The sequence below is a fragment of the Saccharopolyspora tripterygii genome (assembly GCF_054778355.1).
In genome coordinates, this window is record NZ_BAAGZP010000016.1 from 115343 (window position 1) to 173013 (window position 57671).

Here is a 57671-nt window from a genome sequence, read left to right on the forward strand (position 1 = left end):
GGTCCCCACCAGATCGATGAGCGCAGCGACGCCCCACAGCCGCATTCGCCACTCAGCGTCAAGACCCGCTCCCACCAGCCAGAACGGCATGGACGCCGCGATCCAGACCAGCACTCGCCTGAAGTGCTCGCGCAGCTCGGGCGACGGCGCGCGCAACGCCGCGAAACCAGCCGCCCCGGCCAGCGCTGCCAGCATCGGAATCACGAACAGCCACGGGCCGTCGGCGAAGGCATGCGCGATCCCCGCGTTCATGAACAGGCCACAACCCATCACCCCCGCGGTCACAGCCCGGGTGGCCCGGCGTTCAACATCGAGCATCGTGACCTCGAAGCTCGTGAACGCCCACACACCGCAGACCGCGACCAGCAGGAGCAACGTCTCGGCCGCCCCGTGCCACGTCAGGTGCTCGATGAGGTGGTGCGTCAGCTGCGAAACGGCCAGCACGAAGACCAGGTCGAAGAACAACTCCAGGGGTGAAACTTCTCGGTGAGCCCACCGGGAACGCCGTTCGGCCATCGCTCCTCCTCGACATGACTGCTCGGCGAACCTCCGGCATCGTCCCGTTGCCGGCAAGAGGCTCCAGGCGCGAAACTCATTCTCCGCGACGTCGCGGGGAGATCGCTGAGATCGCGGCAGCCCACTTAAACCCCCTTGACCACGCGGTGCGCCCTCGAACGCCACGTCGAGACGGCGCCGGCTCGCGTGCCGGAGACGCTGGTCGCGGCGCCCCTTTAGCCACCCACGGACGCTGCAGATCGTGGAACGCCGTCCCGTCCACCGAACGAGTCGATCGCATGAAGTGTCACGCCAAGGAAATTTTGTATATGATGCATGTCACCTGAACGGGAGGTGACGCTCATGGTCGACCACTCGATCACCACGGGCCGCGACCGGTTCCGGAGCAACCGAGGCCGACGGGAACAGCTCCCCGAAGCGGTGGCCAGCTACGTCCGTGACCTGATCATGTCCAGCCAGGTCAAACCGGGCGACTTCCTCCGCATGGAGCCCATCGCCGAGGCCCTGGGCGTGAGCAGCACGCCCGTGCGCGAGGGACTGCTCGCGCTGAGCAACGAAGGATTCGTCAAGCTGATACCCCGCAGGGGCTTCGTTGCCGCCTCGGTTTCCCAGCAAGACGTGCGTGACCTGTTCTGGACGCAAGCGCAGTTCGCCGGCGAGCTCGCCGCCAGGGCCGCCAGCAAGATCACCCCGGCGGATCTCACCAGACTCGAGTCGATCAACGAGCAGTTCAAAGAAGCCGTCGACAACGACGCTCAGAACGACATCACCGAACTCGGTCATGCTTTCCACCGGTTGATCAACCGCGCAGCCGAATCCCGGCGGTTGAGCCTGCTGCTCAACTCTGCGGTGAAACAACTCCCGAACCGCTTCTACACCTCGATCGAAGGCCACGTCACCACCACCCGCGACGACCACCCCAAGCTCATCGAAGCACTGCGCTTCCGCGACCCCGAGTTGGCCCGGACCCTCACCGAGAACCACATCCTCGACGGGGCCGACGGCGTCATCCGGACGATGCGGGCACGCAGCTCCCGGGTCGACTCGGAGAGGGCACCCTGAAGATCCGCTTCGCGCTCCTCAGCAGCGTTCGAAACGTTGCCAGCGATCACCGTCGCCGCCACGAGGTCCGTCGACTTTCGGACGTGCCTCACCCCGGCCGTCGACCCCGCTAAGCTCGAGACCCAACGCTAGGCCGCATACCTGCATGTTGTGCGCATCGTACGGGCCGTCTCGACCCGGTCCGGCGCTCTACAACATGACGCAATCCCCGGCTGTCGCGCTGCGGTAGCCTCGCGCAACGACGCCAGGGGATGTTGCGCCGCAGCGAGGGACGTCCGGTATATTATGTTCCGGAAGTCTCGAGAATGTGGAGTCAAAATGTCGGTTGCGAACGACCTGGGCACGGTCCGCAGCAGCAAGCGGAAGCAGCTTCCCGACGAGGTGGCGAGCTACGTCCGCGAGCAGATCATGTCCGGGCGCTTCAAACCGGGCGACTTCCTCCGCATGGAGCCCATCGCCGAAGCAGTCGGTGTCAGCAACACACCTGTCCGCGAGGGGTTGCTGACCCTGCACAACGAGGGTTTCGTCCAGCTCGTGCCCCGCCGAGGCTTCGTCGTCGCGCCGTTCACCAGGCAGGACGTGCGCGATCTCTTCTGGGCACAGGCCAAGCTGGCGGGTGAGCTCGCGGCCCGCGCCGCCAAGAACATCACCCAAGCGCAGCTGAGCAAACTCGAATCGATCATGGAACAGCTCGAGAAAGCCGTCGAGGTCGGCGACAAGAACCTCATCGCTGACCTCGGGCACGCCTTCCACCGCGAGATCAACCTCGCCGCGGATTCGAACCGCCTGGCTCTTCTGCTCGCAGGGGTCGTCAGGCACATGCCGAACCGCTTCTACGCCTCGCTCGAGTCCCGAGTGAACTCGACCAGGGAGCAGCACCCGCTGATCGTCGACGCCCTGCGGAAGCGAAGCACCCGGAAGGCCCGGGCGCTGATGGAAGAGCACATCACTGAGAGCGCGGACTACGTCATCGAGATGCTCGAGCAGAGCGGGTTCTGGGACGACGAAGCAGCCGAATCCTGATCCAGAGCATCGAATCCAAGGTGTAGCGCCCCGAGATCGCCATCTCGGGGCGCCTTGACGCGCCCAGGTTGCAACCGCATTCCGCTCTTTCCGCGAGACGCGGACGTCCGGTACTCGATAACCTCATGCACGTCCGCCAGCCACGACGAAGGACCTGCTGGCTCGCTGCGACGCCCGGCTGCACTGCGGCGCGTGCTGGGGCACAGGACCGCCATTGTTCACAGCATCGCTCCATCGCCACTTGAACTGGATCTTGCGGGGTGGTGCGTACCCACAAGTACGCACCACCCCCGGCCCCGAGAACGCACCGGCGCTCCGCCGCGCGCTACTCAGCTCTTGGCCACTGGTTCTCCGTTGCCTACCCGAAGCATCGATGCCGCGATCAAGCTGACCACCGAACCGGCAGCGATGTAAAGCGACACCGACACGGTGGAATGCGTCGCCGCCAGCAAGGCGACCATGATGAGCGGGGCGAAACCGGCGCCGAGGATGTTCGCGAGTTGGTTGCCAATCGAGGCGCCGGAGTAGCGAACGCGAGGCGGGAACGCTTCGGCGAACAACGCAGTGCCCGGTCCGAACATCGCTCCGACCGTGAGCTGACCGACGCACGCGGCGCACAGCATCAACGGGAAGCTGCGAGTATCGACCAGCGGGAACAACGCGAAAGCCCACGCTCCGGCGGCGACCGCACCCCCCGCGTAGACCACGCGTCGACCCACCACATCGGACAGCAGTGCGAACCCGATCGTGCCTACCGCGAACGCGATCATCGAGAGCATGACCACGGTGAGCATCGTGTTCTTGGGGATCTTCAAGTCATCGGTGCCGTAGTGGAGCAGCCCCGCGGCAATGACGTAGAACATGATCGTCGCTGGAATGAAGGTGAACGCGACCAGCAAGACCTGCTTCGGGTTTCGCAGCACCTGCACCACCGAGGACCGAGGTGCCGTTCGCTTGCGATCGGCCAACTTCGCGTCGGCCCTGCGGAACTCCGGCGTGTCCTCGACGTAGCGGTGCACGAACCATGCAACCGGGAACATCACGAAGCTGAGAAGGAACGGGATCCTCCAGCCCACGAGGCGAACTGTTCGGCCGTGGTGATGTTGCTGATGAGCAGGAAGGTCAGCGTACCTCCCACCATTCCGACGACCACTCCGAGTTGCGGCAACGCACCGAAGAGGCCTCGGCTGTTCGGCGGAGCGTTCTCCAGCGACATCAGCGTGGCTCCGCCGAAGTGACCGCCGACCGAGACTCCCTGCCCGAGGCGCAGCGCCACCAGAAGGATCGGGGCCAGCACACCAGCGGTCGTGTAGTTCGGCAGCAGCCCGATCAGCATCGAGGACACGGCCATCAACATCATCGCCACGAGCAAGGCGGGCTTGCGGCCGAACTTGTCGCCGTAGTGTCCGAACACCGCCGCGCCGAGTGGCCGTCCCGCGAACCCCACGGCGAAGGTGGCGAATGAAGCGAGAATTCCGGCCACCGGGTTCTCCGCTGGGAAGAACTGCGTGTTGAACACGAGCGAGGCAGCAGTCCCGTAGATCAAGAAATCATAGTACTCAATAGACTGCGCGGCGATGGTGGCGACCAGGACGCGGCGTCTGCCCTTGGTGGGCACCGCCTTCTCGTCCCTTGATGAGATACTCCCTTGTACACTCATTTTTTCCCTGTTCTCAGGCGGGTAGGTCCTCACCGGAGCAGTACCCGGCCCGTCGTTGGGCAATGGTGTTGCTCGGTGCCGTGCACCGCAACGAGTGGACACGTTCATGTGTTCTCGAAAGTGATTTGGTCGAAGCGACCTGACGCCCGCGCGGACAGCGACGTAAGAATGAGCCGCGACCTCAGGCACCGCCTCGCGCGCTGGATCGAACGACGAAGCTTATTCACAAATATATAGTGCATGGCTCCTCGGGGAAACCCTAGGAATTCGATATATTATGTGTGATCCTTGCGAATCTGCCTCAGTCCGGGCGACTTGCCCTGGCATGTAGCAGCAAGTTCGTTCCGCTTGGGGCGATTGCATCGCTTCGCTCGCGAACAACAGGACGCGAGATTTCAACGCCCGCGGCCTTCGTCATCAAGCAATGGCGCAGGCCGATTGGATGCCCGAGATTCCATTTCGCAACTACCGCAAACTCAATGCGCATCGGCGATGAGTTCGTCGTTGATGAGGGACCTCGGCATCCCCGCCAAGCACCCGAGAACTGCCGCTACTTCGGCACGCGGCATGTCGCGATCCACCGCCGCAGTGAACGCGATTTGTGCGACCGCCGACCGCCATCCGGCAGGTGCGTGGCTGGTCAGGCCTGCTCAGCACGGGTCATCGCCGGGCCCGTCCAACAGCTGCTCCATCAACGCTACGCAGGCAGGGCCGGGGCGCCTGCCCGCCGCAGTCGCTATGTGGATCTTCCGCTCTGCCCACGGCTCGGCGAGTTCCACGACCGCGATCCGATCCGAGAGTTCCCGACTCACGAGGCACTCCGGTTGCGCGGTCACGCCCAACCCGGCTTGCACGAGGCTCAGCGCGACCCCTCCGCTGCGGACGCTGAACCCCGGTTCGAAATCCCGCCCGAGCCGGCTGGCGGCAGCCCGGAAGGCGTTGACCATGGGCCCCACGGCGATCACGTTCTCCGCCAGCAGTTCCTCGAACGTCACGCTCCCCCGGTCGGCGAGGCGGTGGCCCTGCGGGAGCGCCACCACGATGCGGTCCCGCCGGTAGGGTTTGACGTCGACGCCGGACAGGTCGAGCTCGTGCGCCGCGGCGAAGACGCCGAGGTCCGCCTCCCCGCGGGCGACCTGCCGCACGATTTCCTTGTTCTCGATCTCCCGCACGATCAACCGCACCTGCGGGTACTGCCGGTTGAACTCCCCGAGCTCGTGCGCCAGGAAAGGCGCGATGATGGAACGGGCGGAAGCGATCGCGAGATCACCTCGCATCCCCTCGGTGAACGAGGCGATCTCGGAACGGATGTCTTCGAGACTTGCGAAGATCGCGCGGACGTGACGGGCCAGCACCGCTCCAGCCGGAGTCGGCACCACGCCCTTCGGGCCGCGATCGAGGAGCTCGATCCCAGCGATGTCCTCCAGGTCGTGGATGCGCTTGGTCGCCGTCGGCGCTGAGACGTTCTCCCTGATGGCCGCCAAGCCGATCTGCTTCTCATCGACCGCGGACAAGAACAGCCGCAGCGTGAGGAGGTCCACGTGCCGAATCAGGTGCAGCCTGTTGAACGTGCTCACATGCCACCTCTTCCGCCCATACATCTCAAATTCAACCGGCTCGACCTGCCGAGGACAAGCTGCGGGAAGCACGGTCCCTAGCCACCGGGGTTGGGACCGGGTGGCAACATCGCGCCGAGGAGGTCGTTGTCCGCACCGATCCCACGGACGGCGTGCAACGGCATCGGACGCTGGCCGTCGAAGGACAGCGGCAACCCGACCACGCCGATCTCGTCGTCGGCAGGCGAGCCGATGATGCCGAGCTCCCGCGTCTGCTCGTGCGCGAGCAGTTCGGCAGTGGTCTGGACCGGCGCGCAGGGGATTCCGGCAGCCTGCAGCCGTTCCTGCCACTCCGCCCGCGTAGCGCCCGAGAGGCATTCCCCGATCAGCCGGTCGATCTCCTCACGGTTCTCCAGCCGCGCGGTATTGGTGGCGAACCGAGGATCGGTCGCCCATTCCGGATGATCCAGCGTGGCGCACAACCGGGCGAACAGCGGTTCATTCGCACAGCTGACGATCAACGCGCCGTCGGCGGTCGCGAACGCTCGGTGCGGCACGATGAACGCAACGCCGGACCCATGCCTGCTTCCGGGATGCCCGTCGGCATGATGACTGGCGACGCCCACGGACATCCAGGCGATGGCGGTCTCGAGCAAGGAGGCGTCCACATTGGCGCCGGCGTGCTTGACGTTCCGGCGGTGCAGCGCAGCCAGCACGCCGATCACCGCCCACATCCCGGCACCGAAATCCACGATGGAGACGCCGGCCCGGACCGGGCCTCCGTCCTTTTCCCCCGTGATGTCCATGATCCCGGAGAAGGCCTGCATCAGAGGATCGTAGCCGGGCATCTCGCGCAGCGGCCCTGCCTTGCCGAACGCACCGATCTCGCAGTGCACGAGCTCCGGTTTCGTCACTCGTAGGTTGTCGGCGTCCAGCCCGTACCGGGCAGCGCTACCGGGCCGCAGGTTGTGCAGGAAGACGTCCGCTCGTTCTGCGATCAGGCGGTGCAGCGTGGCGAGCTGCTGGGAGTCCTTGATGTCGAGGCTGAGGTAGCGGCGCCCGCGGTTGAGCGCGTGGAACGCCGCCCCGTCGCCCTTCCACTGGCTCGGGCCCCACCCGCGCGCTGAGTCCCCGGTAGGCCTCTCCACCTTCCACACCTCGGCGCCCAGCTCTGCCAGGATCTTGCCGGCAAAGGGAGCTGACGCGCTGTCACTCAGCTCAACCACGACGATCCCGTTCAGGGGCAGTTCACGTGTCATCGCCCTCTCCCTCTCGTGCGCGCCGTTGTTCGGCCCGGGCGGCACCCGAACCGATGAGCTCGCGAATCTCGCTCTCTCCGAAGTCGAACTCCCGCAGCAAATCCACCGAGTGCTCCCCGAGTCGCGGCGCAGGGAAGCGCATGTTCGGTGTGCTCTCGCTCCAGTGCTGCGGGATGCCGATCGTGCGCAGCCGGCCTTCCGAAGGGTGGTCTTCTTCGGCGAAGAACCCGATCTCAGTCATGTGCGGGTCCTCGAGCAACGTTCCCGGTGTGTTCATCCGCATCACCGGGATGTCCGCCTCGGTCAGCACCGCGATCCACTCGTCGGTGGAACGGGTGGCGAAGGTTTCCGCGAGGAACGCGTAGAGCTCGTCGATGTTCTCCGTCCTGCTGCGAATGTCCGCGAAGCGCGGATCCGCGGACAGGTCCGGCCGGCCCACAACGTCGAAGAAGCGCTGCCAGTGCCGGTCGGTGTAGATGTTGACTCCGAGGTACCCGTCGAGTGTGCGGTACGGCCGACGGTCGGCGTTCATCATCCGGGCGTATCCCCACTCGCCGAGCGGCGGGACGAAGGTGTGCCCGTACAGGTGGTCGCCCATGGCGAAGTGGGCGAAGGTCTCGAACATCGGGACCTCGACCTCCTGGCCTCGGCCCGTCCTTTCCCGGTGGAACAGCGCCATCGCGATCGCCGACGAGGCGGCCATGCCGACCACGCGGTCCGCGATCGCGGTGGCCACGTAGTCGGGTTCGCCTCGCTTGCGGCTCTGCAGCACCGGCATGCCTACAGCGGCCTGGATGAGGTCGTCGTAAGCCGGTTTGGCCGCGTACGGCCCGTCCTGCCCAAAACCGAAGCAGCCGCAGTAGACCAGCCGAGGGTTGACCTCCCGCGCCCGCTCGTAGGACAGGTCAAGCCGGCTCATCGCCGCAGGCCGCAGGCTGTGCAGCAGCACGTCCGCCGAACCCATCATCCGGATGAGCGCGTCGCGGCCCCTAGGGTGCTTCAGGTCGAGCACCAGACTGCGCTTGTTCCGGTTGAGGTGCAGGAAGATCGCGCCCATTCCGGGGTTTCGGTGCGGGCCGATGCCGCGGGTGGTGTCCCCCTCCGGGGACTCCACCTTGACGATGTCGGCACCCATGTCGGCCAGCAGGAGGGAGGCGTACGGCCCCATGAAATTCGAGGTCAGATCCAGAACCCGCACACCGTTGAGCGGTCCGGCCATGTCATCCCCCCACAGCCGGCGCGAAGACCGGGAGCGTCTGCTGCCCCCGTCGCACGAAGCGGACCTCCACTGGCATCCCGATCGCGACCGCGTCGGGATCCGCCTCGATCTGGGAGAACAGGTAGTAGCCCTCGTCCAGCCGGACGAAGCCGACGGTGTACGGCGCGATCGAAGCCCACGCCGGTGTCGGTCCGCGCATGACGGTGCTGTACGACCACACTTCGCCGTGGCCCCGCGACTCCTCCCAGGCCAGCGAAGGAGAGGAGCAGTGCGGGCAGTACGAGTGGGCCGGCCACACCACGTCACCGCAGCTACCACAGCGCTGGAACGTGAGCCGCTCCTCCTCGAGCGCTGCCCAGTAGGGCTCTGCGTCGAGCAGCCGGTAAGGCTGCGGCCATTCGTGCTCGGTCATGCCGGCCTCCTCGCGTCCTCGCCGGACAACAGCATCACGCCCGCGGCCGCCAACATTCCGCCCGCGCCCTGCACCAGCACCGTCTTCGGCCTGCGCGCGGGGGCCAACCCCAGCGGCGTGCCGCGCAGCTGCCGGACGGCCTCGACCAGGCTGTCCATGTTGCAGGAGATACCGGGCTGGCCGAACGACAACCAGCCGCCGTTGGTATCGGTGGGCAGGTCGCCGTCAAACCCGGTGCGGCCTTCCCGATACACGTCGATGCCCTGGCCCTTCTTCGCGAAGCCCAGGTCCTCCATGATGATCGGACCCATGTGCGCGAAGTTCACCGACATCTGGACCATATCCACATCGGACGGAGTGAGGCCGGACCGCGCGTACGCCTGCCGAGCGGCCTCCGCGGTGGCCGTGTGCGTGAGGTTGGGGTACTCCCCCATCCCCGCGTAGCGGCCGTCGCGCATGTTCATCCGGTCTGTCAGGTACTCGTGCGTGGTGGCCGATCCGTACCCGCGCACCCACACGGGGGCATGGGCCTCGCGCGCCCGTTCCGGCGAGGTGACCACAAGCGCGCCTCCGGTGCCACCAGACCAGGTGGAGCACATCCAGCGGCGCAGCGGCGTGGCGACGTACGGAGATGACAGCACCTTGTCCCGGTCGATCTCGCCGTGCTTGCGCTTCGCGGCGTGCGGGTGGTGCACGCCCCAGCGCTGATTGGCGATGGCGACGTCGGCGAGGTCCTCCTCGGTCAGCCGGTGCTCGTGGAAGTACCGGCGGGCCGCCTGCGCGTACAACGAAGGGATCGTCGGTCCGTAGGGGACCTCGAACTGCGGGTCCGAGTCCGCTTCCGACCCCATCGCCACCGCGTCCACGAACAGCTCGGTCGCGTCGCTCTGCACGCAGACCACATACTCCGCGGCACCGGCGGCGATCATCTGCGCGGCCACTGCGATGGTGGACGTCAGGCCGGCGCCGTGCAGGGTGATCTCGCTGTTGAGCGTGACGGGCATCTGCAGGTGGGAGATGAAGATGTTGCTCCACTGTGAACGCTTGTCCGCCCAGGGCGAGCGCCCGGTGAAAACCGCGTCGACCTGGTGCTTGCCGATGCCCGCGTCGGCCAACGCGGCCATCGTGGCCTCGGTGGCCAACTGGAGGGGATCCTTGCGATCAGCCTTCGAAGCGTAGGCGTCTCCCGCACCCACGATGGCGGCCACTGCTTCGCCCGCCATGGGCGTCACTTCCTCTCCGGCTGCTTCTCCGTGGGCACCGACCCGGCGAGCAGCGCTTCGAGGTCCTCGCGTCGGCGCAGCATGAGCAGGCTCCACTCACTGCGCTGGACGACGTACCCGTCCTGGTTGAGCGCCTTCATCAGGAAGGTCGTCACGCCGTACTTGTCGTCCTTCTCCTTCTTGGCGATGACCTCGGCAGTGACGTAGAGGGTGTCGTCGATCGCCACGGGCTTGACGTAGCGCTGGTTGTCGATGCCGTAGTTCGCCTGGATGGCCGGACCGAACTGGATCAGCCCGGTCATGATCGAATACGTCAGCGATCCCTGCACGAGGCGCTTGCCGAACCGGGTCTGCTCGGCGTAGTGCTTGTTGGAGTGAATCTCGATCCAGTTCCCGGTCAGCGCGCAGTAGTTGACCACGTCGGCCTCGGTCACCGTGCGCCCGCCGGAGCGGAAGATCTGCCCGACCTCGAGCTCGTCGTAGGGCAGGTCGATGCGGTTGTTGATCTCCATTGATCTTTCTCCTCAGATCGAATTCGTCAGGCCGGCAGGCGCATCGACTTGGCGATGATGGTGCGCTGGATCTGCGAGGTTCCGCCACCGATGGTGGACTGGATGCTTTCCCGCAGGTAGCGCTCCATGTCGCCTTCGGGCAGGTTCGCGTAGCCACCCAGGATCTGCATGCCGTCGAGCGCGCACCGCTTGAGCGTCTCCGAGCCGAACAGCTTCGCCATCGACGACTCGCTCGCGGCAGGCCTGCCCTCCGCCTTCAGCTGCGCCGCGCGGTAGCAGAGCAACCGGGCAGCATCGACCTGGGTCTGGCAGTCGGCGAGGGTGTGCTTGAGAACCTGGAAGTCGAACAGTTGCTTTCCGAACTGGATTCGCTGCTGGGCGTAGCGGTTCGCCGTGTCGACGGCTGTCTGCGCGTTGCCGACGTAGGCCGCGGCCACAGCGCACCGCTCGAGCTCCAGGTGCTCGGTGATGATCTTCCAGCCCTGGCCGACCTCCCCGAGCAGCGCATCCACCGGAACGCGCACGTCGTCGAGGAAGATCTCCGTTGTGCCGGTGGCGTGCCGCGACAGCGTCGGCAGCTTTCGGATGTCCAGGCCTGGGGTGTCATTGGGGATCAGCAGGACGGACAGGCCACCGTGTTTGTCCTCCTTGCCCGTGCGCACGAGCATGGCGATCACGGTGTCCTTCGCGGCGGCGCCGCTGCACCAGAGCTTGGAACCGTTGACGATCCAGTCCCCGTTGGAGTCCTGCCGGGCGTGGGTCTTGGTGTTCGCCGCGTCCGAGCCCGCGTCGGGTTCGGAGATGGAGACCGAGAAGCGGATCTGGCCGTCGATGAACGGCTTGACGTAGCGGTCCTTCTGCTCGTCCGTGCCGTACTTGATGATGTTCATCGCGGTGAACGTGGGCACCAGCACCGAGCAGGCGAAATCGAACCCGAACTTGCCAAGCCCCTCGGCCATCAACGAGTAATCGAAGATGTCGCCGCCGGATCCGCCGTTCTCCTCAGGGATCAGGATGCCGAGCCAGCCTTGCGCCGCGATCTTCTCATAAGCTTCGTACGGGTACAGCCGCTCGGAGTCGCACTTGCGCACGTACTCGACGGTGACCTCGTTGTCCATGAAGTCGTTCACCGTGTCCAGCCACGCCACCTGCGACTCGTCCAAGAAATTAGCGCACATTCCTTTACCACTTCCATGCTCGTATTCGATCAGAGACGATTCGCCGAATTCGAAGTTGCCCTCAGATTAGTGGCCAGGGCGCCGAAAATCACTTCACCGTTCCCGAATTGCCGATTCGCGAAAACTGAATCCCGGTTTATCCGAGCGCGCCGGCGGCACGAAGGGCGGCTATTTCGGCCGCGGAGAACCCCCAGTCCCCGAGCGCCTCGTCGGCGTACTCCCCGGGAGCCGCCGGAGGCCGCTGGATCGCTCCCGGCGTCCGGCTGAAGCGCGGCGCAGGCGCGGGCTGGACGACGCCGTCCGCCTCGATGAACGTGCTGCGCGCCCGCAGGTGGGGGTGTTCAGGGGCCTCGGCCATCGACAACACCGGGGACAGGCACACGTCCTGCCCTTCGGCCAGCGCGCACCACTCGTCGCGGGTCTTCGTCCGGAACACTGCGGCGAACCGATCCGCGATCTCCGGCCAATACTGCTGGTCGTGCTGGTCCGGCAGCTCGTCCTCGCTGAACCCGAGCAGCCGCACGCAATTGCGCCAGAACCGGGTCTCGTTCGCCGCGAGACTGATCCAGCCACCGTCCTTCGTTTCGTACAGGTGGTACCAAGGCGCCCCCGAGTCGAGGCGGTTGGTGCCCCGCTGGTCGGTCCAGTACCCGGCCGCGCGGAACCCGTACAGCGCCGTCATGAGCGACGCCGATCCGTCGACCATCGCCGCGTCCACGACCTGGCCTTCTCCCGACTGCCGGCTCTCCAGCAGAGCGGACACCACACCGAGCGCGAGGTAGAGTGCGCCGCCGCCGAAATCGCCGACCAGGTTCAGCGGGATCACCGGCGGGCCGCCTGCCTCACCGATCGAATGCACGACACCGGTCAGCGACACGTAGTTGACATCGTGACCCGGGGCCTCTGCCAGCGGTCCGTCCTGCCCCCACCCGGTCATCCGCCCGTACACCAGTGCCGGGTTGACCGCCAAGCAGGCATCCGGGCCCAATCCGAGCTTCTCCGCGACGCCCGGGCGGAAGCCCTCGATCAAGACATCGGTCTGCTCCACCATGCGGAGCACAGCACCGACCGCCGCAGCGGACTTCAGGTCCATCGGCACGCCCCGGCGTCCCCGGTTCATCAGCTGGTACCCGGGGTCGATGGGAGCGCCACCGTCATAGCCCGACGGCCGTTCGATCCGCAGGATGTCGGCGCCCATGTCCGCCAGCAGCATGCAACCGAACGGCGTCGGGCCGACCCCGCCGAGTTCGATGATCCGCACACCGGTCAGCGGACCGGCCGGAGCTCGCGTCTTCGTCGACTCGTTCACACGACCGGACGCTACGCACGACTTCGCCGGAATCCTAGTTCGCGATTCCGAACTGGCGATTCGAAAATGCCGAATTGATCGACCGCTACCTCTGACTTGAGATGAACAGCCGGATCCCGCCCGGTTGACGGGGACGTGGAACGGATCTCCACGCCCGCCCCTTCCCACGACCCACTTGCCTTCGTGGCGGGAGCATCGTTCGCCATCGAAAACCGAAGACATTCCCCATCCCCTTGCGCACGGCAAATCGTGGTCCAGATCAGAGGTGATCGAACCAGGATGTGCAGGGGGAGCTTCCGGCTCCGCCCTCAGTCGAAGAGGACGACTCCGCGGACGTTCTTTCCGGCGCGGAGATCGCCGTAGCCGGTCACGATGTCGTCAAGCCGGTAGGTGCGGGTGATCAGCTCGTCGAGCTTGAGCTGCCCAGTCTGGTACATCCGGATCTGGCGGGGGATGTCCGAGACCGCGTTGCACGATCCGTACAGGGCACCCTGGATGCGCTTCTCGTAGAAGCTGAGTTCGAGCAGGTTGACCGGCAGATTGCTCTCGTCGTGGCGGCCTGCACCGGTGACCACGACGGTGCCGCCCTTGCGGATCGCCGAGAACGCCTGACCGACGTGCTCACCAGTGGTGACGCCGACGGTCACGATGGCCGAGTCCGCCCCCTGGCCATTGGTGATCGACTGGGCAAGTTCGTCGGCTTCCTCGATCGAGGCGAACGAATGAGTGGCCCCGACCAATTCCGCGGTCTCGCGCTTGAGAGCAACCGGGTCCACCGCGAGTACCGCGGTGGCTCCCGCGTGCGCGGCGCCTTGCACGGCGTTGATACCGATACCGCCCACGCCCATGACGATCACGACATCGCCGGGCTTGGTCTCGGCCGCGGTACACCGCCGAGCCCCATCCGGTGCCGACCCCGCAGCCGACCAGCACCGCCTTGTCCAGCGGCACCGATTTGTCGAGCTTGATCGCGGATTGCGTCGAGACGACCGTGTGCTCGGCGAACGTGCCGAGCCCGCAGAGCTGCCCGCACGGCTGCCCGTCGAGGCTGAAACGGAAGCTGTCGGCGTCGTCGAACCTCGACCCGCGGAAGGTGTGGGCGCCGAGATCGCACAGGTTGGTCCGACCCTCGACACACCACCGGCAACGCCCGCAACTCGGCAGGAACGAGAAGACGACGTGGTCGCCCACTTCCCAGCCAGGGGTGTTCGGGCCGACCGCGTCGACGACGCCGGCCCCCTCGTGCCCAGCCACCATCGGCATGCGCTCGGGAGGGATGTCACCGGTCTGCAGGTGGTCGTCGGAATGGCACAAACCCGCTGCGACGAGCTTGATCCTCAGCTCGCCCTGCCGCGGGTCTTCTAGGTCGACGTCGAGCACTTCAAAACGTCCGGGGCTCTCGCGAATGACCGCGGCTCGTGTCTGCACGTGGAACCTCCTCATCGAGCTGGTCTGCGGCGGGGCTCCTGCGGTGTCGTCACGACGCCGCGCCTGGGCTGAAGGTGGTCCAGGTCCGTCGTGATTGGCCTCTGAGAATCCAGCCGAAAACGGATCCGGTGAAGTGACCCTGCGCGGCGATCGCCCGCGGGTCACCCTCGATCTCGGCGAAGATGCGGTCGCGGGTGCGGGCCGCCAGCACGGGATCGGTGTCGAAGGCGAGCGAGACCTCGTTCTCCGTGAGCTGCGCGGGACAGTGAATGGCGTCGCCCAGCAGGAGAGCCCGTTCTTGTCCCGAGGACAACACCAGCGAGCAGTGCCCGGGGGTGTGGCCAGGAGTAGCGACGACGGTGACGCCCGGGGCGATGGTCGTGCCGTCGGCCACCGAATCCACGCGCTCGGTCAGCGGCGCGAGCACATTCTCGGGATCGGGACCGACCGCGTCCAGCGGGTTGTCCGGCGACCGCCAGTACTCCAGCTCGCCCTCCCCGACCAGGTGCCGGGCCCGGTTGAACGTGAGCGCGCCGTCCTGCGCCGTCCAGCCGACGTGGTCGATGTGCATGTGGGTGTAGAAGACGGTGTCCACGTCCTGCGGGGTCAGCCCTTCTTCCCGCAGGCTCGTCAGTAGCCGTCCGGAGCGGAATTCACCGTCAGCGGCTGGAAAAGCCACGGTGTGGTCACCGAAGCCGAGGTCGACCAGGATCGTCCGGCCGCCGGTGCGGATCAGGAAACTGCCCAGTGTCATCAGCAGTCTGTCGTCGGCGTCGAAGAGATCCCGGTGCGCGTCCCAGAGTTCCTGGGTGCTCGCGGGGAAGAGCGCGCTCGCGGACACCGAGGCCTCCCCGTCCGGGAGGTAGGTAACCTGGATCTCGCCGAGATTGAGCGTTTCGCGAGGTGCGGCGTGTGCGGACATCGTTGTCCTCTCGCAGGTAGGGGTCAGGTGTCGTGGAGTACGACGCCTCGGAGATTGCGACCGGCCTTCATATCGTCGTAACCGGCGGCGACGTCGTCGAGGGCGTATCGAGTCGTCACGAGTTCGTCGAGCTTGAGTGCGCCCTGCTTGTACATCTCGAGCTGCGCGGGGATGTCCGCCGTCGGTGCGCTGGCTCCGAACAACGATCCCTGCAACCGCTTCTGGTACAGCGTCAGCTCGTGCAGGTTGATGTCGCCGTCCCTCACGAACACCTCGCCGAGCCCGACCGCGACGCACGTGCCGGCCTTGCGGACGGCCTGCAGCGCCTGGCCCACGTGCCGACCGGTCACCACGCCGACGGTGACGATCGCCGAGTCAGCGCCCTGGCCGTTGGTCATCGACCGCGCCAGCTCCGTCGCCGCCTCGATGCTCGCAACGGCGTGGGTGGCTCCCAGCTTCAACGCGGAAGCCCGCTTGAACGCCACGGGGTCGACCGCGATCACGGCGGCGGCCCCGGCGTGGACGGCGCCTTGCACGGAGTTGATCCCGATTCCACCGATCCCATCACGATGACGACCTGACCGGGCCTGACCTCCGCCGAGTTCACCGCGGCACCCCAACCGGTTCCAACCCCACACCCGGTCAGGCAAGCGATCTCGAGCGGAATGGCCGGGTCGATCTTGATCGCGGAAGCGGTGGACACGGTCGTGTACGCGCACAAAGTGGACAGGCCCGCCATCTGCCCGACCGGCCGACCGTCGAGAGACAGCCGGAACGACGTCGGATCTTCCGGGCGCGCTGCAGTGCCGATCGAGGCGCCGAGGTCGCAGAGGTTCTGCAGCCCCTTGGCGCACCACCGACACCGGCCGCAGACCGGGAGGAAGGAGAACACGACGTGGTCGCCCTCGGCGAACCCCGTGGTCGCCGGACCGACTGCCTCGACAATCCCCGCTCCCTCGTGCCCGCCGGCCAGCGGCAAGATCGGAGCGGTCTGGTCACCGGTGGCGAAGTGATCGTCGGAGTGGCACAGGCCGCTGGCGACCATCTTCACCCGGATCTCCCCTTGCCGCGGGTCCTCCACCTCCAACTCGACCACCTCGTAGCGCCCTGGGACCTCGCGAAGGACCGCTCCCCGCGTCAGCACTCGAATACCTCCGTTGTGGATGCACTCATCTTTGAGTCACCTTCCAGAGAATGCGCCGGAAATTCCGCAGCCGGGTGCGGGTCAGCTTCGGATCACGCTCTCTCCCGCGACCCGCAAGAATCAGATTTCGGACTGCGCGAAATATGTTAGGCGCGTCACTCAATCCCAATCAATTCTGAATCCCCGAATCAGCGATTCGGGAACGCGAAACCGTCCACCGCACGTGCTGCGCTGCGCGTAAAGGGGCGGGGACCTGCTCTTTCACATCCAGCAGCCGACACGATGGCCGCAGCCCGGGAGCGTTGACCCGAAGTCCGGTTTGTAGTGCTTCTCGCGGGAACGGAGCTTCGGTGACCGCTAAAATCCGCTAACCAACCGCACTTGAAAACCATCCTCGCCGCAGAACCGAGCGCACACATCCACTACTGCTAGTGGGCGCGGGGGTCACTGGTGGGTTCGGTGGTGTCGGTGTGGTGTTGGGTGGCCCAGGAGGCGAGGATGCGCAGGCGGTCGTGGGTGGGGGTGTCCGGCTCGGCGGTCCAGGTGACCAGGTGCTGGTCGGGGTCGTTGGTGCAGGTCAGCGTGTCCCAGTCGAGGGTGAGTTCGCCGACGACGGGGTGGTGCAGGGTTTTGGTGCCGATGCGCTGGTTGGCCACGTGGTGCTCGGCCCACCACTGGCGGAAATCGGCATCGCGCACCGAGAGCTCGCCGACCAGTTCGGTCAGAGACTGGTCGTCGGGCCAGCGGGCGGCTTCGTGGCGCAGCAGGGCCACGCTGGTGCGGGCCACTGACTCCCAGTCGGCGTAGAGCGTGCGCATGTGCGCCTCGGTGAACAGCAGCCGCACGTAGTTGCGGTGCTTGGCCGGCAGCTGGGCGAAGTCGGTGACCAGGGCCGCGGCCAGGGGGTTCCAGGCCAGCACGTCCATGCGCCGTCCCAGGACGAACGCCGGGGTGAACCGCAGGTCGTCGAGCACCCGCTGCAGGGAGGACCGCACCGTCTGGCGCGTTCGGCGACGCGGCCGTGTGGCGTCCTTGCCGGCCAGTTCGGACAGGTACTCGCGCTGCCCGTCATCCAGCTGCAGCACCCGGGCCAGAGCGCTGAGCACCGGCGCCGAGGCGGCGATGCGGCCTTGTTCCAGCCGCGTGTAGTAATCGGTGCTGATCGCCGCCAGCTGGGCGACCTCCTCGCGACGCAACCCCGGCACGCGCCGCTGGCTGCCGGTCTCCGGTAGCCCCACCTGCTGCGGGCTCAGCTCAGCACGTCGTGCCTTGAGGAAATCCCCCAGCTCAGTGCGGTGCGCCCTATTGGTCATGACACTCATCCTCGTCTTGTGCGGCCTCCGCCGCACCCCGCCCAGGCACTTCGGGGCGGGGTGCGGCGGATCGGTTTCAGAGGTGCTTGCGGAAGAACGGGACCAGGTGCTCCAGCGCCTCGCCCGTAGCCTCGGGCTGGTCGTAGAGCTCGTAGTGCGAGGCACCCTCGACGACCACCAGCTCCTTGTCCTTCGAGGCCGCACGCCCGTAGATCTCAAACCCCGCCCGGTAAGCACCGAAACCGCCCGGCCGGTCGCCGACCACCACGCACATCGGCTGGGTCAGCAGCACCTCGGCCCGATCGAAGGCATCCCAGCCCGCCAGCGCCGCCTGACGGGAGAACAGGAAGCTCGTCGCACCGTTGTCCGCGCGGCCCCGATCGGTCTTGTAGTACTCGGTGGCCTCGCACACGTCGATGTCGGTCACACCCGCCTCCTCGGCGGCCTGCGGCGACGGCGGCAGCAGGTCGTTGACCACCGCGTCCTGACCACGAGCCTCGGCAGTGCGCTGCGCGGCGATCGCCTCCAGCGCACTGATCGGGTCGTAGTTGACGAAACCCTCGCGCATCATCCGCCCGACGTTGGCCGCAGTCACCGTGCCCAGCGCCTTGATCCGCCGCTCGGTCATCGTCGCGTTGATCGCATACCCGCCACCACCGCAGATGCCCAGCACACCGATCCGGTTCTCATCGACGTACGGCTGGGTCACCAGGTAGTCGATCACGTAGCTGAAGTCCTGCACCCGAAACGCCGGGTCCTCGGTGAATCGAGGCTGACCGCCGCTGTCCCCCTGAAAACTCGCGTCGAAGGCGACCGCGACGAAACCCTGCTCGGCCAACGCGGTGGCGTAGACGTTGCCGGAAGTCTGCTCCTTGCAGCTGCCGGTCGGGTGCGCGCTGATCACCGTCGCGTAGGTCTGACTGCGGTCGAACTCCGGCGGGAAATAGATGTCCGCCGCCAGATCCCACGCCAACGCCTTGATGTTCACACGCTCGACATTGCCGGAAGGCATGCTCTTCACTCCTCACAACAGTCGCCGCGACCCCATTTGCCAGGCCTATCACCAGCGACTTCGTTCCCGATGGCTCCCAGTATTGGCAGGTACGCGCCGGCGTGGCAGGGACAATTTCTTCCCAGGAAGCACCCGTCCCAGGACAGTCACCGCCTCGTGACCGACAAGTCTGCGTCCCTAGATCGGTGGAAGGCAGCACACCCGACGGCTTGAACCTGCGGCAGCGCGACGAGATCGCGGTTGTCCAGATTCTTGGACACTCCAGCTCCCATGCGCTCCCTACCGTTTTCAACGCGCAAGAAACCGACTTCAGCGTTGAGCCGCGTGGCTCAGGAGATCGAAAGGGTTCGGCGTATGGATGGAAATGTGCTCCACCGCTCGCGACGTACGGCGATATGCGTGTCGACAGCACTCGCGTTGATGACAACCGGAGGACTGGCCCCCGCAACGGAAAGCCTGGCCTCCTCACCCCGGGAACACGTCCCGCCGACGCGGTACCTCCTCGTCGGCGGCATGGGTTCGGCGAACGTCGGCGTGCTCGCCGTCGATCGTGAGGGCACGACGTCGAACGTGCCCGGATCGCCGTTCCTCACCGGTACCGGGCTGTCGTTGGTGATCACACCCGATGCGCGGGCGGTGTACGTCGCCAGCATGGCCGGGGCGATCACCGGTTACCACATCGGCAGCGACGGCGCCCTCACCCCGATCGACGGTGCCCAGATCGTCGTCGGCTCACCTGTGGCTGGACTGGCGATGGCTCCGGACGGGGCACACATGTTCGCCACGATCGGCGGTGAAGTCCGCTCGTTCTCGATCGCGTCATCGGGTGCTCTGACGCCCGCCGGTGCCACGCAGGCCCCCGGGCAGAGCACGCTGAGCCTCCCCGCGATCACACCGGACGGAAGACATCTGTTCGTATCCGACTTCCTGAACGACGTCGTGACGTCTTTCGCGATCGCGTCCGATGCCGGCCTCGTCCAGGTCGGCCAGCCTGTTCCCACGGGCTCCCGACCGGCACTGCCCGGCATCACACCCGACGGCCGCTTCCTGTACGTGAGCAACGAAGGCACCGGCGATCTGTCGGGGTACGCAATCGCTCGGGACGGCACGCTGACTCCGACGCCGGGCGGCCGCTACCCAACCGGTGGGACACCGCACGGCACCGCCATCACCCCCGACGGACGCCGCCTCTACGTACCCGACGCGTCTCCGGACGGCAACATCCACGGATTCCAGATCGGCGACGACGGCGCACTGACTCCCCTCGCCGGCTCGCCTCACCCAGGCCCCGGCGGAGGCGCCATTCCCGGGCGAATCGTGCTCAGCCCTGACGCCCGTCGAGCGTTCGTCATCGAAGCCCTCACACCCAACGTGACCTCGAAGGTGCACAGCTACGCGATCGCACCCGACGGAACTCCTACCCCCACCGGGCAACCTCCCGTAAACTCGGGCGTGCTGTTCTCCGACGGACCATCCAGCGAGATCACTCCCAACCAGGGGCCGGCGGCGGCACTGCGCATCGTCGGTGCGGAGGGCCCGACGCACGCCTTCTCCGCCGCGGGCGCAACCGACTCCGACGGCACGATTACCCGTTACGACTGGGACTTCGGCGACGGAACCTCTGCCACCACGACGACACCCGACATCACGCACACCTTCGACCAGCCCGGGATGCGGACCGTCACCGTGACGGTCACCGATGACGAAGGCTGCTCGCTCAAGCTGATCCACACCGGCCAGGTCACCACCTGCAACGGCGGACCGCTCGCTCGCGCAACGCAGGAGATCAGCGTTCCGTGACGCGTTGCCGTTCCAGGATGACGCGGTTGGCCGCCACACCCGTGGCGGCCAACCGGCCTGCTCGACCGGCTCACGCTCCCTCGACTGAACCTGCAACCATCCGGCCAGCGATGACGGGCACAAGCTCATCACGCAAACCGAGGCAAGATGAACGGCGCCGCAATTACCACCGCGAATGGTTGCGAGCAGTCAAGATCGACGTAGTGGTGACCAGGCAGACCTGTTCGCTGTCGAGGAAGTAGGCGACACCGCCTCCAGCGGAAACCGGACACGAACAGCGGGCCCGCACGCCAGCTTCGACGCACCGGGCCCGCTGTTCGGCGGTTCGTCTCACTCGTACCGGATGATGCCGCGGATGTTCTTCCCGTCGTGCATGTCCTGATAACCCTGGTTCACCTCGTCAAGGGTGTAGCTGCGAGTGACCAGCTCATCCAGTTTCAGCAGACCGTCGCGGTAGAGATTCAGCAACCGCTTGATGTCCCAGTTGCCATTCGTGGCGCCGAAGAGCGAGCCCTGCAAGCGCTTCTGGTGCAGAGTCAGTTCGAACATCGAGATCGGCGCACCGATTTCTGCCTGGTTGCCCACCGAGGTCACCACGCAGGTACCGGCCTTGCGAATCGAGGCGAGCCCCTGGGCCACGTACGCGGGCTGGGCGACCCCGACGGTGATGATCGTCGAGTCAGCGCCCTGACCGTTGGTGAACTGCTTGGCTAGCTCCGTTGCTTCTTCCATCGACGCGACTGCGTGCGTCGCACCGAACACGCCGGCACTCTGCCGCTTGAACTCCACCGGGTCCACAGCAATGATGTTCTCCGCACCGGCGTGCTTGGCGCCCTGGATGGCGTTCACACCGATGCCGCCGATGCCCATCACGATAATCGTGTCGCCCGGCTGGACCTGCGCGGAGTTGACCGCCGAACCCCAGCCCGTGCTCACCCCGCAGCCGACCAGGCAGGCCTTGTCCAACGGGATGTCGTCGTCGATCTTCACCACAGACCCCAAGGACACCGTCGTCGTCTCCACGAAGGTGGAGAGGCCGCACATCTGCCCGACCTGAGTTCCGTCCTCGGTGCGCAGGCGGAACGTGCCGTCGGTGAAGCGAGGCCCAGCCAGGATGCCTGCGGCCAGATCGCACAGGCTCTGCATTCCTGTGGCACACCAGCGGCAATGCCCGCACGCCGGAATCGCAGTCAGGACGACGTGGTCGCCCTCCTCGATTCCCTTGCTGTTCGGGAAGGCCTTCGTGACGACGCCAGCGCCCTCGTGGCCGAGGGCGAAGGGGAACATGCCGACCGGGATGTCTCCCTTGACGTGGTGGTCGTCGGAGTGGCAGAGACCGGAGGCGACGAGCTTGACCTGGACCTCGTCCGGACGGGGATCCTCAACTTCCAGGTCCACGACCTCCAGCTTGCCCGGCGCCTGCCGGATGATGGCTCCACGGGTGCGCATCGGAAGATCTCCTTTGATCAGCGAACGTGCAACCCCGTGAAGATAATATATTATACTACCGCGTGCTAGGGGATGCTCAAAGCGTGCCACCTCGCCTAGCCGAGACGCTGCGCATCGATCTCTCACCGCCAGGCCTACGAAAAAGGTCGCTCCATATCGGACAAATTCAAGGTGCGCCAGGTCGGCAGGTGTCGCCCGCAAAAAACGCGCATGAAGAAATAGCAGGAGGAGACGCTGTGGTTGAAGCAGACGGCGGCCGTACCCGCGTGGAGTTCCGCGGGCTGGACGGCATCGAGCTCGCAGCCGACCGGTGGGATCCGGACCCGGGAAGCGCACTCGGAACGGTGCTGCTGCTCCACGGCGGCGGCCAGACGCGACACTCCTGGGCGCGCACGGCACAGGTCCTCGCCGATAGGGGATGGACCGCGATCGCGGTGGACGCCCGAGGGCACGGTGACAGCGACCGTTCCCCGGACGGCGCCTACACGCTCGACCACTTCGTCGGAGACATCCACCGCATCGCGCGGGCCTGCGATCAGCCGCCTGTGCTGATCGGCGCATCGCTGGGGGGACGTGCCTCGCTTGCCCTCGCGGGCGATCATCCGGACTCGATTTCGGGTCTCGTGCTGGTCGACATCGCGGCCCGAACCGAAGAATCGGGACGCTCGATGGTCCGGGACTTCATGGCCAGCGCTCCCAACGGGTTCGCCTCTCTGGAAGATGTCGCCGAGGCGGTGAACGCATACAACCCCCGTCGCTCGCGACCGCGCAACCTCGAGGGTCTCAAGAAGAACGTCCGCTTGCACACCGACGGGCGCTGGTACTGGCACTGGGATCCGGAATTCCTGCGATACGCGGAGACCGATCTCGACGACGCCACGGGCAGGCTGAACGCGGCCGCGCGCAACGTCACCGCGCCGACCCTGCTCGTGCGGGGCAACAGGTCCAACATCGTGACACCGGAAGCCGTGGCGGAGTTGCTGGAACTCATCCCAAACGCACGGGCTGTCGAAGTCGCCGCCGGACACATGATCGCCGGCGACGACAACGACATCTTCGCCACGCACCTCTTCGATTTCCTCGCCACCGAGGTCCTCGACGGGCATGCGGCATGCGGCCGCGAGACGAAGCGGTAGCTCTGGGTCCTGACAGCGGAGCCGCGACCAGCGGGGACGAGTGGTGACTCCGCTCGTCCCCGCTCAACGGCTTCAGGTCCGTCGCTCGAGGCTCGGCGCTCGATCAGAGCGGCCACTGCACGTGCTTCACCTCGAAGAACTCGCGGAATCCCTCCTCGCCGCTCTCTCGCCCGATACCGCTGTGGCCGGGCCCGCCCCACGGGGCGTCATCCCGTCTACCGCCGCCACCGTTGATCGTGACGGTGCCGGAACGAATGCGGCGCGCGACGGCGATCGCCTCCGCTGTAGGCCCCCACACATTGGCGTTGAGCCCGTACTTGGAATCGTTGGCGATCCGGATCGCAGCATCGACCTCGCGGTACGGGAGAACCACGCCAACGGGGGCGAACAGCTCCTCCTGGGCGATCTCGTCGGTGTTGTCGACGTCGGTGAGCAAGGTGGGTTCGAGGAAGAAGCCCTCGTCGAGGCCGGCCGGGCGTCCGCCACCGGTCGCCACATTCGCGCCCTGCTCGACGGCGCGCGCCAGATACCCCGAAACGTTGCGGTGATGCTCACCGGTGATCAGCGGCCCCACCATGGTGTGCGGATTGTGCGGATCACCGACGACGAGGCCACTCATGAACGAAGCGGCCTTTTCGACGAACTCGTCGAAATCCGCCTCGGGTACTAGCGTCCGCGTGGTCGCCCCGCAGGCCTGTCCGGCGTTGCGACAGAAGCGCAGCACCGATGGCTTGATGGTGGCCTCCACGTTCGTCCCGGGCAGCAGGATGTTCGGAGACTTGCCGCCGAGCTCGAGGACGACCTTCTTCAGCGACGGCGCGGCAAGCGTCAGGATCTTGCTGCCGACGGTGGCTGAGCCGGTGAAGCTCACCATGTCCACTTCGGCCGCGCCGACCACCTGTTCGGTGACGGCCGGCGGCCCGAACACCAGGTTGACCGCACCCGGCGGGAACCCGGCCTCCTCCACGAGCTTCACGAAGGCGGTCGTGCACAACACGGCCTTCGGTGACGGCACCAGGACTGCCGGGCAGCCGGCAGCGAACGCCGGCCCCAACTTCCACGCGGCCAGCACGAGCGGCACGTTGTAGGCGGTGATCGCCGCGACCACACCAGCTGGCTCGCGCAGCAGCATGCTGCTCGACGTGATGGGGTCGTAGTGCAACGGCAAGTGCTGTTCCCACCCGTCCCTAGGGCCACGCCGCGCCGTTTCCGCGTACCACCGCAGGACCTTGATCGGCCCATCCACGTGGAGCTCCGCACCACTGAGCGGCGAACCCACCTCGATGGCCGTGAGGCGCACGAGTTCTTCCCGATCGCGTTCCATCAGGTCCGCGAGCCGGTGCAACAAGTCGCTGCGCTCGCGCGCGCCGAGCCGGCTCCACTCGCCGCCGTCGAACGCGCGTCGCGCCGCTGCAGTGGCAGCGGCGACCTGTGCCGGGCTGGCAGACGGCGAGACCGCGATCTCCCTCTCGGTCGACGGGTCGACGGAGCGGATCTCCGCACCCTCCCCCGTTTGCCACTTGCCATCGATGTAGCACGCGGCCTCTGTCGCCGCCGCAATCGCAGCCATGTTCGCTCCTTTCAAGCGAAACGGATGGAATCCGAGTCAGATCAGCAAGGGACGAACTCGCGAGGAGCCGCCCTGAACGGAGTGGAGGTGCCGAACATCGGCTACACCATCAATGCGCACGGCCTTCGGGTGCTGCAGCGCCTACCGACGCGGCCGAACGCCGCGATCTCGCGATGAGGGCACCAACGAACGACCCAAAGTAAAATATTTCATGCGTAATCTCCGGTCAATGCCCAGCGACGCCGGACACCGCGCCCAGCAGACGTTGCCCATCCGACCCGTTCGGGCCGGGGGTTGACCGCATCAGTGCAGGCACGAGTGGTTCGTCGACACGGATGAGTGGTTGTCCCCAGTCGCAGGAGCTGCATATTATGGATAATCTCCTGCGGGCTCAGTGCCGTGCCCAGCGCGAGCTCGCCGATTCCGCACGTCGGGGATGTCGAGGTGGATGATGGAGCTCGAACAGACCGTTTCGCTGCCCCGTTGCGGGGCGGCCGACGGCCCGTTGCTCGGTCGCGAGCCTGGCATGGCTGCAGCATCGGCCCGGGCATTCCACGAGCTCTGCTCCGACGTGAAGGCTGCACTAGACATCGACATCCCTCAGCCCGATGCCAGCACGCTGCCGGTGCGTGCGGTGCAGTCAGTACTGGCACGGCTCTGGAGCGCCGTACTCGGCGAGACGCTGCACTGCGCTCAAGAAAGCACGACGTCACCGGCGCGGCAGCTGGAACTGCTCGAACTCCTGGGACGGATCCGGGGCATTGAATCCGAGGTCGCCGAGGCCCGGATCCGCCGGGGACGGACTGACCTGCGTCTAGTCGCGGACGCGTTGGCCTCGGTCCGCGAGGCGCGAACCGTCCATGACTTCCTGAGCCGGGTCCCCGAAGCGGGCTGCCGGCTCGGCTTCGATCGGGTCCTGGTATCCCAGATCGAGAACTCGGTCTGGAAGCTGCACACGATGTGCGTCGTCCGCGAGCCGCGGTGGGCCGACGAGATCGTAGCGGCTGGGAAGGCTAGACCACCACAGCTTGACAGCGGGATCATCGAGGCCGACGTCGCCGACCGCGCCAAGCCGTGCCTGATCTTCGACGCGCAGAACAGCCACCGGGTCGACCGGAATCTGATCCAGGTCACCAGGTCCGCGTCCTACGGCATCGCACCGCTCACCGTGCACGGCAAGGTCGTCGGCCTCCTCCATGGCGACTGCTACCACCAGCGCCGCGACGTCGACGAGACCGACTTGACGCTGCTGTCGCTGATGGCCGAAGGGCTCAGCCACTCGCTTGGGCGACTCAGCATGGTTGAGGGACTGAACGCACTCCGTGAGAACGTCGACCAGCTCGCGACTCGACCACCGATGTTCCCCGCGGAGGCGGCACCGGCTGTGCCGCTCGGAGAAATTCCACCGCTGACAGCCCGCGAGGTCGAAGTCATGGAGCTGCTGGCCGCGGGCCACTCCAACAGGCACATCGCCCGGCGTCTGCTGGTCTCGGAGAGCACCGTGAAATCCCACGTCACCCACCTCCTGCGCAAGCTCGACGCCTCCAGTCGCGCCGAAGCGATCTCGCGCTGGCTACGTCGAGGCGCAGCGGCGCGCTGACCTCGGACGATCAGGATCCCTCAATCTCCCATGCCGCACGTTTCCCCGCGGTGCGCTGCTTCGCACTCACCCGAACCACTCGTGGCGATGCTTCCCGCCAGCTGATCCGCTGGCGTGCAATTCCTCGAGAAGTTCGACAGGCCGGGTGACCAACTGGCGGTGTGATACCTCCTCCTTCAACGAAACGTCCTGTGATGCGCATGGCGACGGCAGAGGTTGACGGCGTAGCGCGAACCTGTCCGAAGGTCGGACGAGATCTCGGACCTTTTGAGGACGCCTCTCCCGGATCGCCCTCGCAGAATGACGTGCAACACACCACCACCGATCGGCGCGTTCGGCCCCGGTGGCGGCATCCACACCGGGCTCGTCGCCCCTGCGGCGACCCCTGCAATCCCAAACCCGCTCCTGACGCAGTCGCGTCAGCAGCGCACAACATGATGACCGCGGAGGCGTGAGGTGACTGAGCAACGAGGCTCCGTCGACTGGATGGTCGGCATCGACGTCGGCGGAACGTTCACCGACATCATCGGGCTCAACCGGGCGACCGGCGAGATCCGCGACGGCAAGGTGCTGTCAACCAAAGAGCAGGAAGTAGGTGTACTGCAGGCACTTTCCGCGATCGACGTGACCGTCCCGGAAGTTGCGGAGATCGTGCACGGACACACCGTCGGCATCAACGCGCTGCTCAGCCGCGCCGGTGCGAAGACCGGGTTGCTCGCCACCCAGGGTCACCGAGACCTGCTCGACGTGGGCCGGATGCACCGCGAGTTCGGCAACCGCTTCTACGACCCCACCTGGCTGCGCCCGCACCAGGAGCGCCCGGTCATTCAGCGGCAGAACCGCATCGGCATCCCGGAACGGGTCCTCTACGACGGCTCGGTGCGACTGGATCTGTCCGAAGACGCGGTTCGGGCGGCTGGCAAGGATCTCGCCAGCCGGGGCGTCGAGTCCGTGGGAGTCTGCTTCATGAACTCCTACCGCAACGCCGACCACGAACGGCGGGCGGTCGAGATTCTCGCCGAGGAGCTCCCCGACGCCTACATCCAGACCTCGCAGCTCTACCCGGTCTCCAAGGAGCACGAGCGGACGACGACGGTCGCACTCGACGCCTACGTGGGACCAGCAGTGGTCGGTTACCTGCAGCGGCTCTCGGCGGCCCTGACCGCGCAGGGCTTCGGCGGCACCCTGTGGATCATGATGATGAACGGCGGTGTAGCGACCTACGAGGCCGCTGGAAAAGCGCCGGTCTTCCAGCTCGTTTCGGGCCCGGTCGGTGGTGTCACCGGCACCATCCAGCTGGCGCGCGAGTCGGGTCGCACCGACCTGCTGACCATGGACGTGGGGGGAACCAGCACGGACGTTGCGGCTATCGTCGGGTCTCAAACCCCGCTGACGGACTTGTGGACCCTCGAAACGGGTCTGACACTCACGCTGCCGCTGGTCGACGTGGAAAGCGTCGGTTCGGGCGCCGGAAGCATCATCGCGCCGAACACCCTGGGCCAGATCTCCGTCGGGCCGCGCTCCGCCGGGTCCAACCCCGGCCCCGTCTGCTACGGACGAGGCGGCACGGAGCCGACCCTGACCGATGCCTGCCTGGTTCTCGGCATCCTGCAGCCCGATCTGTTCGCCAACGGCAAGATCCGCCCCGACGTCGACGCCGCGCGCGCCGCACTCGCTGCAGCGGGCAAGCGGTGGCACATGTCCGCCGACGAACTCGCTGCGGCCGCCTACCAGGTTGCCTGCGAAGACATCGCCGCCAAGATCCGCACGATCTCCGTCTACCGCGGACTCGACGTCCGCGAGTTCGGACTTCTGCCCTTCGGCTCGGCGGGGCCGATGCTGGCGGACCGGGTCGGCCAGATCCTCGGCCTCGACAGCGTCGTGGTACCCGGTACTCCCGGACAGTTCTCGGCACTGGGACTGCTCCAGAGCGACCTGCGCGCGACGAGCGCGCACTCGCTGATGATCCCTCTCCTGCCGGACAACGCCGACGAGATCGAGGCGGGTTTCGCCACCCTGGAGCGCAAGCTCACCGACGACCTGAAGTCGCAGGGCGTCGACATCGAGGGGTTGACGTTCGACCGCGCGGTGTTCGCGATGTACCGGGGGCAAACCTGGGACAACCGCCTACCCATTCCGAGCGGCCGAATCACCGCGGAATCCGTCAGCGAGACCATCTCTGATTTTCACGCCTTCTACCAGGATTCCTACGGGTTCTCCGCGCACGAGATCCCCGTGGTGATCTCCACCGTCGAGGTCACGGCCGTTATTCCGCGCCCCCACAAGGTTGCCGCCGGGGAACCGGAACCAGGTGAGTCTCTGCTCGGCTACCGGCAGGTTCGCGTGCCGGGATCAGGAGAAAGCCTCAGCGTCCCGGTGTACGTCCGCGAACGGCTCAACGACGACGAAACCGTAATCGGTCCAGCCCTGGTCGCGGAGAAGTTCGCCACGACCTTGGTGCTGCCCGGCCGACGCGCCCACGTGGACGAACACGGCCTGTTGATCATCGAGAGCGACCGCTGAGGAGCTACCACCATGACCATCCAAGCTGAAAACACCGCCGCTCCAGCAGAGTTCGAGCTCGACATTCTCCGCTACGGCCTGATCGAGGTCGCCCGTGAGATGAACGATGCGCTGATGCGCAGTGCGTTCTCGCCGGTGTGCCGCGACATCCTCGACTGCACGACCGCGATCCACGTCCGAAGCGGCGACGGCTGGGAAACCGTGGCTCAGTGGGAGGGCTGCATGCAGCACGCCTTCACCTCCCCGCACATCGTCAACTTCGCCATGGACGATATCGACGTCGATTCGCTGCAACCCGGCGACGTCATCTTCGTCAACGATCCCTGGCGCGGCACGATCCACCAGTCCGACGTCAACCTGCTCCGCCCCGTCTTCGTGGACGGCCGCGTCGAGTTCATCCTGCACTCGACCTCGCACCTGGTCGACCTCGGCGGCCCGATTCCCGGCGGGTTCGCCAACGGCACGCAGACGGCCTTCGAGGAGCAGCTCAAGCTCCCGCCGACGTTGCTGTACGCAAACGACGTCCCGGTCCGGCCGCTGTTCAACTTCCTGCTGGAGAACAACCGGGTCCCGCAGCTGGTCCTCGGCGACCTCCGAGCGCTCTACGGCTGCCTGGTTGTGGGTGAGCGCCAGCTGCAGGCTCTCATCGCCCGCGGCGGCCTCGAGAAGGTCAAAGCCGCCGGGCAGTATGCGATCGAGGCCACCGAGCAGAGCATGCGCCGCGGCATCGCCGCCGTCCCCGACGGTGACTACACGGTCGAGGACTTCCTCGACGACGACGGCGTCACCGACGAACCGATCCCCGTGCGGGTCACCGTGAAGGTCCGGGGCGACAGCATGGAGATCGACTTCTCCGGCTCGGGTCGCCAACCGCTCGGCAACTGCGGTACGGCCTGGTGCGAGGCTGTGCGGTGCATCGAAGCGGTGAAGATGATGGTCGACCCGAGCACCCCGGTCAACAGCGGCACGCTGCGCCCGATCGAAACCATCCTCCCCCAAGGCAGCGTGGTGTGCGTGCTGCCGCCGTCCAGCTGCTCCAACCACGCCGACATCGGCCCGCGGTGCATCAACGCCGTCGCCAGCGCCCTGAGCGAAGCTGTCGGGGACCGGTCGATCGCCTGCGACACGGGTACAGCGCTGGTCATCAGCCTCGGTGGCGTCGACACACGGCCCGGCCACGAGGGCATGCCGTGGGGCGCGTTCGCACTCACCGGCGGCGGTTGGGGCGGCACGTGGAAGGAAGACGGCGTCTCCTTCTGCGTGACGCCCATCGGCAACTGCCGCACCTCAGTGCAGGAGCACGTGGAAATCGAAAGCCCGCTGATCATCGCCCAGCACGAGATGGTCCTGGACACCGCCGGTGCCGGCCAGTACCGGGGCGGTCTGGGATCCGTCTACACGTTGACCGCCCAGTCGGACACGATGGTCACCGTCACCTGCGACCGCGTGCGCACCGGTGCGCCGGGGGCTGCCGGAGCGGGTGCGGGCGCGCCGGCATTCGGCTGGTACATCCCCGACTTCAACCTGGACAAGCACTCTGACCCGCTCGACCTGCGCGGGCTCGAACCCCTGTTCGGCATGTTCGACGACGACGGCTGGCCTGACCCCAACGACGGCTCGTTCTGCAACGGAGCGCGCTACAACACCGGCAAGATCTCCGGAATCGTCCTCAAGGCCGGGGACGCGTTCCGGTTCATCATCGGCGGAGGCGGCGGGTGGGGCGATCCGCTGCTGCGCGACCTCGACCACCTGGAAGAGGACGTGCGCAACGGGCTCTACAGCGAGGAGTTCGCGTCCCGTGCCTTCGGCGCCGTGCTGACCGATGGACGCATTGATCGTGATGCGACGGCCGAGCGTCGCGCGGAGCTCACCGCGCTCCGCGAGCAGGGACGCTGGTCGGTGCCCATCGCCGCCCCGCTGAACTGGACCCGCTGAGAAGGAGAAACCCGATGTCACTCGACCGACTCCTCTTCCCCCGTCCGGAGACCCCGCGGGTCTCCGTCGAACGAACGCCGGTGGAGGCCACCTGCCCGTCCTGCGACGGAACGAACGTCGCCCGCTACCCGGTGGCGAACTACCAGGGCCCGCGGATGGTCGTGAAGTGCCAGGACTGCTTCACCCACCTCGCGGTGACTCGCCCTGAGCCCGAGGACCACTGGCCGGCATGGCGCGCCCCCACCCGCGATTGGGCCCCGTCCCGACTCGGTTGACCCCTACCGAGGCCGGAGTGCGAGGACCCATCCAAACCCCAGCGCGTGCCCGAAGGCGCTTCGGCCGAACTGTTCAACACCAACAACACCGGACAGACACAACGCCGAGCTTCCAACCAGGCTGGGAACTGTCCACTGCTGAGACCAGTCATCCACGCTTGATTGCTTCAGCAGCCCCAATACTGCACAGAGAAAGAAGAGTGAGATGTCAAGATTGCTGGAGGGCAAAGTTGTTCTCGTCACCGGCGCCGGAGGCGGGATCGGACGTGCGACATGCCTGCTAGCAGCCAAGGAAGGCGCGCTGGTCGCGGCGACCGACGTGTCCGCGGAAGCAGTGGACAAGTCGGCGCAGTTGGTGCGCGATGCGGGCGGGGAAGCCTTCGCAGCGCCAGCGGACCTCACTGACAGGGCTGCCGTCGATGCGATGTTCGCCGCCGTCGTCGACAACTTCGGACGCCTCGACGGCGCGTTCAACAACGCGGGCGTCAGCGGAGGACAGATCGGGCAGGGCGGCAAACTCGTCGCCGACTGGGACGAAGAAGCGTTCGACCAGATCCTTGCGGTCAACCTCAAAGGGGTCTGGCGATGCATGCGCGCCGAGCTCAAGCAGATGGTCGCGCAGGGCGGCGGTGCGATCGTGAACACCGCGTCGCTCGCTGGACTCTCCGGCTTCAAGACCACCGCGGGCTACGCAGCCTCCAAGCACGGCGTCATCGGGCTGACGAAGACGGCGGCGATCGAGTACGCGCCGACCGTGCGCGTCAACGCGGTGTGTCCCGGCTACACCGACACCGACCTGATGAAGGACGCGATGAGCAGGAGCGGGGCGACCATCATGTCGCGCATTCCCTCCGGGTCGCTCGGCCAGCCCGAGGACATCGCCGAGATGGTGTGCTGGCTGCTCTCCGATCGGTCGTCCTACGCCACTGGCAGCCCGTTCGTCGTCGACGGCGGCTACATGGCAGGTTGACCAGGCCAGTCGCACACCGCCAGGTCTGCGACGGACTGAATGGGCTGGCGGGGCATCGGCCAAATCACCGATGCCCCGCCGCCTTCACCAACTACAGGTTGCCCGGATGCGCACCGACTGAAAGATGCACCCGGCTGCCCTGCTCACCCGCGCCTCACACGAACGAAAGTGGCACATTACACACAATATATAGTACGGTTCTTCCATGGCAGGGTCGCTGATCGGAACCGAAGTGCGCCGGGTCGAAGATCCGGAACTCTTGCGTGGGCGCGGCACTTTCGTCGACAACCTCAAGATCGACGGCGTGCTCCACGCCGCGTTCGTGCGCTCCCCGTTCGCGCACGCCTCCATAGAACGGATCGACACCACCGAGGCCGCGGCAGCTCCTGGCGTGGTCGCATTGTTCACAGGACAGGACCTGGACCTGCCCACGCTGAAGCCCTACATCGAGCTCGACCCGCGATGCGCGCGTCTTCCCCTCGCCACGACCAGGGTGCGCTTCATGGGCGAGCCGGTCGCCGTGATCGTGGCCGAATCAGCATCGGCCGCCGCTGATGCGATGGAACTGGTCGACGTCGAATACGACCCCCTGCCGGTCACGGTCGACCCCGAGGCCGCGCTCGACCCCGACGCCGAACTCCAGTTCCCCGAACTCGGCTCGAACATCGCGGGCGGCAACCGGGACGACGAGGACGTCCTGGCCGGGGCCGACGTCGTCGTCCGCGCCCGGCTCGAGAACCAGCGGCTCGCGGTCGTGCCGATGGAGGGCAACGCGATCGCGGTAGTACCGGGTGGCGACCACTCGGCCACCATCCACGTCTCCACCCAGATGCCACACGGCCTCCAAGCCGCCGTGTCCCAGATGTTCGGGTGGGAGCTCGAGCAGGTCCGGATCGTCGCCCCGCACGTCGGCGGGGGCTTCGGCGGCAAGGTAGAACTGCGCGCAGAGCACGCGGTGGTGATCGAAGCGGCCCGACGACTGAAACGGCCGGTGAAGTGGACGGAGACACGCTCCGAGAACATGCAGGCAGCACCGCACGGCCGCGCTCAGGTGCAGTACGCCGAACTCGGACTGAACCGCGACGGCGCGATCGTCGGGATCCGGTGCCGGGTGATCGGCGACGCGGGGGCGTACGCGGGCTTCGGCGGCGCGCTCGCGCTCGGGCCGACGCGCATCATGGCGCAGGGCGTGTACGACATCCCCAAACTCAGCTTCGCCGGGATCGCCGCGCTGACCAACACCACACCCGTCGGTGCGTTCCGCGGAGCAGGCCGTCCGGAAGCCACCGCGATGCTGGAGCGGTTGATGGATTTGGCCGCCGCCGAGCTGGACATCGACCCGGTCGAACTTCGCCGACGGAACTTCTTGCACCCTGAACAGTTCCCGCACACCACCGCGACCGGGGCCAGCTACGACACCGGCGATTACGACCTGCCGCTGCGGAAAGCTCTGGAACTGGCCGGCTACGACGAGCTGCGCGCCGAGCAGGCACGACGGATCGAGGCGGGCGAGACCGCATTGCTCGGAATCGGCACTGCCACGTACGTGGAGATCACCGGCGGCGGGGCCGCCGGTGAGTGGGGCTCGGTGGAGATCCGCCCCGACGGCGGTGCGACGATCAAGGTCGGTACTTCCAGTCACGGCCAGGGACACGCGACGTCGTTCGCCATGATCGTCGCTGACCGTCTCGGCATCCCCATGGAGTCCGTCGAGTTCGTCCAATCCGATACGGCACAGGTGCCGCGAGGCGGCGGAACGGGTGGCTCGCGGTCATTGCAGCTCGGCGGCAACGCGGTAGGGCAGGCCGCGGAGCAGGTGCTGAACAGGGCGAAGGAGCTCGTCGCCGACCGGCTGGAGGCCGCGGTTGACGACATCGAGCTGACCGAAGATGGCCGGCTCGGCGTGGTCGGCGCGCCGACGACGGGCCTGAGCTGGGCCGAGATCGCCAGTCAAGCCGCTGAGGATGGCAATCCCTTGGCAGCCGACACCGACTTCACCTCTGGTGGCGCGACGTTCCCGTTCGGAGCACACGTGTCCGTGGTCGAGGTCGACTCTGAAACGGGAGTTGTACGACCTTTGCGGCACATCGCCGTCGATGACTGCGGCCGCGTGCTCAACCCGCTGATCGTGCGCGGGCAGCAGCACGGCGGCGTGGCCCAGGGCATCGCGCAGGCGTTGTGGGAGCAGGTCTCGTTCGACGAGGATGGCAACCTCATGACCGGCACCCTCGCTGACTACGCGATGCCGTCCGCAGCCGATCTACCGCCACTCGAGGCGCACAACACCGAGACACCGACTCCGCGTAATCCATTCGGCGCCAAGGGCATTGGCGAGTCCGCAACCGTCGGATCGACACCTGCGGTGCAGAACGCAGTGGTGGACGCGCTCAAGCACCTCGGTGTCCGACACATCGACCTGCCCGCTTCCCCGCAGCGGGTGTGGAGTGCGATTCAGGACGCCAGCTCCGGTGACCCCACGTCACCGTGGCAGGAACCACCCGCCGACTTCGACGCGCTCCCCCTCCGCGAACCAGGCCCATCCCCCGACGCCGACGAAGCGGTCGCCTGAGAAACCGAGAGGTGTGCCGCGCTCGTGAGATTCAGTACGACCTGGCTCGAGCGGGCTGCCGGGCTCGTATTTGCGAGCCCGGGCCAGAAGATCCGTCCGGCCATTGAGTACATCAACGACCATCCCGAGGACGGGATCACGACCGCTGGGGTTGCTGTCCTCAGCCCACGAGCGTTCCAGGAGCGTCGCCGACCGCTTACGTCCGCGGAGTGCGGTTCGATCGCGAGCGCCTCGAACTCGCCTCAAGTGGATCCGTCATCGACATCGCCACGCGGTGGGGATTCTTCCACTTGAGCTGACTCGCTGGCACCGCAAGAATCCCATTACGGGAACTACTGGAGGTTCACTTAGATTACGAACCTGCATCTCCGAGGGTTGACTTCGTGGACCGTAACACTATGGATGCATCACTTTTGAGTTGACGTGCGCCTGCGCGTCGCTCTAGCTTGCTGGTGGCAGCCTGTTACGAGACCGGCGTTCACAGATTGAGCGGCGAGTCTTGGTTCGCCCTGATCGAAGTAGGGAACTTGGAGTGATGACAGCATCTGTGGGCAGCGACGGTCGCACCTTCGGTGGCGAATTTGCCCCGGCTTCCTCCGAGCAGTGGCGGCAGCAGGTTGAGAAGGTCCTTCGGAAGTCGAACCTGCTCGGTGCAGAGGAGCCAGCTCCGGCGCATGTGGAGAATCTGCTCGCTACCACGACCTACGACGGGATCACGCTGCATCCGCTGTACTCAGCACACCTGCACACAGAACCGGCTGGACCCACTGGGTTTCCGGGTGCTCCGCCGTTCGTGCGCGGGAGCCGGCCGCAGGGCGGTGTGGCCGAGGGCTGGGACGTGCGGCAGCGCCACGAGCACCCCGACGCCGCGGAGACCAACCGCGAGGTCCTGGCCGACCTCTACAACGGCGTCTCCTCGCTGTGGCTGCGCCTGGGTGCGGCCGGGATCGCGATCGACGACCTGCCTGATGCCCTGAGCGGTGTGCACCTGGACATGATCGGCGTGAGCCTGGACGCGGGCACCGACTTCGCCGCCGCCGCGCAGGCCTACCTGGCGCTGGCCGCCGAGCAGGGCGTGCCCTCCGGAGAGCTGCGCGGCAACCTCGGCGCGGACCCGCTGGCGGTGCAGGCCCGCACCGGCCAGGCCGGTGACCGCGACGCCGCCGTGGAGCTCGCCCGCCGCTGCGCCGCCGAGTTCCCCCAGCTGAGGGCTCTGAGCGTGGATGCGCTGCCGTTCCACGACGCCGGTGGCTCCGACGCCCAGGAGCTGGGCTGCTCGCTGGCGGCCGGGGTGACCTACCTGCGGTGGCTCACCGAAGCGGGCGTGGATGTCGACGCCGCCGCGGGGCAGCTGGAGTTCCGCTACGCCGCCACCGCGGACCAGTTCCTGACCATCGCCAAGCTGCGCGCCGCCCGCCGCCTGTGGGAGCAGGTCACCCGCTCCAGCGGGGTCAGCGAGCCCGCCCGGGCGCAGGTCCAGCACGCGGCGACCTCGCAGGCGATGCTGACCCGCCGCGACCCGTGGGTGAACATGCTGCGCGGCACCATCGCCACCTTCGCCGCCGGAGTCGGCGGCGCCCAGTCGGTGACCACGCTGCCCTTCGACGCCGCCATCGGCCTGCCGGATGGCTTCGCCCGCCGCATCGCCCGCAACACCCAGGCGCTGCTGCTGGAGGAATCCCACCTCGCCCAGGTCATCGATCCCGCCGGTGGTTCCTGGTACGTGGAGTCGCTGACCGACGAACTCGCCCGCAAGGCCTGGTCCTGGTTCCAGCGCATCGAAGCCGTCGGCGGGTTCCCGCAGGCTCTGGAGTCCGGGCTGGTCGCCGAGGAGATCGCCGAGACCTGGCAGCAGCGCCGGGCGGCGATCGCCCGCCGCGAGGACGCGATCACCGGCGTCAGCGAATTCCCCCACCTCGACGAAACACGCCTCGAACGCACCCCAGCGCCCGAGCAGGCCGGTGGCGGGTTGCCGGTGCACCGCTACGCCGAAGACTTCGAAGCACTGCGCGACGCCGCCGACAGACGCCTCGCCGCCACCGGGGAGCGCCCCACTGTTTTCCTCGCCACCCTCGGTTCGCTCGCAGCGCATACGGCCCGTGCTTCGTTCGCACACAATCTGTTCGCCACCGGGGGCTTGGGCAGCGTGCAAGCCGGACCGACCGAGTCGGTCGACGAAGTCGTTCACGCGTTCCAACAAGCCACAACACCAATCGTGTGCTTGTGCTCCAGCGCCGAGATCTACGCCGAGCGCGCCGCCGAGACCGCGGGAGCACTGCGGCGGGCCGGGGCCGAACACGTGCTGCTGGCGGGTAAACCCGGAGACAGCGCGCCACAAGGTGTCGACGGATTCGTGCACGCGGGAGTCAATGCCCTCGAGGTCCTGCGCGATCTGCACCGCAGGCTGGCGGTCAGCACCGAGGAAGGACACAAGCGATGAGCATCCCGAACTTCGCCGACATCCCGCTGGATTCCCCGTCGCAGGCCGACGAGGACCGCTGGCGGTCGGAGGTGCTGGCGGCCACCGGCAAGGAGTCCGACGCGCTGGCGTGGGAGGCCCCGGAGGGCATCGACGTCAAGCCGCTCTACACCGAATCCGATGTGGACGGACTGGACTTCCTGTCGACCTACCCGGGTCTGGCGCCGTTCCTGCGCGGCCCCTACCCGACGATGTACGTCAACCAGCCCTGGACCGTGCGCCAGTACGCGGGTTTCTCCACCGCCGAGGCCTCCAACGCCTTCTACCGGCGCAACCTCGCCGCCGGGCAGAAGGGCCTGTCGGTGGCCTTCGACCTGGCCACCCACCGCGGCTACGACTCCGACCACCCCCGGGTGGGCGGTGACGTGGGCATGGCCGGGGTGGCGATCGACTCGATCCTGGACATGCGGCAGCTCTTCGACGGCATCCCGCTGGACAAGATGAGCGTGTCGATGACCATGAACGGCGCGGTGCTGCCGGTCATGGCGCTCTACATCGTCGCCGCCGAAGAGCAGGGTGTCGCACCGGAGCAGCTGGCCGGGACCATCCAGAACGACATCCTCAAGGAGTTCATGGTCCGCAACACCTACATCTACCCGCCGCAGCCGTCGATGCGGATCATCTCCGACATCTTCTCCTACACCAGCCAGAAGATGCCGAAGTTCAACTCGATCTCCATCTCCGGCTACCACATCCAGGAGGCCGGGGCCACGGCCGACCTGGAGCTCGCCTACACCCTCGCCGACGGCGTGGAGTACCTGCGGGCGGGCAAGCAGGCCGGGCTCGACATCGACTCCTTCGCGCCCCGGCTGTCGTTCTTCTGGGGCATCGGCATGAACTTCGCGATGGAGGTCGCGAAACTGCGCGCCGCGCGGCTGCTCTGGTCGAAGCTGGTCAAGCAGTTCGGGCCGGAGAACCCGAAATCGCTGTCGCTGCGCACCCATTCGCAGACCTCCGGATGGTCGCTGACCGCCCAGGACGTCTACAACAACGTCGCCCGCACCTGCGTGGAGGCGATGGCCGCCACCCAGGGACACACCCAGTCCCTGCACACCAACGCCCTCGACGAAGCACTGGCCCTCCCGACCGATTTCTCCGCGCGCATCGCCCGCAACACCCAGCTGGTGCTGCAGCAGGAATCCGGCACCACCCGCGTCATCGACCCGTGGGGCGGCAGCTACTACCTCGAACGCCTCACCCAGGACCTCGCCGAGCGCGCCTGGGCGCACATCACCGAGGTCGAAGACGCCGGCGGCATGGCCCAGGCCATCGACGCCGGCATCCCCAAGCTGCGCATCGAGGAGGCCGCCGCCCGCACCCAGGCCCGCATCGACTCCGGCCGCCAGCCCCTCATCGGCGTCAACAAGTACCGCTACGACGGCGACGAGCAGGTCGAGGTCCTCAAGGTCGACAACGCCGACGTCCGCAACCAGCAGCTGGACAAGCTCCGGCGACTGCGGGAAGAACGCGACACCCAGGCGTGCGAGGACGCGCTGCGGCGGCTCACCGGCGCCGCCGAGGCCTCGCTGTCCGACGACCGCCCCAACGACCTCGGCCACAACCTGCTGGCCCTGGCCGTCGACGCCGCCCGCGCCAAGGCCACCGTCGGCGAGATCTCCGACGCCCTGGAGAAGGTCTTCGGCCGCCACTCCGGCCAGATCCGTACGATCTCCGGCGTGTACCGGGAAGAAGCCGGCCAGTCCGACCAGCTCGAATCGGCCCGCGAACAGGTCGAGGCCTTCGCCGAGGCCGAAGGCCGCCGCCCGCGCATCCTGGTGGCCAAGATGGGACAGGACGGCCACGACCGCGGCCAGAAGGTCATCGCCACCGCCTTCGCCGACCTCGGATTCGACGTCGACGTCGGCCCGCTGTTCCAGACCCCCACCGAGGTCGCGCGCCAGGCCGCCGAGGCCGACGTGCACATCGTCGGGGTCTCCAGCCTCGCCGCCGGGCACCTCACCCTGGTCCCCGCGCTGCGCGAGGAACTGGCCGCGATCGGCCGGGAGGACATCATGATCGTCGTCGGCGGCGTCATCCCGCCCGCCGACTTCGACGCCCTCCGCCAAGCCGGGGCCTCGGCGATCTTCCCGCCCGGCACCGTCATCGCCGACGCCGCCACCGGGCTCCTCGACGAACTCCGAACCCGCCTCGAACACTGAAGCAACACCCACGACTGAACCAAAGTTGCAGTCCGCGGGCGACGACACGAGCGGTGCGACGCCCGCGTTCGCGACTTCGGCGACATGGCGCCACTCCTATCGCGAGTGAGACCCAGCGGGTATGAAGTCGCCGTGATCAAAGACTGTGGGGAACTCGCACGGACCTACTGCAGAGGAACCCGTGACGATGGTCAAGCAGCGACAGGGTTCACGATCCGCTGACCTGGTTCGCCCACAGTCTCCGGGGTCGAACGAACGACCACGCCCGTTTGGCTCTGACGACGCACGTCGACGCCAAGGCCGGCCACCAGGGATGTGGTGGCCGGCCGGCGAACGAATGCGAGTGTCACCCGGCCTGCTCGACCGGCTCCTGTTCCCTCGACTGAGCCTGGAGCCGTCCGGCCAGTGACAACGGGATCAAGCTGATCGCGCAGACCGCAGCCACATATGCGGACGCCGAGGCCGTCGTGTGCGTCGATTCCAGGAGCAGGACCATGATGAAAGGCGCCAGACCGCCACCGAGAATGTTCGCGAGCTGGTAACCCATCGATGCTCCGGAGTACCGGATCTTCGGCGGGAACATCTCGGCAAACAGCGTGATCCCCGGACCGAACATGGCGCCCAAGGCGACCTGTGCGACCCCAAGCGCCAGCACGATGAGACCGAAGTCCTTGGTGTCCATCAACGGGAACATCGCGAACGACCACATCCCGGCCAGGATGACTCCACCCATGTAGACCGGACGACGGCCCACGATGTCGGACAGCCACCCGGACAGGAGCGTGCTGACCGCCGCGCCGACGACCGACAACATGACCGCGGCGAGCATCGTGGGCTTGGCGATCCCGAGATCACGCACACCGTAGTCGATCATCCCCGTGCTGGACATGTAGAACACGACCGTCGCGGGAATGAAGATGAACGCCACTGTCAACATGTACTTCGGCCGCCGCAACACCTGAATGACCGAAGAGTCCCTGGCACGCTCCTCGGACCTCGCGGCCATGGTCTTCTCGACCTCGTGGAACTCAGGTGAGTCCTCGATGTAGCGATGGACGTAGAAGATGACCGGGAACATCACGACGGTGAGCAGGAACGGCAAGCGCCAAGCCCATTCCAAGAACTGCTCGGGAGCGACGACCTTCGTGACGACCATGAACACCCCGATACCTGCGATCAGTCCCGCGAAGGTTCCGATCTGCGGTATGGCCGCGAAAAGACCGCGGCGCCTCGCCGGTGCGTACTCGATGGCCAGCAGGGTGGCACCGCCCCACACACCGCCTACCGCAATCCCCTGCCCGATGCGGAAGATCACCAGGAATAAGGCCGCAGCCGCCCCGATCATCGAATAAGTAGGCAAGAGTCCAATCAGTGTCGTCGACACGGCCATCGCGACCGCAGACCCCAACAACGCCGGCTTCCGGCCGTACTTGTCCCCGATGTGCCCGAAAACGACAGCACCGAGCGGCCTGGCAGCGAATCCGACCGCGAACGTCGCGAAGGATGCCAGGACGCCTGCCACGGGGTTGATCGCCGGGAAGAACTGCTTGTTGAAGACCAGGGATGCCGCCATGCCGTAGATCATGAAGTCGTAGAACTCGATCGACTGGGTCGCGATCGTGGCAGCGAGCACCTTGGCTGGCCCACGCCTCCTCGACTCCGCGTCCGCGGAGGACGAGGTACGTCCTTGTACACTCATGTATCCCTCTTCTCAGGATCGACGGTCCACCATGGACCAGTAGTCGCGCTCAGGGGTCCGGCGGTCTTCCTCCGCATCGTTGCCCGCGCCAACTCGGCAACCGCGTGCTTCCGGGCTGAGCCCCGTTGATCGAACCGGTTTCACGTTCACTGCCCGGCCGCGTCGGCGCGGGCCCTCGGTGCCAGTAACGCCCATCACGTTCAGCAGACTGAATATATAATGCGTAGGGCTCGAGGCCAACATGTCGTCAAATATCTTATTTTTACCGTCCGGTTGCCCACCCGCCTGCACCGCGCCCAGGGAGCGCCGACCAGGCACCGGCAGCCCCACGCTCCCGCCTCACGCGTCTACGAGACGCTCGCCCGAGGGCGGGGTCGAGAGCGCACCCTCGGGCCGGACACGGGCTCGGCACGCCCCTTTGCGCACGCCGACCAGCTCGCGGGACAGTTCACTTGAGCCCATGAATATTTTATGTATCGTATTCTACCTGGCGCTGTGGCACCGGCCACAAGCGTGACCTCGGACTTCGAAGGGCCCGACCAATGAAGCTCGGTTCATCCGGAACTGGACCTCCACACCCGCAGGCCCCGAAGAGGGTCGGCCCTGCGGTCGTGATCGGCACCACGCTCGAGTGGTTCGACTTCTACCTCTACGCTTCCATGGCGGCGCTGGTGTTCGGGAAGATCTTCTTCCCGTCTGGGAACTCGTCCCTCAGCACCCTGGCGGCATTCGCGACCTTCGCGGTCGGCTTCCTGGCCCGTCCCCTCGGGGGGATGCTCTTCGGAGTCCTCGGGGACAAGATCGGCCGCAAAGCGGTGCTGTCACTCAGCTTGCTGATCATGGGTGTCGCATCAGGACTCATCGGGCTGCTGCCCTCCTACCAGTCAATCGGAATTGCAGCGCCGGTGCTCCTGGTCGTCCTGCGGATCCTGCAAGGCTTCGGCGCGAGCGCGGAACTGGGCAGCGCCATCACAGTCGCCTACGAGCACGCCGACGACAAGACCAGAGGGCGTTACGCTGCCCTCCCCGCACTAGGAGCCCAGATCGGCTTGCTCGCGGCCTCGTTGGCGGTCACCGCCGTCACGAGCTTCGGCAACGAGTTCCTCCTCACCTGGGGCTGGCGGATCCCGTTCATCGCCAGCTTCGCACTCGTCGGCCTGGGTTACTGGATCCGACGCAACATGCCCGAGTCGCCTGAATTCGAACAGGTGGCAACTGATGCCAGGAACCGCAAGGGCCTCCACGTGCTCGGCAACCTCATGCGCTCCGACTGGCGCGGACTGCTCGTCGTGGCGGCCGTCTACGGCGGATACTCGGCGATCGCCTACACCTTCAAGACCTTCTCTCTGTCGTACCTCTCCGAGTTCCAGCACGTGCCCGCCAACGTCGGGTCTTTCGGTGTCACGCTGGCCAGCGCCGTCGCCATCATCGCGGTACCGCTCATCGGCCGCCTCTGCGACCGAGTGAACATCCGCAGCGTCATGCTGTTCGGCGCGATCGGCGTTCTCGTGCTGGCGTTCCCGATGTTCTGGGTCCTCGACACCGGCCACTCGGTCTACATCTGGGGCTTCTTGATGCTCACGACGGGCGTCCTCGCACCGCTCATCTTCGTGGCTGGCAGCCCGTTCATGGCACGGCAGTTCCCGACCGAGGTCCGCGCATCAGGCATCGGCACGGGAAGGGAGATCAGCGGCGCGGTTGCCGGCGGTTTCGCACCGCTTGCCGCCCTGGCGATGGTGACCATGTCACCCAGCCACGAGACCTGGGGAGTTTCCCTGCTGATCGCCGGGTGCGCACTCCTGATCGTCCTCGGCGTCGGCTTCGACCAGCAGCGCCGCGTTCGTTCTCGGTCGTCCGAGTCGGAAGTATCTCTTCCGGAACAGGCGCGCGTGAACCAAGAAACGGCTGATTGATCAGCGATCAGCGCGGATTCGTAGTCCCCGGTCGTGGACGCAGCCCCTGGCCGGGGTCTTCCGCATGCGCAAGCGGTGCGCAGTCTTTCTGAACGGCCGACTTGCCCTCCCGTTGCTCCGGCGACGGGACGCGCAGCCGGCTGGGACGGCACACCCGTGCTGTGACCGCCACCAGGGCGGTGGCGAAGACCAGCGCTGCCGGCACGGACAACACATCAGAAATAGTGCCGTTGAGAAGCGCAGCGATGGGGCGCGCACCGACGAAGCAGGCCAACCACATGCTCATGACCCGACCTCGCAACGAGTCCGGCACGGCGACCTGGAGCAAGGCTGTCAAGCTGGTGAGCGCCGTCGACATCCCCGCACCTGCGAAGGCGAACGCGCCGATCAAGACAGGGACAGGAAGCGGCACCGCCAGCACTCCAGTTGACGTGCCCAACACGCTCAGACCTGCGACCACGACTTGCGACCCGGCGATCCACCTCTCCAAAGGCCCCATGAGCACTACCCCGAGCGCGGCACCGATGCCGAATGCCGACGCGAAGACCCCCACGGTTCTCGCACCCCCTCCGGTGCCCGCAGCGATCGCGGGGGCCAAGGTGAGCGCCGGATCCGCGGCGACGCCGATGACAACGACGCCAAACAGGATCAACATCAGCCTGCGATCCTGTCGCACGTGCCGTAGTGCCGCACGCATCGATCCGTCCGCATCGGAGCCATGCGACGCGGGCGGGTCAACGCGGATCATGGTGACAACGGCGGCGAAGACCAGGTTTGGCCCCGCAGCGGCGAACAAAGCCGGGCCGGGACCGGCCCAAGTCACCAGCAGCGCACCCAGGGCAGGCCCAGCGGACCTGCCCACGAGCATCGGCAGCGCGTCCAACCGAACGGCCGTCGGGATCTCGTCTTCGCGGACCAGCGCGGGGACGAATGCCATCAGCGCCGGCCCACCCAGCACGAGCCCGATTCCCATGACCAGGGAGGCGACGAGGATCATCACCCGGGTAGCCGGGCTGTCGCCTCCGGTGTCGACCAGGCACCAGACGGCGAGCGTGGTCGATCCTGCAGCACAGATCAGGCGCCCGAGGACGATCTGCCCCCGCTTGTCCCCGCGATCGGCGACGACGCCGCTCGCTCCCACGAACAGCAGTTGCGGCCCGAACTGCGCGACACTGACCAGCCCGACGTAGAACACGGAGCCGGTGATCTGGTACGCGAGCACCGCGGCGACGACGTTGTGGCTCCACAGGCCGGCGAGCGAGAAGGTCTTGGCGAAGAAGAATGACCCGAAGCGGAGGTCTCCGAGCAACGCCATTGCGGAACGAGGCCTCACCGCGGTCACCGGCGCACCCCTCCATTTCCTTTGTTAGCGAAGCGAGCTTTATGGTTGCGTTGCTCTGTATTCCGGGGGCATGGACCGGCCCGCGCCCTTGAAGTGCGTGGTCAATCTGGAAAAGACGTGCCCTTCGACGGTCAGCGAGGGTACCGACCGCGCAGCCAGCGCGAGATCGCCTCAGCGCGACTGGTGGCGTCGAGCTTGCGCAGGATGTGGGTCACGTGGGACTTCGCGGTGCCCACTGTGATCAGCAGCTGCTGAGCGATATAGCGGTTCGAATGTCCCGCGGCGAGCAGTTCCATGATTTCCGCCTCGCGCGGAGTCAGCGGCCCGTTGTCGGCTGGCAGGACTGCCTGCAGCGGAGCAGCCGGTGCTGCGACTGCCGCCGAGCTCGTCATCGTCAGTCCGGCGGTCCGATGCAGGGCTTCCAGACCTTCGAGGATGGTGATCCGGGCAAGCGAGTGGCTGAGCCCCTCCGCCATCAGCGACAGCAAGGCCTGATCGGCCGCTTCGACGTCGCGGCGCTGGTAGTAGCAGTCGCCGTGGAGCATCCCGACCACCTCTCCGTGCACGGTGAGCGGCGCGATCCCGTACGACTCCGACTTGCCGACCTGCACCAGGTCGCGGACCACCCGATCGCTGTTCTGCACGTCGAACACCAGGCACGAATCCGCTCGGCTGACGACGTCGGCCTCGACGATGCCGCCGTCCAGCGGTGGCGGTGAGGCCTTGCCGACGGCCACGAGCTCGTCCGCCCACCTCGGATCGCGGACCACGCACATCTTGTGCAGCTTCCAGGTCGAGTCCTCGACACGGGATACCAAGACCCGGTCGAACCCCAGCCGGCAGCCGGCCTCGGGGACGCGGTTCAAGAAGTCCTCGACGGTCCGCGCGTCGCGGACCGAGGCCAATGCCTCCGCAATCCGACGGAGGAACGCATCTCGCTGCCCGAGCCGCGCCTGGGCGAGATCAGTTTCGATGCTCCGGATCCGGCCTAGGAGTTCGAGCAGTTCCAGCCGCCGTGCTGCCGGAACGGTGTCGTCCTCAGTCGACCGCAACGCCTCGCCCAAGGCAGCTGACCAGAGCTTGCTCAACACCGGCTGCGCTCTGCCCGCGGCGAGCAGCTCGAGGTCGGAGTGCACGATCTCGACGTCGAGTGCAGATGCAGCGTCCACGCACAAATCGCGGAGCTGGCCGCACAAAGCCGAGACCTTGGCATCCTCGCGGCTTCCCGCCCGCTGCGCCTCAGTTCGCCAGCCAGAAGCCAGGACGGCCTGCTCACGGTCCATCGTCCACCTCGTCCATCCACGACATAAGGGAGACCGCTGGGATCAGGCAGTGCGTCGATCACAAAGAATCAGACAACACAATATATACTGCATTAGATTGCAGTCAAATCGGGACACGGTCGCCCCGATGGACACCGGGACGACCGTGCGTCCACCTCCACCGGCGGATCAGCCCTGCGCAGCCGTCTGCTTCATGATCGAGCTGATGTCACCGACGGACTCGAGATTCAGCACGGCGTCCACGATCCGGTCCAGATTCGACTCGGGAAGGATTCCATCCGCGTTCCGGCGGAACTTCGCGACCAGTTCGTCGTTGGTCATGGTGGTTTCGGGCTCCGGCGACTTGCTGCCCTTGGGGTAGCGCCGTTCCCCGACGAAGGTCTCACCACGCGCTGAGATCTCGATCCTGGCCGGCCGGCTGGCAGCATTGCCGGAGAGCATCTCGACGTAGTCCGGGTGAACCTCGTGCGTGGTCCGATCCATCAGTCCGAGGACGGACTCGCTGTAGATCAGCTCCGGGTCGTGCCACTTGGGCCCCGGCGGCACGCGGTGCGCTCCGACCGCGAGCCCGTGCGCGATGCTGAACTGCGCGTCGTGCGGGTGCTCGATGGTGCGGGTCAGCCAGAGGGGCTGCTCCACGAAGCCCTCGACCAATGCCTTGATTCCATCAATCTCCTGCGGCTTGAGGTCGTTCTCGTCGACGATCTCGCGAAGGGAGTCCAGCAGCGCGTGCAAGATCCGGCAGTGCGGGTAAGGCTTGAAGGTCTGCTCGGCTGGGAACTGCCAGTCGGCGCCGAGGTCCGCGGTGATGCGCTCGGCTTCCCACCGCGATGTTCCGATGAAGCGCGGGAAGCCGAACTCCCGGTCGTCGAGCACCTGCAGGTCACCACGATGTCCCAGCTCGGCCATGTGCGCGGCGGTCAGGGCCGCCTGCGTCAACGCGCCAGCAAGCAGGTACTTGATCGTGGAAGTGGGAGTGTGCATGCTCCACGAGCGGAAGGAGTTGACCGGTGAGATGAGCCCGGCGATGCCGAGGGCGTGCGCCTGGACATCAGGCGCGAGGCCCTTCAGCTTGGTGATCGCCGCGGTCGCTCCGAATACCGTGCTGCTGTACCCGTAGACCTGCGGGGTGTTGACCTCGCCGTCCTTGACGTCCCGCAGGTAGTCCATGGCCTTGCCGATTCGGTAGGACATCTCGTGGCCGACGGCGACCGCAGTGATCAGGTCCTTGCCGGACGCACCGGAACTCTCACCGACGGCCAACGCGCCGGGCAGCACGTACGGGGTGACGTGCCCGGGCGGGAGCACAGCGTCGGCGTCGAGGGTGTTGATCAGCTCGCCGTTGGCGAAGGACGCCCCGAAGACCGAGACCCGCTCCGGAGCACCGATGATCGTGGCGTCTCCACCCGACCCCCCGGTCATCCGGCCGTAGTCGATGCCGATGCGCCCCTTGGGCTGGTGGACCGCACCCAACGCGCAGCCGATCGAGTCCAGAACGATCCGCTTGGACTCCTCGACGACGTCGTCGGGCAGCTGGGCGAAGTCGCTGCGCGCCGTGAAATCGGCCAGCTGTTCGACGATGGTGTTGGTCATTGCAAACTCCTTCAGCAAGAGCGCGAGGCCGCGCAGCGTCCCGTCGCCATCGACGACGACCTGAGTTCCGTCATCGGGCCGCGAGGTTGTAGACGAAGCACAGAGCCAACCGTTCGATCTCGTCCGGCAGCCCCGGCCGCCCCATCGGCACCACCGCTTCGAAGGCCGTGAGCGACATCGTCGTGAAAAATATATTATGCCTAGGTTTTGCGGCTGGTCAACGTATTCAGGTCAGCCACAGCTTCATCACCGCGGTCCCGCCACCACGCCACGTGAGCGCAGACCGCCGATCTCCGCATCGCTGAGCCGCAGCCGGGTGGCGAGCACCTCGTCTGTCTCCCTCCCCAGATCCGGGGGCACTCCTACCCGGCTGTGCGCACCGTTCCAGCGCAGCGGGGAACGGGCCGTGATCGCCTCCGCGCCGCCAGGCAGGGCAGCATCGGCCAGCACGGCGTGCCGTCCGGCCCGGTGCTCGGCGACGACATCGGTCAAGCCCTGGTACTTGCCCCACAGGACCCGTGCGGAGTCCAGCTCGTCCGCAACTTGCTTGCTGTCGCGCACGGCGAACCACGGTTTGAGGATCGACGCGATCGTCTCCCGGTGCCGGTACCGGTCCGCCTCGTCGGCCCAATCCGCCCCCAACGCCGTCCCCAGTGCGTCGAAGACTTCACCGGTGCCAGTCGCCCTGCACAGCGCCGACCACTGGCCAGGAGTCAACGCCACGACCATCACCCGCTTGCCGTCCGAGCAGGGGAAATCGACGCCGAAGCTGCCGTACACGTGGTTGCCGCACCGTGACCGATCGCTCCCCCGTTCGGCGGCCTCGGACAACCAGCCCAAATTCGCCACACCAGAGAGCGCGACATCGGACAGCGCCAGCTCGACATAAGAACCACGGCCGGTGCGAGAGCGCTCGTACAACGCGGCTAGTACGCCTGTCGACACGGTCAGGCCCGCCACCAAGTCCCATGCGGGCAGCACGTGGTTCACGGGCGTCCCGCCGACCTCCGGACCGGTGATCTCCGGGATGCCGACCTCGGCGTTGACGGTGTAGTCCACAGCCGGACTCCCGTCCGGGTACCCCTGCACCCGCAGGTGGATGAGATCCGATCGGTGCGCGACCAGCGCCTCGTTGGACATCCACCGGCGGCCCACCACGTTGTCCACCAGCACGCCGCGGTTCTCCCCCGGCGCCGTGACCAACGCGATGACGAGCTCACGCCCCTCCTCGGAGCGCATGTCGACGGCGATCGATCGCTTTCCCTTGTTCAGCGACGTCCAGTAGTAGGAGTCCGAATCTGCGGCACCCTCTCCATCGCCCACCAAGGGCCAGCGGCGGTGGTCGCTGCCGCCGCCGATCGGATCGATGCGCACGACGTCCGCACCCAACTGCGCCAGCGTCATCCCACCGGTGGGCCCGGCGACGAAGCTCGCGCACTCGGTGACCTCCAGGCCTGCTAGCGGTTGCGGGGCATCGGTCTCACGCATAGGACGCCTTCCAGTTCATGTTTTTTATATTGTGTTCTCACAACATAGGTCATCCAACCCCACCCCATGAAGAGCCGAGAGCCGACCAATCCTGCCGAAGTGGGCAGCTCCAAGTTTCGACGAGGGACGCCGGCCCTGCATGGAGTGCGAGTGGAGGAGCATGGGAACGCGGCGCTTCTCGCCCACCACGCTGCGCGTGGTGGGCGACTTGAGCACTATACGATATTAAATATACTCCTCCGGCCGCCTCTGCGAACCACCCGGAAGCAGCCGGGCACCCGCACCGTGAAGCACCGGGTGCACCCACAAGATGGCGAGGTACTGATGACCCTGCAACACGTCGTAGCGTTCCGCTTCGGCAACGAGCCCACAGACGATCAACTCGCCGAGATGCGGGCGGGAATCGAATCGCTCACGACCATCGGCGAAGCGCGCACGATCCGCTTCGGCCCGGATCTCACCGGTCAACGCACCCGCGGCTACTCCCACCTGCTGCTCATGGAATTCGACGATGAGCAGTCCCTGCAGCGCTACCAGAGAGACCCGGTCCACCAGCGCTTCGCAGCCTGGATCGCCGCACACGACGTCACGTTGCTGGTGTTCGACTACCACCTCGACGACCGAACCATCATCTGGCCGAAGGACTGACGCCCCGCAACTGCGCTACCCCACGGGCAGGCACTGCGACGCTGATTCGCCGACTGCCCACCGAATCCGCCAGGATCCGGTGGGCAGCGAACAGCCGGGGTCAGGCGGGCTTCAATCGAAGATGACGACGCCGCGCAAGTTGCGGCCAGCGTTCATGTCGTCGTAGCCCTGCGGGACCTCGTCCAGCGAGTACCGGGCAGTGATCAGCTCGTCCAGCTTGAGCGTCCCGTTCCGGTACATCTCCAGCTGCGCAGGGATGTCAGCGGTCGGCGTGCTGGCGCCGAACAACGATCCCTGGAGGCGCTTCTGGTACAGCGTCAGCTGATGCAAGTTGATGTCCCCGGCGCTGATCACGCTGTCTCCGAGCCCGGTCACCACGACGGTGCCCGCCTTGCGAACCGATTCCAGCCCCTGGCGGATGTGCTCGCTCCGAAGGATGCCCGTCGTCAGGATCGTGGCGTCCGCACCCTGACCGTTGGTCAGCGAGCGGGCGAAGTCCGCAGCCTCCTCGATGTCCGAGTAGGCGTGGGTGGCGCCGAGCTTGAGCGCCGACTCCCTCTTGAAGTCCACCGGGTCCACGGCGATCACGACGTCCGCCCCGGCGTGCGCGGCGCCCTGCACCGCGTTGATGCCGATGCCCCCGATGCCCATCACGATGACGACCTGACCGGGACGAACCTGCGCCGAATTCACCGCCGCACCCCACCCGGTCCCGATCCCGCAGCCGGTGAGGCAGGCTACGTCGAACGAGATGGAGCGGTCAATCTTGATCGCTGACTCGACGTGCACCGTGACGTACTCGCTGAAAACACCGAGGCCGGCGAGTTGGCCGACCGGCTTGCCGTCCATCGAGAGGCGGAACGACGTCGGATCGGTGAACCGCGCACCGGTGCCGATCGACGCGCCGAGCTGGCACAGGTTCTGCATCCCCTTCGCGCAGTAGAAGCACCGGCCGCACACCGGCAAGAAGGAGAAGACGACGTGATCGCCCTCTGCGAAGCCCGTCGTACCCGGCCCGAGAGCATCGACGATCCCAGCGCCCTCGTGTCCGCCGACGAGCGGCAGGATGGGCGCCTGCTGGGTCCCGACGGCGTAGTGGTCGTCGGAGTGGCACATCCCGGCGGCCTTCATCTTCACCCGGATCTCACCCGGCCTGGGGTCATCGAGCTCGACCTCCGTCGCCTCGTAACGCCCGGGTACCTCCTGCAGCACTGCAGCGCGAGTCAGCACGGTCGTCCTCCTTCATCGCCGTGTCCAGCCACTCCCCGGCCGGAACATCCGTTCTGTACTTGTGCGTTCATGACCGGCCCACCCGCGCTCAGCGGAGCGGGATGTCCACGCGAGTCGACAGCACCGCGCTCTCCGGGTTGCCAGCGCGCTTCTCCGGGTCGAAATCCGCCGGCGTGGCACACAGGAAGAGGGTTCTGCCATCCTCGCCGCCCAGGGCGCAGCTGTAGCAGTTGAGATCTCCCGTCGAGACCTCATCGACGATCTCTCCACCGGGCATCACTCGGACCGCGCGGCTCTTGACGAAGTCAGCGACCCAGATCGCGCCGTCGGCGTCGACGTGCGAAATTCCATCCGCAGCGACGCCGAGCTGCCCCATGGCCTTGACCGGATCCTCCTCTGCCGGGACCGGCCCGAAGCTCGCCCAGTCCCTACGCTCCGACAACGAGCCGTCGGACCGGATGTCGAACTCCGAGAGCCGGTTGCCGAACGACTCGGCGACCACGAGCGTGCTGCCGTCGATGATCGTCGCGCCGTTCGGGAAGTGCACCGGGCCCGCGACGACAGAAGGCGTCCCGTCCTGATCGACCCGGATCAACGACCCGGGGCGGCGCGGGGCGAGGGACAGCACGTCGAAGCCCCACGTTCCGACCCATGCGGTCCCGTCCCTACCCACCGTCATGTCGTTGAGGGGGTATTCGGACAGCGGGGAGAGGTCGGCGTGGGTGACGACCGTGCCGTCGTGCTCCCGGCGCACCACCCTGCGATCCCGCATCGACACGGCGAGCAGGCGTCCGTCAGGCAGCCAGCCCAGTCCGGAGGGCTCACCCGGCACCTCGGCCTCGGTCCGCAGCTGCGATCCGTCTTCCCCGACCGAGTACACCCCGTGGGTGTAGATGTCGCTGAACCAGACGCGGCCCTCGTGCCAGCGCACTCCTTCGGTATGCGTCAACCCGTCCGCGAGCACCGTCAAATTGCCCATGACCTGACTCCTTCGCACGACTCCGATGGCGTAGGTCACAGTCTGTCGACACCGTGCCTCGGTGACGTCTGCCAAGGGTCATGAATTCGTGCGACCTTGGTAAGAGATCGGCCCACCAGCGGCAGACTCAGGCGTTTATGCGACGAGCTGGGCCCCTTGCGGCTGCAAGGCGGTGCACCAGCCTCGAACCGCCTTTGCCGTACGAGCAGGAAGAAGTCTGCGGAGCGTCACGTGCGCCGCTCATTGGCCGTCTTTGGTGGCAAGAATGCGGCGGGCCCGTTCGAGGAGAGGTTTGTCGATCATCTGACCGTTGATCTGGGTGACGGAGTCCCCCGCCTCAACGACCCGTTGTGCCCAATCCTGTTCAGCCTCTGTCGGCGCGAAACCGGACTCGACCGATGCCACCTGGGCGGGGTGGATGCACAGCTTCCCGCCGAAACCGAGGCGGCGGGCGTGTGCGACATCGTCCTGCAGCACCGCGGTGTCGGTGATCGACGTCGTCACGCCATCGATGGGTGGGGCGAGGTTCGCGGCTGCGGAGGCAAACACGAGCCTGGAACGCGCGTGGAGAAGCGCCGTGTGGTCGTCGTGCGCGATGCCGAGTTCGCTGGCGAGGTCCGCGTTGCCCAAAGCCACGCGAACCGTTCCAGCGGTAGCGCACACCTCGGTCGCACGCTCAATGCCCAGCGCGGTCTCGACGAGCGGAATCAACACGCACTTTCTGGCCACCCGGCGGCTGATGTCGGAAAGTGCTGGCACGGATTCGGCCTTGGGCACCACGACCGGGCAACCGAGACGAATCACAGCCGCGAGATCCGCCTCGAACCACGGAGTTCCAGGCGGATTGATCCGGACCGCGGCGTCGTTGCCGGCCGCCAGCCACTCCTTGACGTGAGCGCGGGCCTGGCCCTTGTTCTCACCTGCCACCGCATCTTCGAGATCCAGGATGACCACACCGGCGCCCGAGGCGCTCGCCTTGGCGAACCGGTCGGGTCGGTCACCTGGCACGAACAGGAAGCTGCGAGCAAGTGCGATCTGCTTGCGGGACAGGCTCATGCGAACGTCACCTCCGCAGTGGCGTGCCGGTCCTCGCGGTGGGTCGCGGTCCCCAGAGTTGCGGCCGCCTCCGACCGCGTCCCGTAGGCGACCACCTGCTCCAGGGCGAAGACGGGGCTGCGGAACCGAAACGCCAGCGAACTCACACGACGAGGTTCCTCACGGCGCACGAGCTCGAGCATGAGCACCGCCAGCAGCGGGCCATGCACGACCAAGCCGGGATATCCCTCCTCCTGGCGCGCGTACGGCTGGTCGTAGTGAATGCGATGGGCATTGGCCGTCAGAGCGCTGAACCTGAACAGCAGTCGCGGATCAGGCTGGACCGGGAGTCGCCACTCGGCATCCGGCCACGGGGCGCTCGTGGGGTCCACGACCTCAGGGTGGCGGGCGGAACTCCGGCCGGAGCGATAGACGATGTCCTGCTCCTCGATCACCCGAGTACGGCCTTGCTGGCGAATCTCGTTGCGCTGCGTCACGAACAGCAGCTCCCCGGACCGCCCCTGCTTGACGTGCGCGTTCACCAGACTGCTGGTCCGCTCGGCTCGCTCCCCCACCCTGAGGGGCTCGACGAACTGGCAGCGACCTCCGGCGAACATCCGCTGCCGGTCCGGGATCGGCGGCAGGAAGTGCCCGTTCGCGGGGTGTCCGTCCGTTCCGAGCTCGGTCTGGCCCGGCCACTGGAGGAAGTAGAACCAGTGCCACAGCGGAGGAAGCGGATCCCCTGACGACGCCGTGGGTTCGGGCAGGTCCAGCATCGCCGACACCGCCGCCGTTTGCTCGGGCAGCAACGAGTCCTCGTCGGTCACGGGTCCTGGAGTCCAGGACTTCACATGTTCCTCGAGCGTGCTTGCTGGAATCTCCACTTCAAACCTTCCGTTGTCCTGAACCGCGCCTACCGAAACAAGCGGGTCACGTGCTGTCGCCGCGCTTGACGGCGTTGAGCAGGAGTTGGGCGACGTCGACGACCTCGACGGACTCGTTGGCGACCTGCTCGGACTTCCGGGTCGTGACGCCGTCGGAGAGCATCACCTTGCAGAACGGGCAACCGGTGGCGATCTTCGAGGGGGCGGTGCCCAGGGCCTCGTCGACGCGCTCCAGGTTGATCCGCTTGCCGATGCGCTCCTCCATCCACATGCGGGCACCACCGGCGCCGCAGCACATGGAGCGCTCCTCGTGGCGCGGCATCTCTCGGAAGGTCGCGCCCGCGGCGCCGACCAGGTCACGCGGCGGCGTGTAGACCTTGTTGTGCCGTCCCAGGTAGCAGGGGTCGTGGTAGGTCACGTCCTCGGCGACCGGGGCGACCGGGGTCAGGCGCTTCTCCCGCACCAGCTTGTTCAGCAGCTGGGTGTGGTGGACGACCTCGTAGTTGCCGCCGAGCTCGGAGTACTCGTTGGCGAGGCTGTTGAAGCAGTGCGCGCAGGTCGCGACGATCTTGCGCTTGCCCGGCTCGCGGTCCTCGAACACCGAGTTCAGGACCTCGACGTTCTGCTGGGCCATCATCTGGAAGATGAACTCGTTGCCCGCGCGGCGGGCCGGGTCACCGGTGCAGGACTCCTCCGGGCCCAGCACCTTGTACTTCACGCCCGCCATGTGCAGCAGCTCGGCGACGGCCTGGGTGGTCTTCTTCGCGCGGTCCTCGAAGGCACCGGCGCAGCCGACCCAGAACAGGTACTCGTCGTCCTCGGCGAGCTCACCGTCGAAGACCGGGACCTCGAAGTCCAGGTCCTCGGTCCAGGCCAGCCGGTCCTTGGCGTTCTGGCCCCACGGGTTGCCCTTGTTCTCCAGGTTCTTGAACATCCCGCCCAGCTCGGTCGGGAAGTTCGACTCGATCATGACCTGGTAGCGGCGCATGTCGACGATGTGGTCGACGTGCTCGATGTCCACCGGGCACTGCTCCACGCAGGCACCGCAGGAGGTGCAGGACCAGAGGACCTCGGGGTCGATGACGCCCATCTCCTCCGGGCCGCCGACCAGCGGCCGCTCGGCCTCGGCCAGCGCGAGAGCGTCGATCTTGGCCAGCTTCTCCTCGGCGCCGTCACCGGTGATGCCGACCTCGTCGCCGGCCATGTCCTTGCTGCCACCGGCGAGCAGGTACGGGGCCTTGGCGTAGGCGTGGTCGCGCAGCTGCGTGATCAGCATCTTCGGCGACAGCGGCTTGCCGGTGTTCCAGGCCGGGCACTGGGACTGGCAGCGACCGCACTCGGTGCAGGTCGTGAAGTCCAGCCAGCCCTTCCAGGAGAAGTCCTCGACCTTGCCCGCGCCGAACACGTCGGTGTCGGGGTCGGCTTCCTCGAAGTCCAGCGGCTTGCCGCCCGACATCATCGGCTTGACCGCGCCCAGGGCGACGTCGCCGTCGTCCTCGCGCTTGAAGTAGATGTTGAAGAACGCCGAGAACCGGTGCCAGGCCACACCCATCGTGGGGTTCGAGGCGATCACGATGACCCAGATCATCGCAGAGAGGATCTTGAACGTCGCGAACAACGAGATCGCCGCAGTGCTCGCCGGCAGCACGCTGCCCAAGGCGTAGGTCAGCGGAGCCGACCACACCGGCGCCTCGAACAAGCCAGCAGCCTGTTTGAAGGCACGCAGCCCGATGATCCCGAAACCCTCCAGCACCACCACGGCCTCGACGAAGTACGCCTGCCAGAAGTTCGAACCCTGGAACCGCGACACGCGACCCGCCCGCCGCGGATGCTCCCGCTGCCGCACACCGATCAACCAGAAGCCACCGAGCACCGTGCCGACACCCAGCAGCTCCACGACCAGGTTCCACGGACCGAACCAGCTCAGCACCGGCGTCTCGAACGCCGGCCAGAACACCTCGAAGTACGCCTCCAGAACGCTGAGGCTCAAGCCACCGAACCCGACCATCACCAACCAGTGCGCCACGCCCACGTGGCCCCATTTCAGCATCCGCGTGTGCCCGAGGATCTCCTTGAGCATGGTGCCGAACCTGGCCCCGAACGGCCCCGACCTTCCAGGAGCGGGCTGACCTAAACGGATCGACGAGATCATCCGCCAGACGGTCCGGAACGCCATCGCCACCGCCACGGCGGTCACGGCCAGGCAGATCAGCCCCAGGACGAGCTGCAGAGCACCCATGCTCACGGTCCTTCACTGAGTGGTTCGAGATTCCGGCGTGCCTGTGCCCACCCACGAAACGCAGGCACGCCGAGAACAGGGAGAGGCCTTCAGCTCTTGCGTGTGGTGACCTCGTCGGCCAGCTGCGGCGCGACCTTGAACAGGTCACCCACGACGCCGTAGTCGGCGATCTCGAAGATCGGCGCCTCCGGGTCCTTGTTCACCGCGACGATCGTCTTCGACGTCTGCATGCCCGCCCGGTGCTGGATCGCACCGGAGATGCCCAGCGCGATGTAGAGCTGCGGCGAAACGGTCTTACCGGTCTGACCGACCTGGAACTGGTGCGGGTAGTAACCCGAGTCCACCGCGGCACGCGAGGCACCCACGGCGGCACCCAGCGTGTCGGCCAGCTTCTCCACGACCTCGAACTGCTCGGCCGAACCGACACCACGACCACCGGAGACCACGATGCTGGCCTCGGTGAGCTCCGGGCGGTCGCCGGCCTCGGCCGGCTGCCGACCGGTGATCTTGGCACCGGAGGAGGCCGGAACCTCGACCTGCTCGACCGCCGCGGCACCCGAGGCCTGCTCGGCCTCGATGGAACCGGGCAGCACGGTGATCACCGGGGTGCCCTGGGTGACCTTCGCCTTGGCGTCGTAGGTGCCACCGAACAGCGAGTGCGAAGCAACGCCCTCACCGTCGACGTCCACGACCTCCGACAGCAGACCCGAACCCAGGCGGATCGCCAAACGACCGGCGACCTCCTTGCCGTCCACCGACGCCGGCACCAGCACCGCCGCCGGGCTCGCCGAACCCGCCAGCGCGGCCAGCACGTCGACCTGCGGCGTCACCAAGAACTCCGCGGCCTCGGCGGACTCGGCCGCGTAGACCTTCGCCGCACCGTAGGAGCCCAGCGCCTCGGACAGCTTGCCCGCCGTACCCGGCTCGCCGACCACGACCGCCGACGGCTCACCGATGCGACGCGCGGCGGTCAGCAGCTCGTACGTGACCTTCTTGACCTCGCCGTCCACGTGATCGACGAGGACCAGAACCTCAGCCATGAATTTGCCTCCTCGAAAACCGTGAACGACTCAGAGCAGCTTCTCGCCGGCCAGGAACTCGGCAACGCCAACGCCGCCTTCGCCCTCGTCGGTGACCTTCACACCACCGGACTTCGGCGGCTTCGGAGCGGACTCGACCACCTGGGAGCCGGCATTGGCCAGACCCACCTCGGAGGCGTCGATCCCCGCATCGGCCAGCGACAGCGCGCTCACCGGCTTCTTCTTCGCGGCCATGATGCCCTTGAACGACGGGTACCGCGGCTCGTTGATCTTCTCCGTCACGCTCACCACAGCCGGCAGACCCGACTCGACGGTCAGGATGCCCGCGTCGGTCTCGCGCTCGACCTTCACCGACGAACCGTCGGTCTCGACCTTGCGCGCGAAGGTCAGCTGCGGCCAGCCGAGCACCTCGGCGACCATGGCCGGCACCGCACCGGAGCGACCGTCGGTCGCCTCGTTGCCGGCGATGACCAGGTCGACACCCTCAACGGTGCCGATGACCTTCGCCAGCGCCTTGGCGGTGGCGGGCGCGTCGGTGCCGTGCAGCGCCTCGTCGGCGAGGTGCACCGCCTTGTCCGCGCCCATCGACAGCGCCTTGCGGATGGCATCCGTGGCGCGATCCGGGCCCATGCACACGACGGTCACTTCGCCGCCCTGAGCCTCCTTGATCAACAGCGCCTCCTCCACGGCGCGCTCGTTGATCTCATCCAACACGGCGTCCGCTGCTTCACGGTCCAACGTGTGATCCGCAGCAGACAGCTTCCGTTCGGAATACGTGTCGGGCACCTGCTTCACCAACACAACAACGTTCATTTCCAGTAAATGCCCTTCTAGCAAGATCCTGATCAGGAGCGCCGTGACAGCGCTGCGACGGCTGAGAAACCACTCCGACTGCGCCGATTCCACCGGCCTCGCCCGCAGCACCGCCCACATCAGCCGGAAATGACGCAGCCGACGAGCTCGGCGACAGCAACTGGCCGAAGCTCGTCGGCAGCACGCCGTCAGTACGCCCGGGGAAGCCCCAGCACCTTCGAGGACACGTAGTTGAGGACCATCTCCTGGGAGAACGGCGCATTGCGCAGCAG

43 protein-coding genes and 2 pseudogenes (2 of these 45 running past the window's edge) are annotated in these 57671 nt (G+C 66.7%); 14 read left to right on the forward strand and 31 right to left on the reverse strand.

All coding sequences use genetic code 11. The annotated features are described in order from the left end of the window. Window positions 1-516, reverse strand: partial view of a low temperature requirement protein A gene (locus ACYVF3_RS13280; RefSeq protein WP_461154540.1) — the beginning only. 630 nt of this gene lie to the left of the window's left edge; the window shows 516 of its 1146 coding nt (coding positions 1-516); the start codon lies at window positions 514-516; its stop codon lies off the left edge, out of view. A 315-nt stretch (window positions 517-831) separates the two neighbouring features. Here ACYVF3_RS13280 and ACYVF3_RS13285 point away from each other — a divergent pair, with 315 nt between their 5' ends. Beyond that, window positions 832-1578 carry a GntR family transcriptional regulator gene (locus ACYVF3_RS13285; protein ID WP_461154541.1) on the forward strand — a complete coding sequence of 249 codons (747 nt, stop codon included), beginning with the start codon at window positions 832-834 and terminating at the stop codon, window positions 1576-1578. A 318-nt stretch (window positions 1579-1896) separates the two neighbouring features. Further along, entirely contained in the window at window positions 1897-2601 is a 705-nt protein-coding gene (locus tag ACYVF3_RS13290) for a GntR family transcriptional regulator (RefSeq protein WP_461154542.1), read from the forward strand. A gap of 329 nt (window positions 2602-2930) precedes the next feature. On the opposite strand, the gene ACYVF3_RS13295 is transcribed toward ACYVF3_RS13290, so the two are convergent. The 15 genes and pseudogenes from ACYVF3_RS13295 to ACYVF3_RS13365 form a co-directional block, all read right to left on the reverse strand. Then, the gene (locus ACYVF3_RS13295; RefSeq protein WP_461154543.1) at window positions 2931-3641 is read right to left on the reverse strand and encodes an MFS transporter; all 711 of its coding nucleotides are present in this window, start codon (window positions 3639-3641) and stop codon (window positions 2931-2933) included. Then, complete coding sequence (locus ACYVF3_RS13300; RefSeq protein ID WP_461154544.1) at window positions 3641-4219, reverse strand: MFS transporter; 579 nt, start codon at window positions 4217-4219, stop codon at window positions 3641-3643. The genes ACYVF3_RS13295 and ACYVF3_RS13300 overlap by 1 nt, the downstream gene beginning before the upstream one ends. Before the next feature lie 692 nt (window positions 4220-4911). Then, on the reverse strand, window positions 4912-5838 hold the full coding sequence (locus ACYVF3_RS13305; protein WP_461154545.1) for a LysR family transcriptional regulator: 927 nt from the start codon (window positions 5836-5838) through the stop codon (window positions 4912-4914). A gap of 77 nt (window positions 5839-5915) precedes the next feature. After that, the gene (locus ACYVF3_RS13310) at window positions 5916-7076 is read right to left on the reverse strand and encodes a CaiB/BaiF CoA transferase family protein (RefSeq protein WP_461154546.1); all 1161 of its coding nucleotides are present in this window, start codon (window positions 7074-7076) and stop codon (window positions 5916-5918) included. Continuing rightward, on the reverse strand, window positions 7066-8295 hold the full coding sequence (locus tag ACYVF3_RS13315; protein WP_461154547.1) for a CaiB/BaiF CoA transferase family protein: 1230 nt from the start codon (window positions 8293-8295) through the stop codon (window positions 7066-7068). The genes ACYVF3_RS13310 and ACYVF3_RS13315 overlap by 11 nt, the downstream gene beginning before the upstream one ends. 1 nt (window position 8296) lies before the next feature. Beyond that, window positions 8297-8707 carry a Zn-ribbon domain-containing OB-fold protein gene (locus tag ACYVF3_RS13320; protein WP_461154548.1) on the reverse strand — a complete coding sequence of 137 codons (411 nt, stop codon included), beginning with the start codon at window positions 8705-8707 and terminating at the stop codon, window positions 8297-8299. Next, window positions 8704-9930 carry a thiolase family protein gene (locus ACYVF3_RS13325; RefSeq protein ID WP_461154549.1) on the reverse strand — a complete coding sequence of 409 codons (1227 nt, stop codon included), beginning with the start codon at window positions 9928-9930 and terminating at the stop codon, window positions 8704-8706. The genes ACYVF3_RS13320 and ACYVF3_RS13325 overlap by 4 nt, the downstream gene beginning before the upstream one ends. 5 nt (window positions 9931-9935) lie before the next feature. Then, on the reverse strand, window positions 9936-10442 hold the full coding sequence (locus ACYVF3_RS13330) for a MaoC/PaaZ C-terminal domain-containing protein (protein WP_461154550.1): 507 nt from the start codon (window positions 10440-10442) through the stop codon (window positions 9936-9938). A 26-nt stretch (window positions 10443-10468) separates the two neighbouring features. Next, window positions 10469-11605, reverse strand: coding sequence for an acyl-CoA dehydrogenase family protein (locus ACYVF3_RS13335; RefSeq protein WP_461154551.1), 1137 nt, complete (start codon window positions 11603-11605; stop codon window positions 10469-10471). A gap of 151 nt (window positions 11606-11756) precedes the next feature. Continuing rightward, complete coding sequence (locus tag ACYVF3_RS13340; protein ID WP_461154552.1) at window positions 11757-12929, reverse strand: CaiB/BaiF CoA transferase family protein; 1173 nt, start codon at window positions 12927-12929, stop codon at window positions 11757-11759. A gap of 308 nt (window positions 12930-13237) precedes the next feature. Continuing rightward, a pseudogene (locus ACYVF3_RS13345) lies at window positions 13238-14372 on the reverse strand (NDMA-dependent alcohol dehydrogenase). Between the two features lie 34 nt (window positions 14373-14406). Then, the gene (locus tag ACYVF3_RS13350) at window positions 14407-15279 is read right to left on the reverse strand and encodes an MBL fold metallo-hydrolase (protein ID WP_461154553.1); all 873 of its coding nucleotides are present in this window, start codon (window positions 15277-15279) and stop codon (window positions 14407-14409) included. A 23-nt stretch (window positions 15280-15302) separates the two neighbouring features. After that, a pseudogene (locus tag ACYVF3_RS13355) lies at window positions 15303-16429 on the reverse strand (NDMA-dependent alcohol dehydrogenase). Window positions 16430-16851: 422 nt separating this feature from the next. Next, window positions 16852-17736 (reverse strand): helix-turn-helix domain-containing protein, encoded by an 885-nt coding sequence (locus tag ACYVF3_RS13360; protein WP_461154554.1) that lies wholly within the window; start codon window positions 17734-17736, stop codon window positions 16852-16854. Between the two features lie 76 nt (window positions 17737-17812). Next, window positions 17813-18748 (reverse strand): alpha/beta hydrolase, encoded by a 936-nt coding sequence (locus tag ACYVF3_RS13365; RefSeq protein WP_461154555.1) that lies wholly within the window; start codon window positions 18746-18748, stop codon window positions 17813-17815. Window positions 18749-19147: 399 nt separating this feature from the next. Between ACYVF3_RS13365 and ACYVF3_RS13370 the strand changes: the two genes are divergently transcribed. Beyond that, window positions 19148-20548, forward strand: a complete 1401-nt coding sequence (locus ACYVF3_RS13370) for a beta-propeller fold lactonase family protein (RefSeq protein ID WP_461154556.1) — start codon at window positions 19148-19150, stop codon at window positions 20546-20548. A 330-nt stretch (window positions 20549-20878) separates the two neighbouring features. On the opposite strand, the gene ACYVF3_RS13375 is transcribed toward ACYVF3_RS13370, so the two are convergent. After that, entirely contained in the window at window positions 20879-21997 is a 1119-nt protein-coding gene (locus ACYVF3_RS13375) for an NDMA-dependent alcohol dehydrogenase (RefSeq protein WP_461154644.1), read from the reverse strand. Window positions 21998-22341: 344 nt separating this feature from the next. Here ACYVF3_RS13375 and ACYVF3_RS13380 point away from each other — a divergent pair, with 344 nt between their 5' ends. Continuing rightward, window positions 22342-23133 (forward strand): alpha/beta fold hydrolase, encoded by a 792-nt coding sequence (locus tag ACYVF3_RS13380; RefSeq protein WP_461154557.1) that lies wholly within the window; start codon window positions 22342-22344, stop codon window positions 23131-23133. A 103-nt stretch (window positions 23134-23236) separates the two neighbouring features. Here the strand turns inward: ACYVF3_RS13380 and ACYVF3_RS13385 are convergent, their stop codons facing one another. Continuing rightward, window positions 23237-24703 (reverse strand): aldehyde dehydrogenase family protein, encoded by a 1467-nt coding sequence (locus tag ACYVF3_RS13385; RefSeq protein ID WP_461154558.1) that lies wholly within the window; start codon window positions 24701-24703, stop codon window positions 23237-23239. 451 nt (window positions 24704-25154) lie between these two features. Here ACYVF3_RS13385 and ACYVF3_RS13390 point away from each other — a divergent pair, with 451 nt between their 5' ends. The 8 genes from ACYVF3_RS13390 to scpA all read left to right on the forward strand — a co-directional run bounded on the left by ACYVF3_RS13390 (window position 25155) and on the right by scpA (window position 39213). Then, window positions 25155-26303, forward strand: a complete 1149-nt coding sequence (locus ACYVF3_RS13390) for a LuxR C-terminal-related transcriptional regulator (protein ID WP_461154559.1) — start codon at window positions 25155-25157, stop codon at window positions 26301-26303. A 456-nt stretch (window positions 26304-26759) separates the two neighbouring features. Continuing rightward, complete coding sequence (locus tag ACYVF3_RS13395; RefSeq protein WP_461154560.1) at window positions 26760-28826, forward strand: hydantoinase/oxoprolinase family protein; 2067 nt, start codon at window positions 26760-26762, stop codon at window positions 28824-28826. Between the two features lie 12 nt (window positions 28827-28838). Then, window positions 28839-30761 carry a hydantoinase B/oxoprolinase family protein gene (locus ACYVF3_RS13400; protein ID WP_461154561.1) on the forward strand — a complete coding sequence of 641 codons (1923 nt, stop codon included), beginning with the start codon at window positions 28839-28841 and terminating at the stop codon, window positions 30759-30761. A 14-nt stretch (window positions 30762-30775) separates the two neighbouring features. Further along, window positions 30776-31036 carry a hypothetical protein gene (locus ACYVF3_RS13405; RefSeq protein WP_461154562.1) on the forward strand — a complete coding sequence of 87 codons (261 nt, stop codon included), beginning with the start codon at window positions 30776-30778 and terminating at the stop codon, window positions 31034-31036. 205 nt (window positions 31037-31241) lie between these two features. Further along, on the forward strand, window positions 31242-32006 hold the full coding sequence (locus ACYVF3_RS13410; RefSeq protein WP_461154563.1) for an SDR family NAD(P)-dependent oxidoreductase: 765 nt from the start codon (window positions 31242-31244) through the stop codon (window positions 32004-32006). Window positions 32007-32211: 205 nt separating this feature from the next. Then, window positions 32212-34575 (forward strand): xanthine dehydrogenase family protein molybdopterin-binding subunit, encoded by a 2364-nt coding sequence (locus ACYVF3_RS13415; RefSeq protein WP_461154564.1) that lies wholly within the window; start codon window positions 32212-32214, stop codon window positions 34573-34575. Between the two features lie 535 nt (window positions 34576-35110). Then, window positions 35111-37015 (forward strand): methylmalonyl-CoA mutase small subunit, encoded by a 1905-nt coding sequence (gene mutA / locus ACYVF3_RS13420; RefSeq protein WP_461154565.1) that lies wholly within the window; start codon window positions 35111-35113, stop codon window positions 37013-37015. Next, window positions 37012-39213, forward strand: a complete 2202-nt coding sequence (gene scpA / locus ACYVF3_RS13425) for a methylmalonyl-CoA mutase (protein WP_461154566.1) — start codon at window positions 37012-37014, stop codon at window positions 39211-39213. Before mutA ends, scpA begins: the two co-directional genes overlap by 4 nt. 346 nt (window positions 39214-39559) lie before the next feature. On the opposite strand, the gene ACYVF3_RS13430 is transcribed toward scpA, so the two are convergent. After that, window positions 39560-40912, reverse strand: coding sequence for an MFS transporter (locus ACYVF3_RS13430; protein ID WP_461154567.1), 1353 nt, complete (start codon window positions 40910-40912; stop codon window positions 39560-39562). A gap of 611 nt (window positions 40913-41523) precedes the next feature. Between ACYVF3_RS13430 and ACYVF3_RS13435 the strand changes: the two genes are divergently transcribed. Beyond that, window positions 41524-42825, forward strand: coding sequence for an MFS transporter (locus ACYVF3_RS13435; protein WP_461154568.1), 1302 nt, complete (start codon window positions 41524-41526; stop codon window positions 42823-42825). Between the two features lie 7 nt (window positions 42826-42832). On the opposite strand, the gene ACYVF3_RS13440 is transcribed toward ACYVF3_RS13435, so the two are convergent. From ACYVF3_RS13440 to ACYVF3_RS13455, 4 genes are all read right to left on the reverse strand, one after another. Next, window positions 42833-44140 (reverse strand): MFS transporter, encoded by a 1308-nt coding sequence (locus tag ACYVF3_RS13440; protein ID WP_461154569.1) that lies wholly within the window; start codon window positions 44138-44140, stop codon window positions 42833-42835. A gap of 158 nt (window positions 44141-44298) precedes the next feature. Continuing rightward, window positions 44299-45336 (reverse strand): LuxR C-terminal-related transcriptional regulator, encoded by a 1038-nt coding sequence (locus ACYVF3_RS13445; protein ID WP_461154570.1) that lies wholly within the window; start codon window positions 45334-45336, stop codon window positions 44299-44301. Window positions 45337-45618: 282 nt separating this feature from the next. Then, window positions 45619-47043 (reverse strand): MmgE/PrpD family protein, encoded by a 1425-nt coding sequence (locus ACYVF3_RS13450; protein WP_461154571.1) that lies wholly within the window; start codon window positions 47041-47043, stop codon window positions 45619-45621. A 246-nt stretch (window positions 47044-47289) separates the two neighbouring features. Beyond that, window positions 47290-48531 carry a CoA transferase gene (locus ACYVF3_RS13455; RefSeq protein ID WP_461154572.1) on the reverse strand — a complete coding sequence of 414 codons (1242 nt, stop codon included), beginning with the start codon at window positions 48529-48531 and terminating at the stop codon, window positions 47290-47292. Window positions 48532-48816: 285 nt separating this feature from the next. Here ACYVF3_RS13455 and ACYVF3_RS13460 point away from each other — a divergent pair, with 285 nt between their 5' ends. Next, window positions 48817-49179 carry a Dabb family protein gene (locus tag ACYVF3_RS13460; protein WP_281459133.1) on the forward strand — a complete coding sequence of 121 codons (363 nt, stop codon included), beginning with the start codon at window positions 48817-48819 and terminating at the stop codon, window positions 49177-49179. Window positions 49180-49290: 111 nt separating this feature from the next. Here the strand turns inward: ACYVF3_RS13460 and ACYVF3_RS13465 are convergent, their stop codons facing one another. The 8 genes from ACYVF3_RS13465 to ACYVF3_RS13500 form a co-directional block, all read right to left on the reverse strand. After that, the gene (locus ACYVF3_RS13465) at window positions 49291-50409 is read right to left on the reverse strand and encodes an NDMA-dependent alcohol dehydrogenase (protein ID WP_461154573.1); all 1119 of its coding nucleotides are present in this window, start codon (window positions 50407-50409) and stop codon (window positions 49291-49293) included. Between the two features lie 88 nt (window positions 50410-50497). Beyond that, window positions 50498-51388, reverse strand: coding sequence for an SMP-30/gluconolactonase/LRE family protein (locus ACYVF3_RS13470; protein ID WP_461154574.1), 891 nt, complete (start codon window positions 51386-51388; stop codon window positions 50498-50500). A gap of 240 nt (window positions 51389-51628) precedes the next feature. After that, window positions 51629-52444: an HpcH/HpaI aldolase/citrate lyase family protein gene (locus tag ACYVF3_RS13475; RefSeq protein ID WP_461154575.1), complete on the reverse strand. Its 816-nt coding sequence runs from the start codon at window positions 52442-52444 to the stop codon at window positions 51629-51631. Next, a complete protein-coding gene (locus ACYVF3_RS13480; protein ID WP_461154576.1) occupies window positions 52441-53250 on the reverse strand; it encodes an HTD2 family dehydratase in 810 nt (269 codons plus the stop codon). The genes ACYVF3_RS13475 and ACYVF3_RS13480 overlap by 4 nt, the downstream gene beginning before the upstream one ends. 103 nt (window positions 53251-53353) lie before the next feature. Continuing rightward, the gene (locus ACYVF3_RS13485) at window positions 53354-55546 is read right to left on the reverse strand and encodes a (Fe-S)-binding protein (RefSeq protein WP_461154577.1); all 2193 of its coding nucleotides are present in this window, start codon (window positions 55544-55546) and stop codon (window positions 53354-53356) included. An 89-nt stretch (window positions 55547-55635) separates the two neighbouring features. Next, entirely contained in the window at window positions 55636-56586 is a 951-nt protein-coding gene (locus ACYVF3_RS13490) for an electron transfer flavoprotein subunit alpha/FixB family protein (RefSeq protein WP_461154578.1), read from the reverse strand. 30 nt (window positions 56587-56616) lie between these two features. After that, the gene (locus ACYVF3_RS13495) at window positions 56617-57399 is read right to left on the reverse strand and encodes an electron transfer flavoprotein subunit beta/FixA family protein (protein WP_461154645.1); all 783 of its coding nucleotides are present in this window, start codon (window positions 57397-57399) and stop codon (window positions 56617-56619) included. A gap of 188 nt (window positions 57400-57587) precedes the next feature. After that, a protein-coding gene (locus ACYVF3_RS13500) for an acyl-CoA dehydrogenase family protein (protein WP_461154579.1) crosses the window boundary here: on the reverse strand, window positions 57588-57671 show its final stretch. The gene runs 1080 nt beyond the window's last position; only the last 84 of its 1164 coding nucleotides appear in the window; its start codon lies beyond the right edge, outside the window; the stop codon is at window positions 57588-57590.

Coding starts and splice junctions, on each gene's coding strand:
- ACYVF3_RS13410 (WP_461154563.1), top strand. CDS start 31,242: ATGTCAAGATTGCTGGAGGGCAAAGTTGTTCTCGTCACCGGCGCCGGA.
- ACYVF3_RS13285 (WP_461154541.1), top strand. CDS start 832: ATGTCACCTGAACGGGAGGTGACGCTCATGGTCGACCACTCGATCACC.
- ACYVF3_RS13295 (WP_461154543.1), bottom strand. CDS start 3,641: ATGTTCCCGGTTGCATGGTTCGTGCACCGCTACGTCGAGGACACGCCG.
- ACYVF3_RS13475 (WP_461154575.1), bottom strand. CDS start 52,444: ATGAGCCTGTCCCGCAAGCAGATCGCACTTGCTCGCAGCTTCCTGTTC.
- ACYVF3_RS13450 (WP_461154571.1), bottom strand. CDS start 47,043: ATGACCAACACCATCGTCGAACAGCTGGCCGATTTCACGGCGCGCAGC.
- scpA (WP_461154566.1), top strand. CDS start 37,012: ATGAGCATCCCGAACTTCGCCGACATCCCGCTGGATTCCCCGTCGCAG.
- ACYVF3_RS13440 (WP_461154569.1), bottom strand. CDS start 44,140: ATGGCGTTGCTCGGAGACCTCCGCTTCGGGTCATTCTTCTTCGCCAAG.
- mutA (WP_461154565.1), top strand. CDS start 35,111: ATGACAGCATCTGTGGGCAGCGACGGTCGCACCTTCGGTGGCGAATTT.
- ACYVF3_RS13390 (WP_461154559.1), top strand. CDS start 25,155: ATGGAGCTCGAACAGACCGTTTCGCTGCCCCGTTGCGGGGCGGCCGAC.
- ACYVF3_RS13350 (WP_461154553.1), bottom strand. CDS start 15,279: ATGTCCGCACACGCCGCACCTCGCGAAACGCTCAATCTCGGCGAGATC.
- ACYVF3_RS13320 (WP_461154548.1), bottom strand. CDS start 8,707: ATGACCGAGCACGAATGGCCGCAGCCTTACCGGCTGCTCGACGCAGAG.
- ACYVF3_RS13330 (WP_461154550.1), bottom strand. CDS start 10,442: ATGGAGATCAACAACCGCATCGACCTGCCCTACGACGAGCTCGAGGTC.
- ACYVF3_RS13430 (WP_461154567.1), bottom strand. CDS start 40,912: ATGAGTGTACAAGGACGTACCTCGTCCTCCGCGGACGCGGAGTCGAGG.
- ACYVF3_RS13485 (WP_461154577.1), bottom strand. CDS start 55,546: ATGGGTGCTCTGCAGCTCGTCCTGGGGCTGATCTGCCTGGCCGTGACC.
- ACYVF3_RS13400 (WP_461154561.1), top strand. CDS start 28,839: ATGACCATCCAAGCTGAAAACACCGCCGCTCCAGCAGAGTTCGAGCTC.
- ACYVF3_RS13290 (WP_461154542.1), top strand. CDS start 1,897: ATGTCGGTTGCGAACGACCTGGGCACGGTCCGCAGCAGCAAGCGGAAG.
- ACYVF3_RS13455 (WP_461154572.1), bottom strand. CDS start 48,531: ATGCGTGAGACCGATGCCCCGCAACCGCTAGCAGGCCTGGAGGTCACC.
- ACYVF3_RS13310 (WP_461154546.1), bottom strand. CDS start 7,076: ATGACACGTGAACTGCCCCTGAACGGGATCGTCGTGGTTGAGCTGAGT.
- ACYVF3_RS13360 (WP_461154554.1), bottom strand. CDS start 17,736: ATGACCAATAGGGCGCACCGCACTGAGCTGGGGGATTTCCTCAAGGCA.
- ACYVF3_RS13470 (WP_461154574.1), bottom strand. CDS start 51,388: ATGGGCAATTTGACGGTGCTCGCGGACGGGTTGACGCATACCGAAGGA.
- ACYVF3_RS13405 (WP_461154562.1), top strand. CDS start 30,776: ATGTCACTCGACCGACTCCTCTTCCCCCGTCCGGAGACCCCGCGGGTC.
- ACYVF3_RS13375 (WP_461154644.1), bottom strand. CDS start 21,997: ATGCGCACCCGTGGAGCCATCATCCGGCAGGCGCCGGGCAAGCTGGAG.
- ACYVF3_RS13315 (WP_461154547.1), bottom strand. CDS start 8,295: ATGGCCGGACCGCTCAACGGTGTGCGGGTTCTGGATCTGACCTCGAAT.
- ACYVF3_RS13365 (WP_461154555.1), bottom strand. CDS start 18,748: ATGCCTTCCGGCAATGTCGAGCGTGTGAACATCAAGGCGTTGGCGTGG.
- ACYVF3_RS13385 (WP_461154558.1), bottom strand. CDS start 24,703: ATGGCTGCGATTGCGGCGGCGACAGAGGCCGCGTGCTACATCGATGGC.
- ACYVF3_RS13495 (WP_461154645.1), bottom strand. CDS start 57,399: ATGAACGTTGTTGTGTTGGTGAAGCAGGTGCCCGACACGTATTCCGAA.
- ACYVF3_RS13490 (WP_461154578.1), bottom strand. CDS start 56,586: ATGGCTGAGGTTCTGGTCCTCGTCGATCACGTGGACGGCGAGGTCAAG.
- ACYVF3_RS13415 (WP_461154564.1), top strand. CDS start 32,212: ATGGCAGGGTCGCTGATCGGAACCGAAGTGCGCCGGGTCGAAGATCCG.
- ACYVF3_RS13325 (WP_461154549.1), bottom strand. CDS start 9,930: ATGGCGGGCGAAGCAGTGGCCGCCATCGTGGGTGCGGGAGACGCCTAC.